Origin of the sequence: Flavobacterium sp. NRK1 (assembly GCF_024054175.1) — a bacterium.
GTDB lineage: Bacteria > Bacteroidota > Bacteroidia > Flavobacteriales > Flavobacteriaceae > Flavobacterium.
Window position 1 is genome coordinate 1,234,528 of the sequence record NZ_JAMXLA010000001.1, and the last position, 57,671, is coordinate 1,292,198.

A 57,671-nucleotide genomic window follows, 5' to 3' on the forward strand; every position below is an offset into this window, starting at 1 on the left:
TGAGCGGCCGTTTTTGTTGTTTTATAAGTAATTATATTCCTGTAATTACAAGTTCCACCCTTCTGTCATACTCTGTTCCCTTACCAAGCGGAACGGTATTACCGTAGCCTTTATGCGTCATACGGTTAGGGCTTATTTTTTTAGATATAAGGTATTTATATACGGCAAAAGCCCTGTTTTTAGAAAGTTCACGCTTGCGGGTATCTTTATCTATGGCTTCCCGCTGAAAACTTGGCGTACAACAAATATGCCCCTGTATTTCAAATTTGATGTTTTTGTACCGCATAAGAAAACGTGCCATTTTATCAAGCTCCTGTTTAGATTTGGTTGTAAGCTTGCTGCTGCCGCGCGCAAACAGTATATTATCAAGATAAATATGGTCGCCTATAATTACATCCTTTTTAAGAACATTATATACTCCCGGTTCCAGTTTAGGCGGCGGAAGCGGCTTAAAGTTTATTGTAACGTCTACACGGCGGTTTTTAGAGCGCGCCTCGCTTACATTGTCAATATCTTCATCAAGTAAAATACGTCCTTTACCCTCTATCGTTACAATAATCTTATTTTTAATACCACGCCCCAAAAGAGTATCCCTAATGGTATTTGCCCTGTTTGTAGAGAGCTTAAAGTTATATTCGTCTTTGCCCCTGTCGTCGCAGTAACCAAAAATCTGAATGCTTTCAATGCGGGTAGTGTCTATAGCCTTAATAAATGCTACCACATTGTTTCCCTGTTTGTCATCAAGATTATACTTGTTTACATCAAAATAAACCGAATAAACAGTTTCTTCCTGAGCAAGTGCAATAGTAGTAATTAAAAGAGTGAGTAGTGTGTAAAGTGATTTTCTCATCTAAGATTTAGTTGGGGCAGTCATCTATTCGTACCAGGTTAAAATCTTCAGGCGGATGGATTACGATAGGGAACTTCTCTACTTTAACAGAGCTGCTGTCCAGACCAAAAGCACGTCCTTCCGAAAGACTTATTTTTTTAAGTATAAAGTAAATATCTAATATAATTCTTTCATACCACGGCAAATCGTTGTCGTAAGAAAGGAATTTTTCTATAATTACAAATTTAAAGTCGCCAATTACATTATTACGATTAAGCGATTCGTAACGGCTTGTAATATCTACCTCGCTGCGTTTCACCATATCGCGCACTACCTGCTTAAACATTAGGTTTACTCTCGGCGCTACACGGAAACCAAGATAAAAGTCTACCCTTATAACGTCATCTTTCATTATTTCGCGTACACGATATTCCATTTTGTAAGGTTCATCCACCACATTTACGTGAACAAACCAGTATATATCGGCACGTTTAGGTCTTTTTTGCAGTATAGAATAAATAATTTTAGATTCTATTTCGTCTCCAAGCTGTGCATTGGTCATATATACTAAATGCGTAGCATATTTAGGAATAGACATGTCGTTACTAAGCTCAGAAAGTACCGTTTTGTAGTTTGCAATTTTAGTAAACTCGGTATATTCACTACGAATTCTTTTTGCTGTAAACCAAACAGCCATGATCATGGCCAGCAGTCCCGCAATACCCAGCGATACATAACCTCCGTGGTGGAACTTGCTTATGTTAGCTATAAGAAAAGAAATTTCTATAGTAAAGTAAATGCATATTACAGCCACTATAAGTATTTTGTTATAGCGCTTCATAACCATATAATATCCCAGCAGAGTAGTTGTCATGAGCATACAAAGCACAATAGCAAGGCCATATGCCGCCTCCATATTACCCGATTCCCTAAAGTGAAGCACAATAAACACACACCCCAGGAATAAAAGCCAGTTAATAGATGGTATATAAAGCTGCCCTCTTAATTCTGTTGGGAATTTTACAGATACTTTTGGCCAGAAGTTAAGCCTCATAGCCTCGGAAATAAGTGTAAACGAACCGCTTATTAAAGCCTGAGAAGCAATTACCGCAGCCGATGTTGCAATAGCAATACCAAACGGCAGAAACCAGTCCGGCATTAGTAAATAAAACGGGTTGCCGGGATTAGTAGGATTACCGCTAAGTGTAGAAAGTGTCTGGCCAGAATGTGATATTAGATAAGCTCCCTGTCCAAAATAGTTAAGTACCAGCATTGTTTTTACAAACGCCCAGCTTACACGGATATTTGCCCTGCCACAGTGCCCCATATCGCTATATAATGCTTCTGCCCCTGTGGTACACAGAAACACGAAACCAAGTACATAAAAACCTTCGTGGTGAATGCTTAACAAATGTATAGCATAGTAAGGATTAAGCGCTTTAAGAACACCTATATTGCCAAAAAGCGGTATAGTGCCCAGCACGCCCAGCATACCAAACCACAAAAGCATCATAGGACCAAAAAATTTACCTATAAACTTACTGCCAAAACGCTGTATAAAGAACAGTATAAACAATATGGTTATAACAATAGGCACAGTATCAAGCTCAGGCTGATAGGTTTTAAGACCTTCTATTGCAGAGGATACCGAAATAGGAGGTGTAATAATACCGTCTGCCAGCAATGCACTACCACCAATAATTGCGGGTACTATGAGCCCTTTTTTCTTAAGCCTTTTTACAAGCGTATAAAGGGAAAAAATACCACCTTCACCTTTGTTATCGGCATTAAGGGTTAAATACACGTATTTAATGGTAGTCTGCAATGTAAGAGTCCAGAAAATACAGGACAAAGCGCCCAGTATTACCTGTTCTTCAATAGGCTGTTCGCCTACAATTGCTTTCATTACGTATAGAGGGGAAGTTCCTATATCTCCGTAAATAATTCCCAAAGTAACCAGCAATCCGCCAAGCGTTACCTTGTTGAGTTGTATGTGATTGGTGCTCACGATAAATTTTAATTAAAGAACAAAGGTACTCCTTTTTGAAAAATCTGCCAGATAAACCCGTAATATTTAACCTTAAAAAAATCTGTTATGCTTTGATGCATAATTATTAAACTTCCGATGCAATGGTTTTATTGTTTCTTGACCATTCACTCCATGATCCTACATAAAGTTTAGGTAAGGGTAGGCCTGCATAATGCATAGCCAGTATGGTATGGCAAGCTGTAACGCCCGATCCGCAATGTACAATTGCCTCTGATGAGGGTGCACTACCCAATGCACTGATGAACTTATCTTTTAAAGTTTCAGGCGATAAAAAAAGCCCGTCTACATCAAGACTGGTTATATAGGGTATATTGATAGCCCCGGGAATATGTCCGGCAATAAGATCTATAGTTTCTGTTTCGCCCTTAAAACGTTTGCTGTCTCTTACATCTATAATTACTTTTCCTGATTGAGAAGCCGCTTCTACATCATCTATTGTCATTGAGGGAAGCAGCCAGTTATTAAATATATAGTAGGGAGATGGAGAAGGTATTTCTGCCAGGTCACTAAGCGGAAAACCTGCTTTAACCGCAGCCTCCAGCCCACCATTTATTACCTGCACTTTATCATGCCCTGCAGCGCGCAGCATCCACCAGAATCGTGCTGCGGCGTTAGCCCCCCTTTTATTGTCGTAAACCACAACATGGCTCTCGGGCTTTATACCCAGCCGGGATAATACTTTACTAAAATGAGCAGTATCCGGTAATGGATGCCTCCCTCCTTTTGCAGCATCAGGAGCAACAGCGGCAAGATCTGTATTTAAATCTACATGTACAGCTCCTTTAAGGTGCTGTGTAGCATAGCTAATGCTATCGCCGGCATCTACAATAACAACTTCAGCTGTTTTAACAAGTGCTGACAAATCCTTCGGATGTAGTATTGGCTGCATCATAGCTAATGATATTAAAAATCCCCATGACGTTATGACACAGGGATTATGATTTATTGAGACAATATCTTGTTGTATTGTGCACTATTTGCAAGCAGCGCTGCAGATTTCTGAATTTCAGGATTGCTTGTTATATAGTATTTATACAATCCCTCTTTATACTGATAACGCTTTATAAGCTCATCCCTCAATAATTCTTTTATTTCCTGCTTATGCACATTAAGTTCGTTTTCTTCGCTTTTTTGTAATGCTGCAAGCAACTGCTGGTACTGCACAGCAATTGCAGCATCCATTTTTTCTTTTTTAGCTACATCCATTACCGCTTTAATCGATTTTTCTGTTTCGGTATCAAACTGAAAATTATCTTTTTTAAGTGATTGTTTCAGCGCCTCAAAGTCGGCATCCGTTATATTAGGGATACCCGTAAGGTTTGGATTTTTATAATAGTAGGTTGTAGCATAATTAAATAATCCGTCATTTTTTACCAAAGCATCAGATATTGGGCTTTGTTTTGATTCTTCAAGCTCTACATCCGGCAAAATGCCACCGCCATCATAAACTGTTCTCCCTTTTTTGGTTTTAAAGGCATTGTAATCTTTTTTATCTATCCTTATGGCTTTGCCTTCTGCATCTTTATGAGCATAATCAAGTGCCTGAATACCACGCCCTGATGGTGTATAATATCTTGAAATAGTCACTTTTACCTGAGTACCGTAGGTTAAATCCAGCGGGCGCTGTACCAGCCCTTTCCCAAAACTTCTGCTGCCTACAATTACCGCGCGGTCCAGATCCTGAAGTGCACCCGCAACAATTTCTGAAGCTGAAGCACTGCTGCCATTAACCAGTATTACAAGCGGAATTTCAAGATCTACGGGAGCTCTCTGAGTCCTGTAAGTATTGTTATAGCTTTCGTTTTTAGATTTTGTAGTAACAATAGTTTCACCCTGTGGTACAAACAAATTACATACCGCTACTGCTTCATTAAGTAATCCGCCCGGATTACCTCTCAGGTCAAGTATAATGTTTTTAGCACCATCTGCTTTAAGCTGCAAAAGCGCCGCTTTGGTTTCGGAAGATGCTTTGCCGTTAAATTGTGACAGCACTATATAACCGGTATCCTTACCAATCATACTATAAAAAGGCACTGCATGAATATCTACCTCATCCAGTACTATTTCTGTAGAATAGGTTTTACCCTGACGAATGTATTTAATAGCCACCCTGGTATTTTTGCTCCCTTTAAGCAATTCGCCGGCATCTTCTTTAAAATCAGAAAGGTTTACATCGCCAATCTGAATAATTTCATCTCCTGCTTTAAGCCCTGCTTTATCTGCAGGATAATCTTTATAAGGCTCTTTAACAATAAGCTTACCCTCTTTACGGGTAATAAGCGCACCTATTCCGGTATATTCTCCTGTATTGTTTATCTTAAACTTAGCCACATCCTGCTCATTAAAATAAACAGTATAAGGATCAAGATCGGCCAGCATATTTTTTATGGCTTTATCCATAAGCTGCCCCGGGTTTACCTCATCTACATAGTTATTGTTTACCGTTTTAAACAATGTGGTAAATATTTCTATCTGCTTGGCAATTTCAAAAAAATCGTTTTTAAAGCTTACCCCCACAAACAAAAATGCAGATGCCACAACCGGCAGTACATATCTTTTCTTAGGCATTTTTAGCATAGTTCTTCCTCTTTAATTTTTTCCTTACAATAAAAAACGCAATCACGAAAATAAGTATAAAAGGCCAAATGTACAGCAAACCAATGAAGAAACTTGATAAGCCTTAAATCAGACTATATTTCAGTACATTATTAAGCCACAATTAGAGTAATAACGTTAACGAGATAAAATAAGTATAGTATTAAAGTTCTTCCAGCGCAGCAAACTTTTCAAAAAGCTGAATTGTTTTTGCGTTTATTTCCTCAAATGAAAGACGATCCTTAGTCTGGTAAAAAAACATAAAAGCATAAGGTTTGTCCAGCTTTTCTATGATAATATGCTTGTGATGACGGTAGGTTTCGCGAAGCAGGCGTTTAAAATAATTACGGTCGTGTGCGCGCTTAAAATGCTTTTTGGAAACCGAAACCCCCATTTTTAGCGGAGTATCTTCAGCTTCGTCTTCATAAAGAGGCACATATACCAAACGCAACGGATATTTTGAAACCGATTTACCTTCCGTAAACATACGGTCTATCGTGTTTCGGCTTTTAAGCTTCTCCTGTTTTGGATATGTAAACGGCCTGTTTTGCATCGCACAAAGGTAGCAGTTACATTTAAATGAAAATTAATAGCTAAAACATTTCTTCCCTATTCGTAGTAAGGTTTTATCTGCTTCTACATAAATTTCCACAATTCTATCTACATTATTCTACAATTTACACACTATAATTAATTTTTAATTTCAGTTATTAAAAATAAGCCAACATTACATAAACAACTGATTTACTATTAATTACATACCATTAATATAAATAAAACCCCTGTTATAAAAGTAACGGCATTGTACTTGCCTTATCTTAATCAGAAACACAGAACATAATCATAATAAATATCCACACACACATGAAAAAGTTATTTTTAAGCGCATTAATGCTAACAGGCGTTATGGCAATGGCACAGGAAAAACCAGCTACAGAAACTACAAAACAACCTGTACAAACAACTCAGGCTGCAACAACCAAAGAGGTAAAACCAGCTACACCTGCATCTCAGGCCGAACCGGCTAAAAAAGCTGAGGCTACTGTAAAAGAAGAAAAAGCAACAGCTAAAAAGGCTGACCCAGCTAAAAAATCTAACTAATTTTTTAGCGCCACTATATATAACGCAGGATTTCTATTTTTACCTGCAAAGAAACCCGTGATTTTGTCATGGGTTTCTTTTGTTTTAAAGGCAAAGTATGAGCTATAAAAACACGAATCCCGACGATTATTGCATAACCGGCGGGATTACAAAATAAAACAAAAACTAACTTAATATATTTATTTCAGCAATTCGTACTGAAAAACAGGGAAGCCTCTTTCTCCTTCTGTACTAACCATAGAAATAAATTTTACTTTATAAATATTGCTTTCTCCGTCTTTAACTACAAAGAAAACATTGTTATATACAGCATGGGTAAATACATCGCGCCAATCTGCACCTATAGCTCTTTGATCTGTGCTGTAGGTATAATTACCCGATGTAACATCTGACAGTGTAAAAGCAGCGTATGCGTTGGCATCGCCTTCTACTTTAAAGGCAGTAACCCCCGCTTTTGAATTTGTAACTACAAAATCGGCATAAAAATAAGCTCCCGCAGATCCTCCTGTACCATCAAAAACTTCATTGGTAAATGTGGTAAAGTTTAGGTCCCATTTATCTTTTTGCGGTTCTACATTTACTGTAACACCCGTAGTAAGGTTAAAAAAAGTATGATTGTAAGCTGCATCTTTAGCTATAGACACTGTTGTAGCCGTAGTAGCATCAATAGCTGCAAACTGAAGCTTATATCCATTACCATCCTGCCATACTTTTACTTTTTTCCATCCCCTTGGCGTACCGGAAACATTTGCCGATCCGGCATCGGGTTTTTGTGTTGGCACACTGTTGCCAAGGTTAACAAGATATACAGATGCAGATGCCTCATTAGACGCTATTTCACCAAAAGCAGTACTGTTAATATCACCTGTAGGATTATCTACATAAGCCATATTTTCGGCATTAAAGGTTCCTATAGCTACAGTAGCATCTGAAACCTGAACCTGAGTAATATCGGTAGTTTCAAGCTTTTTTACAGCCATTCCTAATGCGCCGTTTATTACAACATGAGGGGTTGTGCCGGAATAAAATCCTAAGTCCCATGAATCTCTTGAAATTTCCAAAGCTGTTTCGCCACTCAGGTCTATATATACCTGGTTTCCCTGATTGGCTCCGCCAACATTAAGAGGATTTTCTGTACTGCCAAATACTGTACCTGAAGAAGGTGCAGGAACTACAGGGTCTATTTTGCTATTATCATCACTGCTGCATGCAGCCAGTGTAAGGAATGTAAATGATAGAAGGATTAATTTTTTCATTTATATTAAAAATTAAGATTGTATGTAAGTTTCAAAAAATAAGACCGCCCGTATCCCATAAGCATGTCGGTAGTTCCGGCAGAATGCTGCCCTGCATTAGAAGCAACGCTTGTATTAATATTTACCACATTAAAAATATTTCTCGCGCCAAGCGTAGCATCGAGCCTTTTACTGAAGAAAGATCTTTTGGCAGATGCATCCATAAAACTGAACGATTGTATATCCTGCAATATATATTCGGGATTACTTAAAGAGCCATTTTCTACATATTGCTGTGTTTTGCCATTCAGCTTATAGTACACTGTAAATGAAGTATTCCATTTTGGTATAGAATAAGTAACATTGGTATTTAACTGGTAGTTATATAGAAATTTATCATCTGATTTAATCTGGCCGCTATCCATTTTTCTTGAAATACCTGCAAGGGTAAACCCTACTCTCGCCTGCCAGTTATTATAACCCAGCTGGTGCGTGGTGGAAAAGTTCCACATTTTATAACTATTTATGTTTACGTATTTGTATTGCAATTGCGGATTTACCCCTATTACCGCCATTTCTATTCGGTCCGTAATGTCGGTATAACTCACCGATGCCATATTAGATAACTGCAGCCCTGAATTAAAAAAAGTAAGTTTTTTACCGCTCACTTCAAACGAATTAGCATTTTCCGGAATTAAATTTTTATTGCCCTGAATGTTATGGTTAGCATCTACCATATAGGTATATAATTCATCATACGTTGGGGTACGGTATGACCTGCCATAAGAAGCTCTGGCTTCATACCCATTACTATACAATTGCCTTAATCCTAACGATGCCGCCCATTGGTCTTCAAACCTTGATTGAAATGAATAACGCACCCCCGGACGCACCGAAAATTTATCGGTTACACTTATCTCGGCAGCCGTAAAAGCATCGTAATTTTCAATTCTTTTTTTCAGATCTGTACCTGCCTGATCCGGATCATTGAAATTTCCTGACAGTGAAGAGCTGTAACCATTAGTATTTACAGCTTCATAGCCAACCTGAAGATCTACCTTTTTGTTATTAAAAAAATTACTTAAAGTACCTGTAGAATAAAGTACTTCGGTATCCTGATACGTTTGTTCTTCATTATTGGCTTCGGCACCGGTTTGTATATAATATTTAAAATTTTCAACATCTCTTTTCTGCTTTTGATGCGAAACCGAAACATTGTAATTTAAATACCCTATTTTACCCACTGCATTTAAATGATGATAAAATTTTTGAGTATCGTAACGCCTGTCGACAGCTACCCTGTAGGTTCCAACACCCGAAACAAATTCGTCGGTTACAACCGGATTGTAAAAATCGATATCTTCATTAAAATAATCGAATTTGTAGAAAATACGAAAATTGCCTTTTTGATACCTAACAAGAGCGTTTGTAAAAAACTGCTCTTTAGGCAGCCAGCTATAACCACGATTATGCTGAGGATCTAAAACATCGTAATCGGTATAATCACGGCCCCCCCTGTCATCAATAAAACCTTCAAAATCATTTCTGTTAGCCCCTATAGCCGCATACCAGTTTTGATTAATGGTATGCGCAACCCTTACTGCCTGTATATGGCGGCCTTTATCGCCTAAGGGTTCATACTCATCTCCAATGGTTTCTTCCTGCGCAGTGGCACTTATTTCCCACTTATATTTGCTGTTCTTTTTAGTGATAATGTTTATTATACCGCTTACAGCATTAGCACCGTGCGTTACACCCATGGCACCCTCAATAATTTCTATTTGCTCAACATCGTCAAGGTTTATCTGGGTAACATCTACATTATTGCCTAAACCTGTATCGCTTACTAAAGGAACATTATCAACAAGTACCTTTAAATAGTTGCTGTTTAACCCAAACATAGATACTGTAGAGCGCCCCGAATCATTGTTGGGCTGAATGGTAATGTTTAAGTATTGGTTCAATACATCGGCCAGATTGTTACCCGCCTGTCGTTTTATATCCTCAGCAGATATTACACGTACGTTAAAAACTGATTTTTTTATTGATTGCGGCTCTATCTGCCCTGTAACCACCACTTCTTCCAGCTGAGTAGTTTTAATAGCTCTAACAGAGTCTGTAGCGGTTTCCTGAGCTAATGAAGTGAAACCAATTAAAAATGCTGTGGATAAAAATACCTGTGCTTGCTTATGCATTACTAACTTAAGTTAGATTAATTCTAAATTACGGCAAAGCTAAGTGTCGCACTCTAGATATGCAAATTATTTTTATTAATTCTAAATAAAAGTAGTGAAGTAAGAAAAAATAAGATTTCTAGTAATTATATTTTATTGATTGAACTGGAGAAATTCATTTGATAAATCCAAATGAATATCGCACACAATGGGTTAAAAAACAAAAAAGCCTTCGCAATGCGAAGGCTATATATATTTTATTAACGGGTATTATAAATCAAAACCCATGCTTACATTAAGTTTGGAAGCAATAAGTTTTGTAATCCTGTTTTTAAGTTCAGGTATTCTTATACTCTCAATAACTTCGTTGCTAAAAGCATACATAAGCAGTGCTTTAGCTTCTTTTTGTGGTATTCCGCGGCTTTGCATATAAAACATAGCGCTTTCATCAAGCTGCCCTATAGTACAACCGTGAGAACATTTTACATCGTCGGCAAAAATCTCTAATTGCGGTTTGGCATTTATAGTAGCCTTATCGCTTAATAGTATATTATTATTCTGTTGGAAAGCATCCGTTTTCTGCGCTTCTTTCTCAACATAAATCTTACCGTTAAAAACACCTGTAGCATTGTCATCAAAAATACCTTTATAATTCTGATGGCTTTCACAATTTGCTTCAGCATGGCGTACTAATGTATAGTGATCTACAAGCTGCTTGTCGCCAATAATGGTAATTCCTTTCAGCGTACTCTCTATATGCTCTCCCTGGTGGTAAAAATTAAGGTTGTTACGCGTTATATTACCTCCAAAAGAGAAAGTATGCACAGAGGCGTTACTATTCGCTTTCTGAGCTATATAAGTATTATCTACAAGGTTAGCACTTTGCAGGTCATTCTGAATTTTGTAGTAATCTACAATAGCCCTTTCCTGCACAAATATTTCGGTAACAGCATTAGTAAGCACCGGATTACTGTTAAGGCTCTGATGCCTTTCTATAATCTGTACCTGAGCATTTTCGCCAACAACTATAAGGCTCCTTGGCTGCACCATAAGCGCCGCTTCATTACCTGTAGAAAGGTACATGATCTCAATAGGCTTATCGGCAACTTTGCTTTTAGGAACATTTATAAAGGCCCCTTCACTGGCAAATGCTGTATTTAAAGAGGTAAGACTATCTTCTGTATTCGCTATTTTATTAAAATAGGTGTCTATAACTTCTTTATATTTAGGCTTTGTAAGTGCCGAAGACATTAAGCATACATCAAGCCCTTCATGAGTTGTGGAAGAAAGGAATGAGCTAAAAATACCGTCTATAAAAACAATTTTATAAGTATCTATTTCATGAAGAAAGTACTTTTTCACATCAACATAACTTACCACATTTTCCTCTTTAGGGAAAACACTAAAATCATTTTTAAGAACCGCATTTAGCGATGTATATTTCCAGGCTTCCTCTTTTTTATTGGGGAATCCTTTGGTCTCAAAATTCTTTATAGCCCTGGTACGGATATCATGCAGATCTGAATCTACATCTACACGTTCCTCAAAAGCCATAAAAGAAGATAATAATTTGTCTTTTAAATCCATTTTATAAAGTCAAAAGTCATAAAGTCATAAAGTCAAAAGTCATAAAGGACTTCTTTCCATAAACTTATTTACTAAGATATTTAATAAAACCGCTAAGCAGTCTTGATATTTCGCTAATCTCAAGAAGTAAATCATCAAATGCTTCCTGAGTAATATAATTTAAATCTAATGCCAGATATAATTGAGACCTCATCTCTCCTGCAGAACCTTTTGCAATAAACAAAAAGTGTACAAACTCTTTATCTGTATGTCTTTCAAAACCTTCGGCAATATTAGATGATATTGAAACCGATGATCTTCTAATTTGTCTTGCCAAATCTAAATCTTTTCTAAAAGCATCATTTTCGGTAAGTTGGTATATTTTCTTATTGAGAAGTCGGGATTTTTGCCACGAATTTATTTCTTCAAAAGAATTAAACTTACCCATTTACTTTCGACCTTATGACTTTCGGCTTTAGACTATTTAGTTTTCAGATTTAATCCAGTCGTAACCTTTTTCTTCAAGTTCATAAGCCAGCTCTTTGCCTCCCGATTTTACAATTTTACCATTGTAAAGCACGTGGACAAAATCCGGAACAATATAATCAAGAAGCCTTTGGTAGTGGGTAATTACAATAACTGCATTGTCTTCGCTGCGCAATTTGTTTACACCGTTGGCAACAATTCTAAGCGCATCAATATCAAGGCCTGAATCGGTTTCATCCAGAATAGCCAGTTTCGGCTCAAGCATAGCCATCTGAAATATCTCATTACGTTTTTTCTCACCACCCGAAAAACCTTCGTTTAACGAACGTGATAAAAATTTCCTGTCAATTTCTAAAAGCTCCGATTTTTCACGGATAAGCTTAAGCATTTCATTTGCAGGCATTTCATCCTGTCCTTTAGCTTTACGGCTTTCATTGATAGCCGTTTTCATAAAGTTGGTTACAGATACCCCAGGTATTTCTACAGGATACTGAAATGAAAGGAAAATACCTTTATGTGCTCTTTCTTCAGGTGCCAGTTCACCAATATCTTCTCCTTCAAGGATAATTTCCCCGTCAGTCACTTCATAGTCTTCTTTACCGGCAATAACCGAGGAAAGTGTACTTTTACCAGAACCGTTAGGTCCCATTATAGCGTGTACTTCACCGGCTTTAACCTCAAGGTTTATACCTTTTAGAATGTCTTTATCTTCTACTCTTGCGTGCAGGTTCTTAATTGAAAGCATTGTTGTATTAAAAGTTTCAGGTTTCAGGTTTCAGGTTCTGCTCAAACCCGTCTCCAGCCTTATTTATAAATCTATCGTTTTAATTCCTTATCCTACTGATCCTTCTAAAGAAATCTCAAGCAGTTTTTGCGCTTCAACAGCAAACTCCATCGGCAGCTTGTTAAGCACGTCTTTACTAAAGCCGTTTACAATAAGAGCAATAGCTTTTTCTGTAGGTATGCCCCTCTGGTTGCAGTAAAACACCTGGTCTTCACCAATTTTACTGGTAGTTGCCTCATGTTCTATTTTAGCTGTAGTGTTTTTAGATTCAATGTATGGGAAAGTATGCGCACCGCAATTGTTACCCATAAGCAACGAATCACACTGCGAGAAGTTACGGGCATTATCTGCCCTTGCTCCAATTTGTACAAGGCCACGGTAGCTGTTTTGCGATTTACCTGCCGAAATACCTTTAGAAATAATAGTACTCTTAGTGTTTTTGCCTAAGTGAATCATTTTTGTTCCGGTATCTGCCTGCTGGAAGTTGTTTGTAACGGCAATAGAATAAAATTCTCCTACCGAGTTATCGCCTTTAAGCACACAGCTGGGGTATTTCCATGTAACTGCCGAACCGGTTTCAACCTGGGTCCATGATATTTTAGCGTTCTTTTCGCAAAGGCCGCGTTTGGTTACAAAGTTATATACACCACCTTTACCCTCTTTATTACCAGGAAACCAGTTTTGTACAGTACTGTATTTAATTTCTGCATCATCCAGTGCAATAAGTTCTACTACAGCAGCATGCAACTGATTTTCATCACGTGACGGTGCTGTACATCCTTCAAGATAGCTTACATAACTGCCTTCATCGGCAACTACAAGCGTACGCTCAAATTGTCCTGTTCCTGCCTGATTAATTCTAAAATAGGTAGAAAGCTCCATTGGGCAGCGTACCCCTTTAGGAATATAGCAAAACGACCCGTCAGAAAACACAGCCGAGTTAAGCGCTGCATAAAAGTTGTCTTTTTGCGGCACAACAGTTCCAAGATATTTTTTAACAAGCTCAGGGTGTTCTTTAATAGCCTCAGAAATAGAGCAGAAAATAATTCCTTTTTCAGCAAGGGTTTTCTTAAATGTTGTAGCTACAGAAACAGAGTCCATAACAATATCTACTGCTACGCCTGCCAGTTTCTTTTGCTCATCAAGAGATATACCCAGTTTCTTGAATGTTTCAAGCAATTCAGGATCTACCTCATCAAGGCTTTCATATTTCGCTTTTTTTAGTGGTGCGGAATAGTAGGAGATCGCCTGAAAATCAGGTTTCTCATAATGAACATTTGCCCATTCCGGCTCTTTCATTTCTTCCCATGCACGAAAAGCCTCCAGTCTCCATTCCGTCATCCATTCAGGCTCTTCCTTCTTTTTAGAAAGCGCCCTTACGATGTCTTCGTTAAGCCCGTTGGGAAATGTTTCAGATTCAATGTCAGTATAAAAACCGTACTCGTACTCTTTTGTTTCGAGTTCAATTTTTAATTCCTCTTCAGTATACTTGCTCATTATTCTTTTATTAAAAGATTTAAATTTGAAAGATTTAAAAATTCTCTCCTAAACCCTCAATTTTAAATACTCTATAAATTTTCAATTCTTCAATGCTTAAAGCGAGAAGCTCTCCCCGCATCCGCATGTTCTTTGCGCATTTGGGTTATTGAAAACAAATCCTTTTCCGTTAAGCCCCCCTGAATATTCCAGAATAGTTCCTGCAAGGTAAAGGAAGCTTTTTTTATCTACGGCAATTTTTATATTATTGTCTTCAAATACTTTATCATTTTCGCCCAGGGCTTTGTCAAACTTCAGTTCATATGACAAACCTGAACATCCGCCGCTTTTAACACCTACCCTAACATAGTCGGTAGCTGCATCAAAGCCATCATCTTCCATAAGGGAAATAACCCTTTTTTTTGCTGTTTCAGATACTTTTATCATGATTTATAAACTTATAATTAGTCTAAATTTAGTGCAAAGATACCACATTTTTATATAATGCAATAAGAGGTACAGTTTTTATACAAATACTGTTATAAGCAATACTTATACCAATACTTTACTGCAAAATTGTTAATTTGGCTCCATAAATTTATTATAATGAAATTATATCCTATAGAGAGCGGTAATTTTAAGCTCGATGGCGGTGCCATGTTTGGTGTTGTGCCCAAAACAATATGGAATAAAACCAACCCTGCAGACAACAATAACCTTATAGACCTTGCAGCACGCTGCCTGCTTATTGAAGATGGCAACAGGCTTATACTGATAGATACAGGGATGGGCAATAAGCAAAGTGAAAAATTCTTTGGCTATTACTCTATGTGGGGCGATCATTCTATAGATAAGTCCTTGGAAAAATATGGCTTTAGCCGTGATGAAATTACCGATGTATTTATGACGCACCTGCATTTTGACCATTGCGGCGGGAGCATTCAATGGAATAAAGACCGTACAGGTTATGAACCTGCATTTAAAAATGCGCGTTTCTGGACAAACAAAAATCATTGGGAATGGGCAACTAAACCTAATGCCCGCGAAAAAGCATCTTTTCTTACCGAAAATATAATCCCGATGCAGGAAAGCGGACAGCTTAATTTTATTGAAAGGCCCGATGCAGGTTTTTTAGAACAAAGCGAATTAGGTTTTGGAATATTTTTTGCCGATGGCCATACCGAAAAGCAAATGATACCGCATATAAACTATAATGGAAAAACTATAGTTTTTATGGCCGATCTGCTTCCTACTGTAGGGCATATTCCGCTGCCTTATGTAATGGGATACGATACACGCCCCCTGCTTACTATCGACGAAAAGGAGCGTTTTCTTACTACGGCTGCAAATAAAGGGTATTATTTGTTTTTAGAACATGATGCACATAACCAGATAATAACTGTACAGGAAACGGAAAAAGGAGTCCGGTTAAAAGAATTATTCACCTGCGAAGATATTTTTTAAAAGAACATTCAAAATCTGCTCACAAGGCAGATTTTTTATGCTCTGTAAATATTTCATAACCACCAGTGTTTACAGGTGGTTTTTCGATATAAAGAATAAAAATATCGTTAAAGTGCTATTTTTCTGAAAAAAAATTGAAATTAAGTGTAACAATATTCTTATAGATGAGTCTATTATAACTGGCCTTACTATTTAAATAAAAACAGAGGCTATATTATCGGGAAATGCTTATGGTTTAGCTACGATAATTTATAATAAAATATTAGGAATCTCCGCAGGTATCATTGAAATAGATTGAGTTAGTATACAATCCAAGGCAAGAAACGCTGCGGGTTCCTTTTTTTAATTTGGTATAAAAGGTCTTCTTTTAATCAAATTACAACCCTCATTCTTATTTCAGCTTTTTCAGAATCTTCATTTTTAACATCTTCAGAAATAAAAACTTTACGTAAAAACATTCTAAATTAATGTTTATAGTTAATTTTGTGTAACAAAATGCGTCTACATTAGACCAATTTTTTATAAATAGTAATTTACAGAATATGAAATTCAGATCAATTTACCTGTCGTTAGCGTTGGCATTAGCGCTTGCAAGTTGCGGGTCTTCAAAAATTACGGCAGAGCCAATTGCCATAAAAACAACTATTACGCCTAAAAAGGCGGATCTTACAGATGCACAGGAAAAGCGCTGGAGTGATCTTGACCTTGTAAAAGATACCATTCCCGGAATGAGTGTAGACAGAGCTTATGAACTGCTTAAAGGAAGAAAAAGCAAAAAAGTTATTGTTGGTATAGTAGATTCAGGAGTAGATATCAATCACCCTGAACTTAAACCTGTTGTGTGGACAAATACTAAAGAGGTTGCCGATAATGGTATTGACGACGACAAGAACGGTTATATTGATGACATACACGGATGGAACTTTTTAGGAAATGCTGAACATGAAAACCTTGAATATGTGCGTATTCTTAAAAAAGGCGATGACGGTTCGGACACTTATAAAAGAGCAAGAGCCGAATATGATAAAGAAATGAAAGAGGCTCAGCAGGGTAAAATGCAAATGGATTTTATTACTAAAGCCGACCAAAAAATAAAAGCTGAACTTAAAAAAGACAGCTATACTGCAGATGACCTTAAAAATCTGAAAACTACAGATCAGTTAATAACAATGGTTAAGCCTCAGTTTATCCACCTGTTAGGCACAATGACATCTGAAGAGCTTGCAAAAGAAATTCAAAGCGGTAAAGAACATTATGACAATCAGTTAGAGTATAATCTTAACGAAAAATTTGACGGCCGTAAAATTGTTGGAGATAATCCTGATGATATTACAGATACAAAATATGGAAACAACAATGTAATAGGCCCTGTTGCCGAAGGTGCTAAACACGGTACACACGTTGCAGGTATTATTGCCCAGACAAGAGGTAACGGTGTTGGCGGAGATGGCATTGCAAGCAATAATGTAGAAATTATGGCTGTACGCGCCGTGCCGGATGGTGATGAGTATGATAAAGACGTAGCACTAGGTATTCGTTACGCTGTAGATAATGGTGCTAAAGTAATCAACGGTAGTTTTGGTAAATACTACTCTACGCACAGCCAGTGGGTATATGATGCTATTAAATATGCTGCCGAAAAAGATGTACTTATTGTTTGTGCTGCCGGAAATGAAGGCATGGACCTTAATGCTGATGGCAAAACTGTAGAACGTTATCCTAACGATAGTAAAGTAGGCGGCCCTGAAATTTCAGATAACTTCCTTACTATAGGTGCTATAAGCTACAATTATGGCCCGGAACTTCTTGCTAACTTTTCAAACTACGGTAAAAGCGAAGTAGATATTTTTAGCCCGGGAGTTAGAATTTATGCTACAACACCAAACAATTCATATGAATACCTTCAGGGAACATCAATGGCTTCTCCTAATGCAGCAGGTGTAGCAGCACTTATACGCTCATACTACCCTACTTTAACAGCTTCTCAGGTTAAGCACATTATTATGGATTCTGGTATTCCTGTAGATATTCAGGTTAACCTTGGCGGTGATCCTGATGATCAGAGATCATTCAGTGAATTATCCAGATCAGGAAAAATTGTAAATGCTTATAATGCAATTATTCTTGCTGATAAAATTTCGAGAGAAAAGAAATAAGAAAATATAATTTTTTTAAGAATGGAAGGGCGCAATCCCTTCCATTTTTTTATTTTTAGCCCATGAAAAAATTAGTATTACTGGCATTATTATCGGCTACAGGCCTATATGCGCAAAACAATCCTAACCCCGGTTACTGGCAGCAGCACGTAGATTATAAAATGAACGTGTCTATGGATGTGAAAACTTACCGCTACACCGGTAAGCAGGAACTGGTATATACCAACAATTCTAAAGATACGCTTAACCGTGTTTTTTATCACCTTTACAACAATGCTTTTCAGCCTGGCAGCGATATGGATGCACGACTAAAAGCCATTGCCGATCCTGATAGAAGAATGGTAAAAACCTTTAAAACGGCCGATAAAACTACCTACGAAAGCCGTATCAGTAACCTTAAACCCGATGAGATTGGCTACCTGAAAGTAGAAAACCTAAAACAGGATGGTGCTGCTACACAAAATAAACTTGCAGGAACAATACTGGAGGTTACACTTGCAAAACCGCTTTTACCGGGACAATCTACCACACTTACAATGGATTTTGAAGGACAGGTTCCGGTACAAATTCGCCGTAGCGGAAGAAATAATGCCGAAGGTGTTGCTCTCTCTATGACACAGTGGTACCCAAAAATGGCCGAATATGATTTTGAAGGATGGCATACTAACCCTTATATAGCACGTGAATTTCATGGTGTTTGGGGTAATTTTGATGTAAACATTACTATTGATAAAGATTATACTATAGGTGGTACCGGTTACCTGCAAAATAAAAATGAGATAGGAAAAGGCTACCAGGATGAAGGCGTTGAGGTTAAATATCCACGAAAAACAAAAACACTTACGTGGCATTTTGTAGCGCCAAATGTGCATGATTTTGCCTGGGCTGCCGACAGCAATTTTGCTCACGACAAAATAATGGGTGAAAACAATACCGAACTTCACTTCTTCTATAAAAACACGCCTGAAAACCAGGATGGGTGGAAAAGGCTTCAGCCAAAAACAGCCGAAATTCTTTCATATTATAATAAAATAGTAGGTAAATATCCGTATAAGCAATATTCTGTAATACAAGGTGGAGACGGCGGTATGGAGTATGCTATGTGTACACTTATAACAGGCCATACGTATGAAGGTCTTGTATCTGTAACGGCTCACGAATTTGGGCATTCATGGTTTCAGCATGTTCTTGCATCTAACGAAACTGAGCACGGATGGATGGACGAAGGCTTTACCACTTACATTGAAGACCTGGCAATGCACAACCTTATGCCTGCTAAAGATAAAAATGAGCAGGAAGCAAATCCTTTTGCAGGATCGTATGCCAATTATTTTTACATGGTAAAAACAGGTAAAGAACAGCCTTTAAGCACTCAGGCAGACAGGTTTGACCTTAACATGCTATATAGTATTTCATCGTACAGCAAAGGTTCAATTTTTCTTTCGCAGCTTGGTTACTTAATAGGCGAAGACAAACTTGCTGAAACCATTAAGCGTTATTATGCCGACTATAAATTTACACATCCTACGCCTAACGATATAAAACGCACTGCCGAAAAAGTTACCGGTGCTCAGCTTGGCTGGTATTTAACTGATTGGACAGAAACTACAAACACTATAGATTACAGCCTTAAAGCCGATGAGGATGGGGATGCAACCAAAGTTACCCTTGAACGTATTGGACGTATGCCTATGCCTATAGATATTATTGCAGTTTATGAAGACGGAACACAGGAAACATTTTATGTGCCGCTACGCTCTATGCGTTATATAAAAGATAATCCGTATCCTTCATTAAAACGCACTGTGCTGGCTGATTGGGACTGGGCCTACCCAACGTATAATTTTACAATAAATAAGCCTAAAAAAGCCATTAAAGTACTTATGATAGACCCTTCTGAACTTATGGCAGATGTAAACAGAGATAATAATGTTTATATAGCACAATAGTTTTAATAAACTTGTGTCCTATCCACAATTCATCATAAACAAAAAAGCAGTACCGTTGAAGTACTGCTTTTTTGCTTTTTATATTTTATCTATTGCCTGTGCATTCTTATATGCGGAATATCATCTTCAAGATACTGCTCCCCTTCCTGCACAAAACCGTGGCTTTCATAAAACTTTTTCAGGTATAGCTGTGCTGATATGGTAATACATGAAATATTATAATGTTGATGTATCGCCGCAATGGCGGTAGCCATAAGATCATGGCCCCATTTACGATCGCGGTATTTTTGGCTTACTACTACCCTGCCAATAGACGGATTGTCAAAATAATCTCCTGTATTAAACAGGCGGCAATAGGCAACTAACTCATCGTTAAACATCCCCAACACATGTAAAGCTTTCTCATCTTTGCCATCAATATCCTGATAAACGCAGTTTTGCTCCACTACAAACACCTCGCTCCGCAATTGCATAGCTTTGTATAGTTCCTGCAGAGAAAGTTCGTTAAATCGCTTTATTTTAAATTGTGGCTTCATAAGAACTTTATAGATTTGATTATAGATTCAAGTTCTATTACCAAATCTCTTTTTGGTGAAGACGGACTGTAAATAAAGCCTTCTACTACCATGTAGCAATTATGCCTGTCGTCCCGAATGGCATAGTTAAGGAAAGGTCCATTCATAAAGTCATGCTTCATTTCCCAGTTTCCACGGGTTTCAAAAGCGCGTTTATCTTTAAAGCTGGTCATGAAAAGGTAGGGCGAATAAGCTTCCTCTGTAATCATAAAAGTGTTTTCTTCCTGGCCATGAATGTATTCCTGCCCAATAGAATCACGCATTTTTATAATATTGTTTACAATAGTTTTATCGTGTTCTATAACATCATAAGGAACTTTGTAAAGCAATATGTTAGTGTTTCCGCTTGGAATATCTTTTTTAAGCCATATAAAATTGCTGTTTTGAATAGCGTAATTATAAGTAGACGGAACTTTAATAGAAATATTATACTGCTTTTTTATAAGCGTTTCATCAATTAGTCCAAGCTTAATATTCCTTTGTTGGTTCTCAGCAATTTCTGTTTGTTTTATCGTGCGGATAATTTCATCAGAATGCATATCTATAAGTTCCAGTATATCATCAATAGATTTTCCTGTTATAGTAAATACATTTTGCGGGGCACAATAATTATTTTCTACAAAGTCAAAGTTCTTTCTATCGGCTTTGTCTATAACAATAATATTCCTTCCCTTTTTAAGGGATTCGTCAAACGACTTATCATGCAGCTGATTAAGGGTAAAAATAGGTTCTTCCTGTGTAAGGCCGTCTACAGGTGCCGCAAGCCTTTTTCGCAGGCTGTCTCCTACCTCGCCATTCCAAAGTACATCGCTTATTACAATAGAAATTTCGTTTATATTGCCCTTGGAAGAATACTCATTATTATGTTTCTTCTTATTGCAGGCCACACAGCAAAGAATAAAAACAAATGCTATTGTTTGCTTTAGCCTTTTCATTAAAGTAATGATTTTAAAGAGTTTAATTTACTACAGCAACTTTAAGCTTCATGCCGGGCTGAATATTTTCTCCCTGAAGTTTATTCCAGCTTCTAAGATTTTCAACCGTTACACCAGGATGCTTTCTTGCAATACTAAACAATGAATCGCCTTTTTGTACTATATACATGCGCTCTTCTTCATAGTTTACCTGCTTGCTTCTTTTAGTAGTTTCTTTAACTGCTATAGCTGTTTTAGTCTCTTTAGCACATTCCGTAACATCAATATCATCTGCAGCATCGTTATCAGCTACATCTTCATCATCTGTGGAAGCAACAGCGGTTTTTGCACTTGTATTTACTGTAGTTTTAGTAGTTGCTTTTTCTTTGGTTTGGGTTTCTTTAGCAGCAATAGCTTCCTGTGTAACAGGTGTATTTATAACTGTTGACTGATAAATTTTCAGTTTATGCCCTGCAATGATATTGTTGCCTCTTATTTTGTTCCATTTTCTAAGGTCTGTGATGCTGACGTTATATCTTTCAGCAATTTCACTCAGGTTATCGCCTCTTTTAATAGTATGGAATTTGGTTGTAGTTTTTGTTCTTCCTGAAGAGGATGTTGATGAAGCAACAGCGGTTTCAGAACCGTTATCAAGAAAATATGGCTTTTCTCTTTTGCCCGCCTCATAATCTATATAAGCATAAACCGCTTTTTCATTAGAAGTAAACAAGCCTATTTTTTCTTTAGGAAGTCTTAGGTAATGTGCTTTTTCAGTTGTGTAAGGAATAACATCCAGCTTATAAATAGGGTTAAGCAGCTGTAACTGAGATACAGGAACATCTAATACCTGAGCAATCTGTTTAAAAGACATTTGGCGTTTTACCATTACCGTATCTGTTTCAAAGTACGATATAGGTGCTTTATTGGCTTTTATACCGTGGTCATTAGCATATTCATAAATATACATTGTGGCAAGAAAAGTAGGTACATAAGCCTGGGTTTCTCTTGGAAGATTTCTACGGATATTCCAGTAATTGCTGTAACTTCCTGAACGGCGGATAGCCTTAGTAACATTACCCGGGCCAGCATTGTATGATGCAAGAACAAGATCCCAGTCACCAAACATATTATAAAGGCTGGACAGGTACTGGCATGCAGCTTCTGTTGCTTTAATAGGGTCACTTCTTTCGTCAACATAGCTGTTTACCTCAAGATTATATTGCTTACCTGTAGGATACATAAACTGCCAAAGTCCTGTTGCCCCTACCCTTGATTTAGCTCTTGGATTTAGTGCAGACTCTATTACTGCAAGATATTTAATTTCTAAAGGCACATTGTATTTTGCAAGGTGCTCTTCAAACATTGGGAAATAATATTCTGAGATAGCCATTAAACGCTCATAAGATCTTGGCCTGTTTTTAAGGTACGATTTTATGATATTTTCAAGGCCTTTGCTGTATTCTATATGAAATGGTGATTTAGCATCAAGCTTAGCTAGTCTTTCTTTTAAAAGTTCTGTAGAAAGGCTATAGTCAACATCTTCATCAGGATTGATCTTCATAAGATCCTCCTGCATATCATTAAACAAATCCTCGTTAGTAAGTTCTTTTATCCATAAGCTGTCTATACAGGCCAGATCATTGTGGCGTATAAAAGTAGATTTTATAGAGTCCAAGAACGAAACTTTAGCAATTGGTGCAACCGGGGAAATGTCGGTTAGGGCACTCTCCTGGGCAAATGCTGCCAGAGAGAAAAGTGCGAAAACGAATGACAATGTTTTCTTTTTATTCATTTAATTTACTTTTTTTAATCAGTTAAATTACAATGCTTTACAAAGTAACAAAGTATGATAACTTTAAAATTGAATTTCTATTGCAAATTTTAACACTAGGCCTCAAGTATTGCAGCAATACCCGGTAGTGTTCTGCCTTCCAGCATTTCCAGCATGGCACCGCCACCTGTAGAAACGTAACTCATTTTCGGCTCAAGGCCAAATTGTTTAACGGCAGCTACAGAGTCTCCCCCGCCTACAAGCGAGAAAGCACCATTTTCGGTAGCTTCAGCTATAAAATTACCAAGGGCTATAGTTCCTTTGGCAAAGTTTTCCATTTCAAATACGCCAAGCGGGCCATTCCAAAGAATGGTTTTAGACTCAAGAATAACTTTTTTAAAGTTCTCTAATGATTTTGGCCCTGCGTCAAGCCCCTGCCATCCGTCCGGAATTGCAGTTACATCTACAACCTGTGTTTTAGCATCATTGCTAAAACTGTCGGCAGCAATAACATCTACCGGCAGGTGTACCTGTACATTCTTTTCTTTAGCCTTTGCCAAAATTTCAAGGGCAAGATCCTGCTTATCATCTTCGCAGATAGAGTTTCCTATTTTTCCGCCCTGTGCTTTGATAAAGGTAAATGTCATACCACCACCAATAATCAGGTGGTCAACCTTATCAAGTATATTTTCTATAACTGTAATTTTAGACGAAACTTTAGATCCGCCCAAAACAGCCGTTACAGGTTTTTCGCTGTTTTTTAAGACTTTGTTAAGACTTTCTATTTCTTTAGCAAGAAGTAAGCCAAAGGTTTTATTTTCAGGAAAATAATTTGCTATAATAGTTGTAGAAGCATGTGCACGGTGTGCAGTACCAAAGGCATCGTTTACATAAACATCGCCCAGATTGGCCAGTTTTTTTGCAAACTCAGCATCTCCTGCTTCTTCTTCTTTATGAAAACGAAGATTCTCAAGAAGCAGCACTTCGCCCGGTTTCAGGTTTTTTGCTGCCTGGTCTGCTTCAGCACCAATACAGTCTGAAACAAACTTTACATTAACACCCAGTATTTTAGATGTAGTATCTACAATATGCTTAAGTGAATACTTTTCTTCAGCACCTTTTGGCCTGCCTAAATGCGACATTAAAATAACGCTCCCGCCGTCTTTTAAAATTTTATCGATAGTTGGTTTAGCAGCTTCAATTCGCGTAGTATCGGTAACTTTAAAATTCTCATCAAGAGGTACGTTAAAATCTACACGGATAACAGCTTTTTTATCGGCAAAATTAATATCAGCAAGAGTTTTCATTAATGTGGTTTTAGTTTTTAGAATTCTGTAGAAAGGCAAATATAATCGTTTCTGTTAATAAAAAGCCAAGACATTGTTCAAAAATATTTTTAACATATAATTAACTATTTGTTTGTCAGCATTTTATATTGATGTTAAATTTAAAATTAACACACAAAACGGGAGTTTTATGTAATTAAAAGCATTTGATATATTACCACGAAAACGTAGTAGTATTTTTTATGTAACACGATTTATCTTATAGAAGCAAATTATAATTAAGCAAAGACAGCTATAAATGTACCACATTTTATGAATAGCATTTGCTTAATTTCTTATCCTGAATTTTCTGCTATATTTGTCCTATGCTTTTCTCAGAAATTTTAGGACAGGATCATATTAAAAACCATCTTACCACGAGTGCCTCTTCGTCGCGCATTCCGCATGCACAGCTTTTTATAGGCCCCGAAGGTTCAGGTACTTTGCCAATGGCTATTGCTTATGCGCAATACATTCTTTGCGCTAACACTGATGGAGAAAATGGTAATGGCAACGATGCCTGTAACCTTAAATTCAAAAACCTGTCGCACCCTGATCTGCATTTTGTTTTTCCGGTAGCTTCAAACAGCGAAGTAAAAAGCCACCCTGTAAGCGCCAACTTTTTAAAATCATGGCGCGAGTTTGTTAACCAGACTCCATACGGCAGCCTTTTTGACTGGTATAAAAAAATTGACATTCAGAATAAACAGGGACAGATTGGTGTAGATGAAGCCTACGAAATTGTAAAATCGCTTTCGCTAAAAGCTTATGAAGGCGGATATAAGGTTATGATAATCTGGATGGCTGACCGCATGAATATTGCTACTGCCAACAAACTGCTTAAACTGCTGGAAGAGCCGCCAGAAAAAACGGTTTTTATACTGATTGCCGAAAGCGAAGATGATATTTTACAAACCATACTTTCACGCTGCCAGGTGCTTAACTTTGGCCCTTTAGGTGAAAAAGCTATTGTAGATGCCCTTGTTTCACGTGAAAATCTTGATGAAAAAAGTGCACTGAAATTAGCGCATCAGGCTCAGGGAAATTATAATAAGGCACTGCATTTATTACATAAATCAGATGATGGGTTTCCGTTTGAAGAATGGTTTGTAATGTGGGTTCGTGCTGCTTTCAGGGCTAAAGGCAATGCTTCTGCCATACAGGATCTTATTGCCTGGAGCGAACAAATAGCTTCTATTGGCCGCGAAGCCCAAAAGCAGTTCTTAAATTTTTGTATTGATATGTTCCGTCAGGCCTTATTGCTTAACTACAATGCTAAAGACCTTGTTTTTATGGAACCAACAGTAGATAAGTTTAAACTTGAAAACTTTGCACCTTTTGTAAACGGCAATAATATTAACGACATTTTTAAAGAACTTAGCGATGCGCTTTATCATATTGAGCGTAACGGTAATGCCAAAATTATTTTAACCGATCTGTCTATAAAACTCACACGTTTAATCCATAAAAAATAAAACTATGTACACGCATACCGCAATTATTATCACATTAGCATTTCTTGCTATAACATTTATTCAGTCCGGCTACGATAAAATTGCCGACTGGAAAGGAAATGTAGGATGGTTGAAAGGACATTTTGCTCAAACACCTATTAAAAATATGGTGCCATTTTCGCTTTTTTTAGTGCTTATAATTGAAATTGCTGCCGGAGCATCATCTGTTATTGGTGCCATAGAAATTTTAGTAAATGGCGGTACCGAATTTGCTTTCTGGGCAGCCGTATTATCATGCATAGCATTATTAATGTTACTATTAGGTCAGCGAATGGCAAAAGAGTATGATGGTGCAAGAACAATAGTAATCTATTTTATTCCGACCGTTTTATTGCTTACTTGGCTGTAATATAACTTAGTAGGAAAATATATATCATATAAAAAAAGCGAACCGGAAATTGGTTCGCTTTTTTATGATCAGTCGTTTTGCAGGCTGGCCCTGAAAAGCCTTAGTTCACCCCAGGTAAATTCGTCACCAAGCTTTTCTTTTAATCCGCCCAATGCTTCACCCTCAAAGTCTTTAAAAGCTTCTGTAAGTGCAATTATCCTGTCTTGCGGCAATACATCTTCAACCCTAACCTTTCCGGCCTGTATAAGGCCCGCAAAATGGCTCATTATAGTAGTTTCGGTAAGTTTTCTTGTGCGGGCTATGTCTGCTATAGATAATTTTTTCTGCCACAGTTCATGCGTTTCTTCCAGTGTAGTCTTTTTTGGCTCTGCCGATTTTTTCTTTTTTGGTGCATAACGCTCTATAGTAAAATCATCGTCCTGCTCTTCAAGCAGCGTACTTGGATTTTGTCTTAGCAATGCGCGAAATGCTTCAATTTTTTTAGACTTATACGATTGAATTTCAGGCGAAATCAAATGCTCCCTGCTTATGGGTTTTCCTTCATTAACAATCTCCATAAGCAGTTTAGATTTCATAAGCCTTATAACTGCTGCTGTCTGCATTTCTTCCATTTCAGCAAGTTCTTCATAAAAACTTTTCGCTTTTCTAATGCGTTTTACCTCTTCCATTTTTTCCAGAAGTCCTGAAGCCAGACGATCCATTGCCGGGAAAAAATAATTATAAGCTGCTGTTACTCTTTCTGCTACAAAAACCATATCAATATCAGGCTGCCTAAAAAGCCGGTCAAGTTGTGCAATAAATTTTTTTGAAGCATCCAGCAAGCCATGAATATTATTTTCCTGCCTATTAGCCCATTCCCTGTATTTTGCTTTTAAAGCTTTATCGCCTTCCTGCAAATAGCTCATTTTGTGCCTTTGCCATTCGGTAGCTAAATCTGCCCATTCAAAGCTGTTTTTAAGAAAGTTAGCAATAAATCGTTCTGTTTCCTGCTTTAAAGAATTTTCCAATTCGCCTTCTTCTGCTCTGCCTGACGAGTAACCTATAACATCGGCATCGCTTGAAATACCATTCATACGTATCGGAGATAGCAAAATAAGCCCTTCTAATGAACGCAAACGTGAAAGGGCAACATATGCCTGTCCGGGCATAAAAACCTGCGATACATCAAGCACAGCTTTGTCAAAAGTAAGTCCCTGGCTCTTGTGTACCGTTATAGCCCATGCCAGTTTTAGGGGATAATGCACAAAAGTTCCTAAAACATCTTCTTTTATCTCTTTGGTAACGTCGTCAACATAATAGCGCACATTTTGCCATTCGTACTTGGTTGCCTCTATTGTTTCGTCTTCTTCAGGAAAATATACAAGTATCTCTTCATCTGATAATGATTTAATTACGCCGATTTTTCCATTAAAATATTTCTTCTCGGGCGAAAGGTCGTTTTTAATAAACATTACTTGTGCCCCTACCTTTAATTTAAGTTCCTGTTCAACCGGGTATATCTTATCCGGAAAATCACCTACAATTTCCGGATGGTAGGTAAACTGCTTTTCGTCAAGCTCTTCCAATGAAGTAGCATTCATGGCATCCGCCTTCGCATTATGGGTAGTAAGCGTTATATAGCCGGTATGTTTGGTAGAGTCAAAATCAGGCTGAACAAAAGTGTTTAAAACTTTAAGATCTTTTTCTGTTATTACATTGTTCCTCAAATTGTTAAGTACATCTATAAATACCGAATCCGTTTGCCTGTAAATTTTATCCAGCTCAATATATAATGGCGGGTCCTGGTGTACTACATGAGAATGAAAAAAGAATTTACCCCTGTAATAATTTCGCAATACCTCCCATTCTTCATTTTTTACTACCGGTGGCAGTTGCAGCAAATCGCCAATGTATAGAACCTGCACACCTCCAAACGGAAGATTTTTCTTACGTACACTTCTAAGCATAAAATCCATAGCATCCAGAAGATCAGCTCGAAGCATACTCACTTCATCTATAACCAAAAGTTCAAGATTGTTGATAACCGACTGCTTATCGGCACGCATACGGAAATGGCGGCGAAGTGTATCTTTAGTTTCAAACTTCACAAAATCAGAGAATTGAGGTGGCTGATTATGATCTGGTATAAACCCTGAAAAGGGCAATTGAAACATAGAATGTATAGTAACACCTCCTGCATTTAGCGCAGCTATGCCTGTTGGGGCTACAACCACAACATTTTTATGCGTTGTACGGATTATTTCCCTCAGCAAAGTAGTCTTCCCTGTACCCGCCTTACCGGTAAGGAAAACAGACCTATTTGTCTGGTTTATAAAGCGTAATGCATAAGAAGCTGCTGTAGAGAGATTTTCCATGAGGCGTATAAATTGAAGTGCCGAAAATTACGGATTTTTGAACACAATAATGTGCAAAAAAAATGCTTCCGCAAGGGAAGCATTATATATTTAAAAGTAAAAAAATTATTTCTTTTCTTCTTTTGCAGGCTCTTCATTTACTGTTTCAGTAGTTTTAGCTGAACCTTTATACTTGTCATTCAGTTCTTTAGTTATTTTATCTGTAATATTATATCCTTCTTTAGCATACATAATGCTTACTACATCGCCAGAACCATAAATGTAATCATATCCGTTTTTCTTACCGTAATCAGTAACAAACTTCTTGATCTTACTAATAAGTGTATCCTGTTTTGGACCAAATTCTTCTTCAAGCTGTTTAAGCATAGCTTCTTGAGTCATTTGCAGTTTCTGCCCTCTTTCCTGTAATTCCTGCTGTCTTAATTGCGCCCACTGCATACCCTTTGCTTTAGCTTCTTCAGGAAAACTCGCTCTGTCAAGATCAAACTGATGTGCTTTTGCCTGTAATTCCTGTGCCATCACTTCTCTTTTAGTTTTGTTTTGCGATTCAAGTTCTTTATACTCGTCAAGATCCTGAACAATTTTATTTGTATCTACATAAGCTGTCTTGAGGCCTGCTGCATTAGAGCCAGCTTCTTTATTGCATGAAATTACCGCAAGGGCAAAACCGATTATCAAAAGTGATTTTTTCATTTCCTGATTTTAGAATTATTTTTTAAAAATTTTCGTAAAAGTAATAATTAGTTGTTAAGTACCAAAAAAAGTGATTTTTTGAAAAAAAATTAATGTATAAATAAGATTTATTAAGGACAATATAACGTATAGAATTTTTCAATTAAAGTCGGCTTAAAATAAAGCCTCCTGCTGAGTTTTTAGAAATCTTTGGTATAAATCCTTATTTAAGCTTAAAAAAATTTAATTTGAAGCTTTTATTTAATTTTTGGCATGTTTTAATATATAAATATGTGAAGAATACTCTGAATTCCGTGCTGCTTTTAAATTTGAACGTAATCCGGTTAAAAAACCTTTTACAAAACTCATTTTGCCAGTTTTATATTTTTCAGATAACAGGCTAACATAAAAACTGTCAAATTTCATAGGCATAATTTTTATAAGCTCCATCTGCTTTTTTTCAAAAAGCATTTTTATAGCTGTTTTAGAAAAATGCCACAAATGTCTTGGCACATCATATGCTGCCCAATGCTTTCCATAATATTGCGCATCGTAAGATTTAAAGTTAGGCACAGCAATAATTATTACACCATCGGGTTTAACAATTCTTTTAAGCTCGGTAATTTGGGCTTCTACATCCGGCACATGTTCCAGTACATGCCACATGGTTATAACATCAACAGACTGATCCTGCATTTCAGAAAGTGCTTGTACAAAATCAACACCTTTAGATTGCGCTATAGCTTTTGCTTTAGCACTTGGCTCTAATCCAACTGTTTTCCAGTCATTTTTTGCTGCAATAACCAAAAAATCACCCGTTCCGGCTCCAATATCAAGAATTTTACCTTTCTTCGGCTGAAATTGTTGTATTAAATTGATTTTATCTCTTAGTGCCTTTTGCTTTACCGTATGATAGAGCTTTTCAAATATGGAGCGTTTACCATCGGTATGCGAAATATAATCATCACTTTCATAATAGCTGCCCAGTTTTTCGGGAGCTGGCTGAGGATGTGTTTTAAGCAATTGTAGCTGCTCATCAAGCAAAAGCTGAAATTCTTCACCCGATACAGAATAATCTTTAACCGTAAGGTAAACATTGTTTTTAGAAAAGTCCATTAATAATTATTGTATTCGAATTTTAAATCTTTAAGATATTTGATTACCAGGTTTTGATAAAGTGACTCAGCAGATAAACAATCATTGTTATATTCATCAATAACAGAAATGCCAAGAAAATTCCCCGACGACCCTATTCTGTTAACTTCAGTTTCAACATTGCTTACCATGTATTGTGAAAGGTCGAAATATTTTACTAATTCATCATAACTATAAAAAAACACTGTAAATTGATGTCCTTCTAATGAAATATTATAAGTTACTTCTTCCGAGTTACCCAATTTATATTTATTCATTAAAAATTGCTGAAAAGGCTCTTTTCTCTGATTATTTTCAAAAAAGAAGCAAATAAGGCCTTCATCATGGCCTAAAATCTCTTTTCCATTTTCTAACAACAAATAATCGTCAATTTCAACAGTATGCCTTGGTGTTATACAGCTTGTAAACAAAATGGCTATAAAAAACACAAAAAACCCTTTTATAAAAAGGGTTTTAAAAAATCGTTCCACGTGAAACATTGCCATTATCGCCCCATATGTATTAATAGCACAGAAACATCACTCGGAGATACTCCACTTATACGCGAAGCCTGAGAAATTGTTACCGGCCTGATTTTTTTCATTTTTTCGCGCGCTTCATACGAAAGCGACTTTATTTTATCATAATCAAAGTTAGCAGGAATTTTTACATCTTCTAACCTGTTAAGTTTATCAGCGTTATTCTTTTCCTTTTCTATATATCCGGAATATTTTACCTGAATTTCTGCCTGCTCTACTACTTCTCTATCAAGATCATGTTCGTTAATATAATCTTTCACTTTTTCAAACCTTACAATATCTTCAAGGTCTATTTGAGGCCTTGAAAATATTTTAAACATTTTATCCGGCTGAGAAATTGGCGCTGATCCTTTTTCTTCAAGAATTGGATTAGCTTCAGCAACTGTCACGCTTGTCTCTTTAAAGAAATTTACAAAAGCTTCACTTTTGTCTCTTTTCTGTTCCATCCTTCTCAAACGGTCTTCTTTTGCTAAACCTATTTCATAAGATAACGGTGTAAGCCTGAAATCAGCATTATCCTGACGAAGCAACGTTCTGTATTCAGCTCTTGAGGTAAACATTCTATAAGGTTCTTCTGTACCTTTAGTAATTAGATCATCAATAAGCACTCCTATATACGCTTCATTACGTTTTAAAATAAACGGATCTTTATCATGCACTTTAAGGTGCGCATTAATGCCAGCCATTAACCCTTGCGAAGCAGCTTCTTCATAACCTGTAGTTCCGTTTATTTGTCCTGCAAAATATAATCCTTCTACCAACTTAGTTTCAAGCGTATGCTTTAACTGTGTTGGCGGGAAATAATCATATTCTATAGCATAACCCGGACGGAAGAATTTCACGTTTTCAAAACCTGCTACACTACGCAATGCTTTAAACTGAACATCCTCCGGAAGGGAGGTTGAAAATCCATTTACATATACTTCTACAGTATCCCACCCCTCAGGCTCAACAAAAAGCTGATGGCGGTCTTTATCTGCAAAACGGTTAATCTTATCTTCAATAGATGGACAGTAACGTGGCCCAAGGCTTTTAATGCGTCCGTTAAACATTGGCGAACGATCAAAACCTTCACGAAGCAGATCATGAACCAACTCTGAAGTGTAAGTCATATAACAAGAACGCTGATGTTTCAGCGACTGGGTAACATCCATATATGAAAACTTATCAGGGTTAACATCACCGGGCTGTTCCAACATTTTTGAATAGTCTAAAGACCGTCCGTCAACACGTGGCGGTGTTCCCGTTTTCATTCTTCCCGAAGAAAAACCAGCACGAACTAAATCTTCCGTTATACCATATGCAGCACCTTCTCCTGCCCTTCCTCCACCAAATTGTTTTTCGCCAATATGAATTAATCCATTCAAAAATGTACCATTGGTAAGTACAACAGACTTCGCTTTAATTTCTAAACCAAGAGACGTTCTTATCCCTTTTATTTTACCATCTTCAATAATAACACCCGACACCATTTCCTGATAAAAATCCAGATTAGGTGTACGCTCAAGCATCAATCTCCATTCTTCAGCAAAACGCATACGGTCACTCTGTACACGTGGACTCCACATTGCAGGCCCTTTTGACTTATTAAGCATCTTGAACTGTATAGCTGTCTTGTCAGACACTATTCCTGAATACCCTCCAAGCGCATCAATTTCACGCACAATCTGTCCTTTTGCGATACCTCCCATTGCAGGATTACATGACATTTGCGCAATGTTTTGCAAGCTCATTGTAACGAGCAGTGTTTTCGAACCCATATTAGCGGCAGCCGCCGCAGCTTCAGAACCTGCATGCCCGGCACCCACTACAATCACATCATATACCTCGTTAAACATTTTATTATCTCCTTTGTTCCACGTGGAACTTTAAAAATTTGCTTTATAAAATTTTTTTGCCAAGCATTACGTTCCACGTGGAACCCAATTAATTTGACAATTTTCCTTAAACGTTCCACGTGGAACGTTTTAAAATATATAGATGTTTAGCTCTATTGTTCCACGTGGAACAGGGCTGTTTTTTCATCCTCTTTATATCTCATAATAGCTGAGTCTGCTTCAGTTTTATCTTTATAACCACAGTAGTGTAAAATACCGTGTGCCATAACCCTTTTAAGTTCATCTTCAAAAGGCACGTTAAAATCTACAGCATTATCTTTAACTCTTTCTATAGAAATAAAGATATCACCACTTAAAAGATTACCCATTGTATAATCAAAACTGATAATGTCAGTAAGCGTATCATGATCTAGAAATTCTTCATTCATTTTTAAAAGATACTCATCATCACAAAAAATGTAATTGATCTCACCTTCTGTTTTATCTTCAGATTCTATAACGCGGCTAATCCACTCTTCATGTTTAGCTTCATCCTGAAGTACAAATTGGGTTTCGTAATTAAAACTAATCATCTTTTCTAAAATAGGTTTGCACCTTTTGATTAAAATATGGGCGCAAAGGTAAGCTTTGTCTGTTTAATATTTCTACGCTATTTAAATAATCTTTCAATGCCTCAGGAATACGGTTAGCGTTGTTGTTGTATTCTTTAGTATTGGTTTGAGATTGCCTTTTATTCTCTTCACCCTGCTGGCGTATGGCTTTATCAAGTTTTAATAATTCATGTTTTAAATTCTGCATTTTTTGCATTGCATCCCCCTTAAAACCTTTATTAAGCAATTGCTTTTCTATCTCCTTCATCTGGCGCATTGCATTCTGGCCATTACCGCCCATACCCTGCTTTTCCAACTCTTTTTGTAAAGCTTCACGTAGTTGCTGCTGTTCCTTATAAATTTCAAATAGCTCACCCGCATCACCTTCTTTATCTCCGTCGTCACCTTCTCCTTCTCCTTTATTCAGCCCCTTTTGATTACCTCCGGGTTGTGGTTCGCCTTCTTTTCCTTCACCTTTTTTACCACTTTTTCCTTCTTTTCCTTCTTTCATTTTCTGGGCAAGCTGCTCCTGCTTTTGTATAATATCAGGCAATTGCATTTCACCTTTGCCGGTCCTGCCCGGTTTAGGGCTTCCTGTACCTGAACCCATCATTTCCATCTGCATATTGTTTAATGCATCACTTAAAAAATCTGCCAGTTTATTGGCCGATGTTATAGCATATTGCTGGTTGGACACACCACGGGGAACAATATTGTCTGCAAGATCTGTAATGGCTTTATCAATATAATAATGCACATTACCAACCTCTGCAGTTATCTCTTCAGTTATTTTAGGATTACGCAAAGACATAGCAAAAATACTATCATCAACATGCCTGAACTGTTGTTTAAGATCCTGCTGTTTTTTAAGGTTTTTACTAAATAAAGAAGAATGAGATGTACTTCCTTTAAACTTACCCATTACATCTTCCTGAGAAAATGAATATGCTAAAAGATTATCCAGAATCTGGCGCAGCATTTTAACATCTTCTTCCATTTGCTCCATATCGCCGCTCATCATCATTTCCATCATCTTACCTCCCATTTCTTTCATCTTTTTACCGGCAGATTTTTGTCTTGGCTTAGCGTTTTGTTTACTGTCTTTATTTTGTTTTTTTAATTCATCAGATGCTTTCTGCATATCATCTTCAACACTCTTTTCCTCATTCTTATCCGCAGGAATATCCATTGGTTTTTTAAGTTCTTCATTTTCCTTTTCCAGTTCGCGAAGCTCTTCCTGTATCTTATCAAATTCCTTTTGTATCTCATCCTGCTTTTCAGCAGAATTCTTTTCGCTTTCAGAAAGCTTCTCTTGTTTATCACCAAGGTCATTTAATTTATCCGCAATTTGCTCAGCCTTCTTTTCTACATAAAAACGCTTAGTAAGCTCAACAAGCTGTTCTAAATTCTTAGCCTGATTTTTACTGTTTTTCTTTAGCTGATCTACTTTATCAAACAGTTCTTCTTTCTCTAATTTATCGGCAAGTTTTCTGAGTTCTTCAAGAAGCTTCTGATTTTTTTCAGCTTCTTTTTCATTCTTTTCTAAACGTTTTTTAAGTTCTTCTTTAAACTCATCTTTCTTTTCCGGATTAAATTTATCAAGATTCTCCTCTAATTTTTTAGAGAATTCTTTCATCATTTCGTCCTGTTGCTTTTGACGATTAATGAAATCCTGAATCTTTTTCTGGTCTTTAAAATCAAGGTTGTCTTTCTCCTTACCCATCTTTTGCAGCTTATCAAGTTCACTTAATTGCTTATCCTGATTCTTAATTGATTTTTCAAGACTATTAATATTGCTGTTTTGTTCCTGCAATGCTTCCTGACGTTTTTCATCATCCGTTAGTTCTCTATGAGAAAATACAGACGATTTTGAACTCTTATAATTATGTACAGCATCATTATCAAAAACTTCAAAATAATACTCGTAATTAATACCTTCTTTTACGGACAGCCCATCAGGGAAAGTATAATAGAATCTATCATAAACTTCTCTCTTCACAGGTAATGTTCCACGTTTGGCAACTTCAGGATTATCCTGTGGATAGTAAACAATCTGAAGTTTAGTTAAACCATAATCGTCTGACAGCTGACCCAAAACAATATCCCTCTCAAGCTTTAAACTGTCCGGAGCTGCTGCAACATTGATGGTAGGATACTGATCTTTTACAGTTGTAAGCTGATATTGCAGTTTTTCGTGATGTTTTACCTTATTATTTGAAGTAAATATCTGATATTCTGTATTATGTAATATATTTTTAGATAATGAAAAGGAATCTTCATCATTTGTAAACGTATAGGTCTGTCCTTCACCAACCCACTCAATAGCAGTAGTTGCAAGAGCATCAACTTTCCAGGTCACTTTTGTTCCTTCAGGTACTACAGCATTACCAGTACCACTAATAGTCTCCGGCTTTTTACCAAGATATGTTGGAAAATTTAATACCATTTCAAAATTGGCAATAGCAGGTACGGCTACAACATTTAGTTCATAAGGCTGCGAGATTACGTTATTTGCAGAAAGGTTAAATTCAATATTTTTTGCGGGCTTTTCAAACCGGTATTGAAAAACTCCCGGCTTAACATTTTCAAGATAATAGTTTTCACTGCCAATTGTTATCATGGCATTTTCAGGAACTACAGAACCTGCCGTTTTAACTTCCAGAATAAAATCAGTATCCTGCTGCGCAGTTAAAGAATTGTTGATTATTACAAATTCAAAAGGTGCAGGTGGTGCATAATGCTTGCTGTAATGCACTACCCTATCTAAACTTTGTGTAAATACAGAAGTATTACCGCTCATCATAAAAAATAAAATCAGCAGGACCGGTATAGCTGCATACGGAATGTATTTAATATTCTTTTTAAAATTAACAGCATTTGTAAATGGTATAGGCTGAAGGTTGTTTGCCTTCTGCTCTATAGATGCAACTAATAATTCTGACCGATCGTCTTGTGATGATAACTGAAGAAAATTTGTAAGCTTGTCATTTATCTCAGCGAAATGCGTTCCGATTATATCAGAAGCCTGGCGATAATCTATACCCTTTTGCAGTTTGAACAATTTAAATACCGGAAACAGAATAAACCTGAACAACAGGAAAATCTCTACCGCAATAAAAAGCCAGAACAAAGTAATTCTTCCTGCTGATGGCAGCCAAAGAAAATACTCTACCAACAGCGTGAATATAAAATACAGCAGTCCCAGCCCAATAAAAAATAATGTTCCACGTAAAAGTTCGTTGGTATAATACTTTTTTATAAAGGCTTCCAGCTTGGAATAAATAACATTTTTTGCTTCCAAAATATATAGAATTGTTAATAACCGATAAAAATACAAATTCCCGCGAACTAATAAACGTTAAAAATCCATTTATATAGTGGGTTATCAGTATATATAGCATCTTGTTGTTAATAACTTAGCGTCAGGTTAAAATTCAACACTCAATTTATCTGTCAAGGAAATTACATAATTGTATCTTTGCAGCTTAAAATTTAAGTAACAATGTCTAAGCAAGTTCGCGTGCGTTTTGCACCAAGCCCTACAGGACCTTTACACATAGGTGGTGTAAGGACAGCCCTATTTAATTATTTATTTGCCAAAAAACATGGAGGTGTTTTCTATTTACGTATAGAAGATACTGACCAAAACCGCTACGTAGAAGGTGCAGAAGAATATATTATTGAAGCGCTTAACTGGTGTGGGATTCCCTTTGACGAAGGCGTAGGCAAAGAAGGTAAATTTGGACCTTACCGCCAGAGTGAAAGAAAAAACATGTACAAACAATATGCACTTAACCTAATTGAAAACGGTTGGGCATATTATGCATTTGATACTACTGAAACTCTTGATGATTTAAGAGCTGCTGCCGAAGCTGAAGGAAAAACTTTTATATATAACCATACCAACCGTGAAACATTAGAAACCTCTTTAAGGCTTTCTGAAGAAGAAGTGCAAAAGAGAATTGAAAACGGAGAGGATTATGTTATCCGATTCAAAACTCCGGTAGATGAAACACTGCATTTAAAAGATATTATTCGTGGTGATATAAAATTTGAAACTAATCTGCTTGATGATAAAGTTTTATTTAAAAGCGATGGTATGCCTACTTATCACTTGGCCAACATAGTTGATGACCATTTAATGGAAACCAGCCATGTTATACGTGGTGAAGAATGGCTGCCTTCCCTACCCCTACACGAACTTTTATACAGAGCTTTTGGTTGGGAAGCACCCCTCTTTGCACATTTACCACTAATACTTAAACCTGTTGGTAACGGTAAGCTTTCTAAAAGAGATGGCGACAAACTTGGTTTCCCTGTTTTCCCTCTTGAATGGAAAAATCCTGATGGAACTATATCTTCCGGATATAGGGAAAAAGGCTTTTTACCTGAGGCCGTTGTTAATTTCCTTGCTCTTTTAGGATGGAACCCGGGTACAGATCAGGAACTATTTACACTTGATGAGCTTGTACAATTATTTGATCTTGAAAGGGTACATAAAGCAGGTGCTAAATTTGACCCGGAGAAAAACAAATGGTTCAATCACCAATATTTTGGAAGACAGGATAATGAAACTTTAGCTAAAGATTTCTCTCATGTACTGCTTGAAAAAGGCATAAACAGGCCTATTGAAGTTGTTACGGAGGTTGTAGGCCTGGTTAAAGAGCGTGCTAACTTTGCTAATGAACTTTGGGATTTAAGTGATTTCTTCTTTACAGCGCCAACAGCTTATGATGAAAAAGCTTCTAAAAACTGGAAGCCTGAAACAGCAGAGTTAATGACCAAACTAACAGAAGTACTGGAAAATATATTAGATTTTACTTCTGCCAATATAGAAAGCGTTGTAAAAGCCTGGATGGAAGAAAACGGTATTGGTATGGGTAAAGTTATGCAGCCATTGCGTTTAAGCCTTGTAGGCTCACTAAAAGGCCCTCATTTGTTTGATATTATTGCCATAATAGGCAAAGAAGAAACAAAAAACAGAATACAAAAAGCTATTGAGACTTTACAACTAAACCTTCCTGCTTAGGAAGGTTTTTTTATTATACTAAAAATCGTACCTTACCACAAATCAATCTAAAACCTTAACTATGGAAAATGTTTTTTTATATGTAATCCTCTTTTTCGGGTTACTTATCTTTCTTTCTTCGTTCTTTACTGTTAAACAGCAAACAGCTGTAATTGTAGAACGTTTTGGTAAATACCTAAGCATACGCCATGCAGGGCTTCAGCTTAAAATCCCTATTATTGACAAAATTGCCGGAAGAATAAATCTTAAAATACAGCAGCTTGATGTAATTATTGAAACAAAAACCAAGGAGAATGTTTTTGTAAAAATGAAGGTTTCTGTACAGTTTGTTGTAATACAGGAAAAAGTATATGAAGCTTTTTATAAACTACAATTTCCCCATGACCAGATAACATCGTATGTTTTTGACGTTGTGCGTGCAGAAGTTCCTAAACTTAAGCTTGATGATGTTTTTGAACGTAAAGATGATATTGCAATTGCTGTTAAAAGAGAACTTAATGAAGCAATGACTACCTATGGTTATGATATTATAAATACACTTATAACTGATATTGACCCGGATATTCAGGTAAAAAATGCCATGAACCGTATTAATGCTGCCGACAGGGAAAAATCGGCTGCCGAATATGAAGCAGAAGCACAAAGAATAAGAATTGTAGCCAAAGCAAAAGCAGAAGCAGAAAGCAAAAGGTTACAGGGACAGGGTATTGCTGACCAGCGTCGTGAAATTGCAAGAGGACTTGTAGAAAGTGTAAATGTCCTTAATGAAGTAGGCATTAATTCACAAGAAGCATCTGCCCTAATTGTTGTTACCCAGCATTATGATACACTTCAATCTATAGGATCTGATACTAATTCCAACCTTATACTGTTGCCAAATTCTCCACAGGCAGGCAGCGATATGCTAAATAACATGGTAGCATCATTTGCGGCATCTAACCAGGTTGGCGAGTCAATCAAAAAAGGAAACCTAAAAAGGGAAATTGAGAAAAGGAAAACAAAAAAAGATGATTACCGCTCGCAGGAAGAGTATGATCCTGAAAATGATAATAACGATACAAAATCAGAATAAAAACAAGAAATCCCGCCTTATGAGCGGGATTTTCTTTTTTAAGGACGTCCTCTTGGTATGCCCACCTGCCAATTAACAGGTTCATTTTTAAACATATAAATAGATTTATCTTTGGATATCAAATTAAAACGCCTTTCATAATATGCATTTTTCCCACCACCAATAATTTTGTTATATAGCTTTATTTTATAATTACCTTCTAAATTTGCATCTTCCGAATCTGAATAAAGACTATCTTTTATAAGGCTTTTATCTTTCTTACAACAAATAATTATGCTGTCATTGTTAATAATCCTAAATGAATAATTACTGCTATTAATGAAATTATATTCATTAACAGCAATAGAGTTGTCATAAAAATGGACAGAACCTCTAAAAAGCTTTTCATTTTCATTAATAATCATTCTGTTAACCGACCAATGTCCTTTAAAGTCAGAACTATAATTTCTAGGATAAAATATAATAAAAAGCGCCAATGCAATTAAAAACAATACTATAATTTTACCTGAAAACTTCATAACATTTATTAAGTACCGCAATATACTAAAGAAAGCATTCTCTACTAAAGTTCAGTACGTAGATTAAAAAAAGCTTTCTATCTATCAGTTATTTTATTTAAATAAGATCATCGAATATCTACCTTTGTAAAAATTCTAAATTGTAATGAAGAAATTGCTGTACCCTGCTTTAATAGTTGTAATGATTGCCGTACCCTATTTTTACATTAATTCTAAATATGGAATTGATGAAGACTTCTTTAAAGAAATGTTGGAAGAACGCATACAAGAAAACTATAATGGAATTGTTATAAAAAAATTCATTGATAAATCCGGAAAATATCCTTCATCAAAAATTATCCTAAAGAGTAATACTGTTGCCGAACCCGGAAAAGAATTTTGGAAAACTATATCAGTTGGAGATTCAGTTGTAAAAGCTAAAGGAAAAGACTTTGCAACCCTTTATAAAAAAGATACAATACTAAGATATAGCTATGCAGATCATATAAATAAAATGATGAAAGAAGAACTTGCGAATTAAAAAGAAAAAGCTACCAAATTGGTAGCTTTTTCTTTTAAAATATCTTTTTAAAAATCCAGGTTAGCGCAGCGCTCTTTATCGGCCCGGAGAGTGATCCTAAAACGTGTAATACTTTTTTAGGAGTATCTCCTATCATATTCATAGGCTGCAGGCTATCCTTGGTTTCGTCTAAACTCCTTTTAAATTTAGCATAGGCAAGGTCTTTTTCTACCTTAAGTATTTCAAGGTCACGGTTTATCTCGTCGTAAGAATTATACACTTTCAGTTTCATTGCAATTTAGTATTTCTTTAAAAAAATCCTTGAAAATCTTGAAAGCATAGGGCCTTCAACCAGCTTATCCTGAACATAGAATACTACAATAGCAAGGATAAGATAAATAAAACCTACAATAAGAAAACCATAAGCCATATTATCAAGCCAATAGCCTATACCTATTGCAAGGGCAATTGAAAAAAATACCGTAACAATCATCAGCATGACAGCCAGAAGAAATAACTTCAGCATCATGGTGGTAGATTTCATTAATATCTTAAATCCCCAGAGCTTATAGTACTTTACATTAGCATCTATAAGTTTTCTGGCTTCTTCTTTAAGATCTTCAGCGTTCTCTTTTATTTCTTCAAATGCCATAGCAGGAATATATTATTTTGCAGATGCTGTTTTAGACTTTGAATCGTTTTTCAGCTCTTCCAGTTTTTTTTCAAGCATAGAGATTACATCTTCTGTTTTATGCTCTACATTGCTAACAAGATTATCTAAAGAACTTTCAAGATCTTTTTTAGCTACACCAAATTTTCCTTTAACCGTTTCGGTAAGTTCATGAAGTTTATCTGCAAGTTCATCTTTTTTGGCGCCAACACCTTCTTTAATTTTTTTTCTGGTTTTTGCGCCTTCATCCGGTGCAAATAAAATTCCTATTGCCGCTCCAATTGCTGCACCCGCAAGTACCGCTACTACTGTTCCTGATTTACCAGCCATAATATAATTTTTTTTTGATTAATAGCATAAAGATACCCACTTTAACATTTGTAGGATGTTAATATGCCGTTAATTGAAAGCCAAACTATGTAAAAATTAAAATAAGCTGATTTCACGCAGTTTTACTGAGTAAATGTAAGAACACCTTTGCTATAAAAAATAATAGCTTACAATCATTTTTAAGAGGTTACTTTTAATAAAAAAACCTTATTCTATTATTTTAATTGATAAGATATATAAATAATAAAAAAGCTCCTGATAAATCAGGAGCTTCTATAAATAAAACTGATATAATTATTCTTTGCTCTCAAGTTTAGCCCAGGTATCTCTAAGACCAACAGTTTTGTTAAAAACTATTTTTTCGGCATTGGTATCCGGGTCAACACAAAAATAGCCTAACCTCTGAAATTGGTAACGCTCTCCGGCTTCTGCACTTTTAAGGCTTGGCTCCAGATAGCCTTTTATAATTTCAAGCGATTTTGGATTTATATACTCTTTAAAATCAATATCTTTATCTGCATCAGGAGCTTCGTGAGTAAATAAACGGTCGTATATTCTCACTTCGGCTTCAATTGCATGTGGTATAGAAACCCAGTGAATTGTACCTTTTATTTTTCGCAAACTTGCTTCTGTACCACTACCACTCTTACTATCAGTATCATACGTGCAGTGAATTTCGGTAATATTGCCGTCAGCATCTTTTACAACGCTCTCCCCTTTTATAATATATGCATTTTTAAGCCTTACTTCTTTACCAAGAGTTAAACGGAAATATTTACTGTTGGCACTTTCCATAAAGTCTTCTCTTTCAATATAAAGTTCTCTTGAAAAAGGTATTTCTCTAAATCCTGCAGTTTCATCTTCAGGATTATTTTCCGCTTCAAGCCATTCTTCTTTTCCTTCCGGATAATTAGTAATAACAAGCTTAACAGGATCTAAAACAGCCATAACGCGGGGAGCAGTCTTATTAAGATCTTCTCTTACGCAAAACTCTAATAATGAAACATCTATTAAGTTTGTGCGCTTAGCAATACCAATAGTGTCTGCAAAATTGCGTATGGAAGCCGGTGTATAACCCCTTCTTCTCATACCGGATATTGTAGACATCCTTGGGTCATCCCAACCTTTAACATGCCCTTCCTGCACCAATTGTAAAAGTTTTCTTTTACTAACAACAGTATGGCTTAGGTTACGGCGGGCAAACTCGCGTTGCTTAGGCCTTACATTTCCTTCCGTGTAGATCTGGTCCAGGAACCAGTCATATAGTTCCCTGTGCATAAGGAACTCAAGTGTACAAAGTGAATGAGAAATCTCTTCTACATAATCACTTTCTCCATGTGCCCAGTCATACATTGGATATATTTTCCATGCTTCCCCTGTACGGTGATGATGCTTGTGTAATATACGATACATAAGCGGATCGCGCATTAGCATATTGCTCGATGCCATATCTATTTTAGCCCTTAAAACGTGAGTTCCCTCAGGAAATTCGCCGTTTTTCATCCTTTCAAAAAGGTCAAGGTTTTCTTCTACAGACCTGTTTCTGTATGGACTATCAGTACCCGGTTGAGATGGCGTACCTTTTTGTTTAGCCATGTCTTCACTACTTTGGCTGTCTACATAGGCTTTACCATTTTTAATAAACTGAACAGCCCAGTCATAAAGCTCCTGAAAATAGTCTGAAGCGTAACGCTCTTCTGCCCATTGGTATCCTAACCACTCCACGTCTTTTTTAATTGCATCTACATATTCCTGCTCTTCTTTAGCAGGGTTAGTATCATCAAAACGTAAGTTTACAGGCGCATTATATCTAAGTCCTAATCCAAAATTAAGGCATATAGAACTCGCATGGCCTATGTGCAGGTAACCATTAGGTTCCGGAGGAAAACGAAAACGTAGTTTGTCTTTTGCAAAACCTTTTCCTAAATCCTCTTCAATAATCTGCTCAATAAAATTAAGTGATCTTTCTTCAGTCGACATAGCTTTAAATAAATAAGATTGCAAAGGTAGTTAATTACAAGCAAAGTTACAGAGTATCAAAGTACCAAAGTTGTAGCATTAAAAGCCCAATTACTTTGTAACTTTGCCGCTCTTTAAACTTTGTAACTTACTATGAATAGTATTAAACTTAAAAATATACGTACTTTTTCTTATCACGGCTGCCTTGTAGAAGAAAGCAAAATAGGATCTGATTACTCTGTAGACCTTGAAATAAAGGCTGATTTAAAACGGTCTATGGAGACCGATGAGCTTGAAGATACAGTAGATTATGTACATTTAAATAAAATAGTGACTGAAGAAATGGCTATACGGTCTAAATTACTTGAACATGTTGCAAAACGTATTATGAACAGGGTTTTTAAAGAGATACCTATGGTAACTTTTGTTATGGTGGCAGTATCTAAAATTAACCCTCCTATTGGCGGCGATGTACAGGCTGTAACCATACAGCTTGAAGAAAAAAGACAATAAAAAAACCGGATTAATTTCCGGTTTTTTTATGCTTCATTTTATATTTTCTGTTCTTATAAAGATCAGATGCTGCGGTTACATGTGCCAGTGCATCTTTTGCCATTTCTTTATCAAGAGGTACCGGTTCCAACACAGTATCGTTTTTAATTTTAAACTGTAATGCTTCCTTATTAGGCTGCATAATAACAACCTGATCATCTATCCTGAAAGCATTTATATCATGAAACTGCATGATAGACCTGCCTTTAACATCCTGTTTTAATTGTTTTAAATTACGCCCAGGCATTGGTGTTTCAACCTTCATTCCTGCCATATCAAGCAATGTAGGAGCAAGATCTATCTGGCTGCATAATTTTTCATATTTAGTTCCTTTTGTAACACCGGGACCTATAATAAGTGCCGGTATATGAAACTTATGAATTGGTACTAAATGCTTACCATATGTTCTGGTATTATGGTCGGCAACTACAATGAATATGGTATTTTTAAAATACTCTTCTTTTTTAGCCAGTTCAAAAAACTTCCCAATAGCAAAATCAGCATATTTCATAGCATTGTTTACAGTATTTTTTTCTTTGTCAAACAGTTCAATTCTTCCGTCAGGAAATTCAAAAGGTTCATGGTTAGATGTTGAGAACATTAACGAGAAGAAAGGCTTACCCTTTTGACTTTTAAAATATTCATTTGCTTTAACAACCAGGTCTTCATCACTATAACCCCAGGTACCTTTAAAAGCATATTTATTTCCGTCTTTATCAAAATCTTCTTCATCAATAATATTATCAAAGCCATTACCATTAAAAAAAGACGCCATATTATCAAAATTCGCCATCCCTCCATATATAAAACTAGTATCGTAACCTTTATCTTTCATAAGATCGGCAAGCGTAAAAAATTCTGATTGCGAATTACTTAGTTTAACAACACTTTCTGAAGGTGATGGAAGAAACCCTGTAACCACAGCTTCTATACCTCTTACGCTTCGGGTACCCGTGCAGTATAAGTTTGTAAACAATAATCCATCATTAGTAAGAGCATCAAAATTTGGTGTTAAAGGCTTACCACCCAAACAGCCAATATATTCTGCACCAAGACTCTCCTGAAGAAAAATAACAACATTCATAGGCTGGTTGTTACTACTGTCAGGTGTTTGCGTATGTAATAATGGCAATTCAGCATCTGTAAAATCTTCAGGCTGGGCCGTCATATATTTTTTAACCCTTGTATAAGCTTCAGCACTATCCATTTTACCATACATTTTACCTGAATTGTTTTCATTTTTTAATGAGTAAGCAGCAAAAGCAACAGTGTAAAATGAATTAAGCCCCATGCAGTTTGTAAGCTGATCAAACGAAAAAACAGCATTACTTGCGTTTATAGGCCTTTTAGAAGTTAAACTACCCCTAGCGCCAAAAAAAAGTAAAAAAGCTACAGGAACGAATAAAAACAGCTTAAATCGGTATTCTGTAAACGGAGTAGCAAATAATGATCTTCTTTTTTTAAATAATAGATAAATAAAAGCTCCCATTATAACAAAGGTCAGTATAATAGAACTTAAATAACTTTTAAACAACGTACCCATTACCTCTTTCGGATAAATAAGATAATCAAGGAAAAGCCTGTTAGGCCTGGTATCATATTGCTTTATAAAATCTGAACTGGTAAGCTCCATAAGTAATATCAATACCAAAAAAAGGATATAGTAAATATTTAGAAATCTATTGAAATAATGAAGATACTTACCCGGCACGAAACTTATAATAAGAAATGGCAGGAACGATAAATAGCATAAAAGTATCAGGTCAAACCTTAAACCTATTGGGAAAATATACCAGTAATCAGGGGTATCATCTATTCTATCCTTAAAGATGAAAAAAAGTATTATCCTGCTTAAAGTGGTAATTGCTAAACCAATAAGTATAAAATTGGCAATTGACTTAAGGTATGAAAGTTTCTTCATAAAATATTGTTAAAAAATATTTACGAAATTATTAACTTATTCTTTATCAAAGCAGAATAATTAAAAAATTAAGCAATTAATAAGTAAAATAAAAAATGGTTTAATTTTTCTTGCGTTAGAGTAAAATATATGTAAATTTGCCAACCATATATGTAATGGCATCTTGGCCGAGCGGCTAGGCTCAGGTCTGCAAAACCTGCTACAGCGGTTCGAATCCGCTAGATGCCTCAGCAAAAAAGCTTTCACAAATTGTGAAAGCTTTTTTATTTGATTGCTTATTAGTTATTTAGAATTCTCTTCAAACTTTTCAATCATCTTATTCCCTTCTCCCGGAAACCATCCCTGAAATAATAAGGCTATACCGAAAACAACAAGAATAATGCTTATTGCTTTTTTAATTTTCATAATATTATTCATTGTAAGTTTACTTCTTAACTGTTTTGCAAGCAGTATTTTACAAAGATCTAAAGTAAAATATGAAAGTATAACCGATACAAAGAATATGAAAATTCTAGATGGCTGCATATCAAGTTTTGGCCCCCAGGTAATAATAATGGCAAGCCAGAAACCTAATACTCCAATGTTTATAAAATTAAGTACAAAGCCTTTTACAAAAAGGCTTATATAATTCTTTTTAAGAATGTCTTTAGAGGCATCATCAATAATATCATTCTTTGCTGTTTTGTTTATTTTCAGAAAAGAAATAATACCATAAGTAACCATAATTAACCCTCCGAAAATAAATAAAGAAGGATCGTCTTTTATATTTTCAAGAAGCTGATAACTACTAAAATAAGCAATAAGTATAAAGATTATATCTGATGTAATAGCACCTGCATCAAAAGCTACGGCAGCTCTGAATCCTTTAATAACACTGGTTTCTAATAATACAAAAAAAACAGCTCCGGGCATTATGCTCAAAAAAAAACCTAGTGGAATGGCGCTTAAAATATCTTGTAACATCAAATTAAATTAAGTCATGCAAGTTACTATTTTAAATTTTTATATAAACATAACATTAAAACAGATATGTAAAAATCCCCGAAATAACCATTTTTTTCAGATGCTTTCGGGGATCATTGGAGTACTTTTAATAATAACTATTTTACTATAATAATTTTTGCATTACTATCCTTTATCTGGCTCACTTTTTTTGGTTTGCCATATACTTTTAAATATCCATCTGAACCTACTGCAGTTGTTAACATACCTGTTGCTGTTATTGTTCCCTTTCCATCAGAACCAATGTTTATAGTTACATCTTCAACATTAAGTTTTTCAGAATTATAATCAGCGTCGGAGCCTATTGTAGCACTCATTCTTATTGCCTTCCCATTTATTACTACCTTAGCATCTGAACCGGCGGTTACCTGTAATTCCTGTAAATTAACACTAAGCGTTGCTTTACTGTCTGCACCGGCAGTTAACTGTAAATTCTTTCCGTTAATTTCATCCTTACATGTTAGTATTGCATCTGAACCCAATGTAATGCTTTCAATATCATTTTTATAGTATAAAGTTGCATTTCCTTCACCATTTAATACCAGGTTATCGTCGTTATTATACTCTATTTCAAAAGTTTCCTCACTATTAAATACAAGTTTATCATCATTGCTCTTTACCAAATCCAGTTTGATATCACTCCCAATGGTTATTCTTTTAAAAGGTTCTAGTTCAATAGTTTTTTGAGCATCAGCAAATTGAAAAATTACAAGGGCTGCAATAACTAAGAATGATTTCATAACATATATGTTTTAAAATTGATTGATTTGAATACTTTACTAAAGACCTATATTTTAAATTATTGTTACACTTTATTTAAAAAAAATCCCGGAAAATAGTATTGCTACTACTTTCTGGGATTTATATAATTTTTAATCTTAAATAAATTAACTTCTAACTTCTATTCTACCTCCTGCAAATGTTTTTTTATTTACCTGCGGTGGGTTTCCGTAAATATTTATATCACCCCCTGCCCTTGTTTTTGCTTCAACAAATTCAGTTGCATTTACATCGGCTTCTCCACCGGCATTTATACTTACTTCAGTTTGTGAGGTAATAAGATCCCTACCTTTAAATATACCTCCTGATGTTATTACAATATCATGATTATCAGCTTTTCCTGTAATATTTAATATACCCCCGGAACTAGCTTTTGAATTCAGTTTTTTAACATCAATATTCAGTTTAATTTCAGCTCCCTCTTTCGCATTAAGTACAAAAGCGGTAGCTTTAAAAGTATCCTGAGATGCTATTCTGGCACCTTCGTTTGCCTCTATTTGATCAATATTATTTTTATAATATAAAGTAACGCTAATATCTTCTCCTGCAAGAAGTTTAGTGAGCTTCATTCTTATTTTAAGCTCATTATTTTTAGTAACTACTTCTACATCTTCTTTTCTGGATCCTTTAATTACTATCCTGTTTTCATTGCTTTTAACCATAAGTACATCTATCTGGTCAAAAGCTTTTACTGTGGTAAATTCCCCTAAAGCCTTATCTATATCCTGAGCAGATACCAGTTGAAATAACATAACAGCTGCAAATACAATTGCTTTTTTCATGATCTTTCTTTTTAAAATTTATGTCTTTAGTAAAAAGACATATAAAAAATTAAAGTGTTACAGTTTTACTCGTTTTTTCTTAAATACTGAAAATCAAGCTGCTTTTTAACAAGATCTGCATTTTTTACTTTTACATAAACCTCGTCACCCAGCTGAAGAAGATTATGAGTAACCTCTCCTACCAGTGCATATTGCTTTTCATCAAATGTGTAATAATCGTCTTTAATTTCACGGATACGACACATCCCTTCACATTTGTTAGATACTATTTCTACATAAATTCCCCATTCGGTAACGCCAGAAATAACACCTAAGAATTCTTCATCCTTATGGTCAAGCATATACTTAACCTGCATGTATTTTATACTGTCACGCTCTGCATTTGCAGCAAGGTTTTCCATATTGGATGAGTGCATACATTTTTCTTCATATACTTCTTCATCAACTGATTTTCCTCCGTCAAGATAGTACTGAAGCAATCTATGTGCCATAACATCAGGATACCTTCTTATGGGCGATGTAAAATGCGAATAATAATCAAAAGCAAGGCCGTAATGCCCAATGTTATGGGTAGAATATTTAGCCTTACTCATACTTCTTATTGCCAGTGTATCAACAAGGTTTTGCTCTTTTTTACCCTGTACTTCAGACAATAGATTATTAAGTGATTTAGATACAGTAGCTTTACTTTTAAAATTAATGCTGTATCCAAATTTAGATATTATGGTTTGCAGGTTGATAAGTTTATCTTCATCCGGTTCATCGTGAATCCTGTACACAAATGTTTTTTCCTGTTTACCTATAAATTCAGCTACTTTTCTGTTGGCAAGCAGCATAAATTCTTCAATAAGATGATTAGCATCTTTAGCTACTTTAAAATAAACACCCGTAGGTTCTGCATTTTCATCAAGGTGGAATTTTACTTCTACCTTATCAAAAGAAATTGCACCGTTAGCCAGCCTTTTACGTCGTAATATTTTAGCCAGCTCATCCATTTTAAGCGTAGCTTCCCTAATATCTTCGCTTACAGTGTATTCTTCTCCTGTTAAAGAAATTTCTGCCGGAATTGTACTTCCTTTAGTTTCTATAATATGCTGTGCTTCTTCATAAGCAAACCGCTGATCGGAATAAATAACTGTACGTCCAAACCATTGGTTTACAACTTCTCCTTTGTTATTTAGCTGAAATACAGCCGAAAAAGTATATTTTTCTTCATGTGGTCTAAGCGAACATGCAAAGTTAGATAATACTTCAGGCAGCATAGGTACTACCCTGTCTACCAGGTAAACAGATGTTGCACGGTTGTATGCTTCTTCATCCAGAATAGTTCCTTCCTTCAGGTAATAAGAAACATCAGCAATATGAATACCAATTTCATAATTACCATTATCAAGTTTTTCAAATGATAATGCATCATCAAAATCTTTAGCATCACGAGGGTCAATAGTAAAGGTTAATACATCACGCATATCCCTCCTATTTGCTATTTCCTCAGGCTGAATACTTGTATCCAGTTTTTGTGCAAACACTTCTACATCAACAGGAAAATCATAAGGCAGTCCGTATTCTGCAAGTATTGCGTGTATCTCTGTATTGTGTTCTCCCGGCTTACCTAAAACCTTTATTACCTCCCCGAAAGGACTATCGGCTTTAGCAGGCCAGTCGTCTAATTTTACTAAAACAACATCACCGTTTTCTGCATTGCCTTCTTTACCTTTTGGTATAAAAATATCGGTATACATTTTAGGATTAGCTGTAGATACAAAAGAGAAATTCTTTTGAATATCTATAACACCAACAAATTCTGTTTTTGCCCTTTCTAAAATTTCAACAACCTCTCCTTCCGGCTTCCTGCCTCTTCTTCTGTTGTATATATATACTTTAACCTTATCTTTATCAAGTGCTTTGTTAAGATTATTGGTAGGTATAAATATATCATCTTCTAGTTCAGGAGAAACAAAATAAGCTGTTTTCCTGCTTGTCATATCAATTATTCCCTCTACATAGTCAGCTTTGGCCAATACTCTGTATTTCCCTCTTTCAGTTTCTTCAATTTTTTCCTGAGATGCCAAAATCTTGAGTTCTTTAATGATCTCATTTCTGCTTTTAGTATCATTCAGTTCAAGTACAGCAGCTATCTGCTTGTAATTAAAAGATTTATTAGGGTCTTTTGCGAGTATCTTATAAATTCTTCTGGAAAAATCCTTTTCCTTTTTTTCTGACGGTCTTCCGTTCCTTTTACTCATATAATTCTTTAAATAATGCTGAAAATTACAAATAACTACGACATATTATAGGTTTTTTAATGAAATAATAACTTATAAGTTTCTAAATTTATAGTCAGATAATACTGAAACTTATTTATATGGAACACTTTATAACCGCTGCAGTATTTAATTATCCGCACGAAATAACCATTTTAAAGCATCTTTTGCAGGACGAAGGTATTCAGTACTATTTTGAGAACGAAACCATGGCAGACTTGCTCCCTATGTATTCTTACGCACTGGGAGGCATCAAACTTAAAGTACATCCTCACGATCTGGAAATCGTAAAAGAAATTCTGAGTAAACTTGACACCGATAATCATTTAAAAATAGTTTAACCAAAAAAGGTTTTCAACACTTATTAAAAACAACAAAAAAGAAGATTTTTAAAATTTAAATTTTTGATGATTATTATTGCTTGTTAATAATGCCAATAACTTTTTTTAAAGGCGACTACTTTTAGAGTTATACAATTTTATACACTGCTATAAACAATGTTAAGGAATTGTAAAATTTTATAAATCAGATACTTTACAAATTTTTGGTATTAGTTATTAACAATGGTTAATTCAATATTTTTAAGGTGTTTTATTAATAAGTTTCATTGTTAATTGTTGTTAATAACTCTTCTTAATGTTTTCATAACATTTGGTAAAAAAGTAAAAAATAAATTTGGATTTTTAAGTTACGATTTTGATTAATAAAAATTTCCTTTACTTCTCAAAAATCTTCTCTTTTTTCATTTATAGTTATTAACAAATACTGTTAATTTTCAACTCCCTTTAAACACAGTACTTTACAAATATTATTAACATTGTTGTTTTTTAACAATTTTAGTTCTATATTATTTGTGCCAAAAAAGCCTAATCAACTGGTTTTTAAGTACTCAAATAATTTATACTTTTAAGCATTACCAAATGGTTAATTGTACCTTTATTACCATATACAAAAGTAAAGCAGCAGATTTATAAAATAATAATTTTAAACAATTGTGTTTGTTTTTAACTGGGTACATGGCATTTATTTATAATTTTACAGTCTTAAATTTTTATACATGAAAATATCTATCGGAAACGACCATGCAGGGCCGGACTATAAAAAAGCTATTGTAAAATATCTTGAAGATAAAGGCATAGAAGTGATAAACCACGGAACAGAGACTTTTGACAGTGTTGATTATCCTGATTTTGTTCATCCGGTGGCTAACGATGTAGAAAATGGTATTGCAGATTTTGGCATTATTATCTGCGGAAGCGGAAATGGTGTAGCAATGTCAGTTAACAAACACCAGAAAATAAGGGCTGCACTATGCTGGATAAAAGAAATCGCGGCGCTGGCGCGCCAACACAATGATGCTAACATAATAAGTATTCCGGCGCGATACACTTCTATACAACAGGCTATAGAAATGGTTGATACATTTTTAAATACACCATTTGAAGGTGGAAGGCACCAAAACAGGGTAAACAAGATTCCGTGTTAAACCGCGAAAAAATATACAGAAAGCTGCAACTACATTTGCAGCTTTTTTATGACCAAATTTGATAATTATTAACAATAAAGTAATATATACCTCATTGTTTTTACAATAACTTTGAGCACTTATAACTGGTTAATACTGTGTCAAATCCGCGAATACATAAACATACTGTAGAAGGTAAAAACCTTTTATTTTCTATACTGCTAAATATAGTTATAACTACATCGCAGGTTGTGGGTGGTTTGCTTTCGGGCAGCCTTTCGCTATTGTCAGACGCATTGCACAACTTTAGCGATGTACTGTCGCTGGTTATAAGCTACGTTGCCCATAAACTTTCGCAGCGCCAGGCAACACTCAAACAAACTTTCGGGCTGAAAAGGGCAGAGCTTATTGCCGCTTTTGTAAACGCGCTTACCTTAATAGTAGTAGCCCTTATACTTATTTATGAAGCTATACTGCGCTTTTTTAATCCGGTTACTATTGCGCCGGCATTGGTAATATGGTTATCAGCATTAGGCATTGTAGCAAACGGACTATCGGTTTTACTGCTCAAAAAAGACGCCGATCATAACCTGAATATGAAATCGGCTTACCTGCATCTGCTTACCGATATGATGGCATCTGTAGCGGTATTGGTTGGTGGTTTGCTAATGAAGTATTTTCAGGTGTACTGGGTAGATAATATACTTACACTGGGTATAGCAGTGTATCTTATAGTAGTAGCTTTTGATCTGCTAAAACAATCCACCCATATGCTGATGCTTTTTACCCCTAATGAAGTTAATATTGAGGAAATTATTGAAGAAGTCCACAAAATTTCGGGCTGCGCCCGCTTACATCATATTCACGTGTGGCATTTAAATGAAGAAGAGCTCCACCTGGAAGCCCATCTTGATTGTTCTCACGATATGACGCTGTCACAATTTAATATTCTCCTGCACAAAATAGAGGAGGTGCTGTATGAAAAATTCAGTATTAACCACGTTAACATTCAGCCGGAATTTAAAAAAGAAGACCCGAAAGATTTTATAGTGCAGGATTGATTTTTAATTATCTATTGACTGAATTTACATTAATTGTGTCATTTAATTGACTGAATTTACATTAATTACGTCATTTAAATGACTGAATTTATATTTTTTATTATTTTTGTATAATAAAACATATACAACCTTCATGTCTAATTATTATAAAAGAGCTATAACACAAGAATTTACTAATAAATTAGTACCAAATAAAGTACTTGTATTATTAGGAGCGCGACGTGTAGGAAAAACTCAGCTTATAAAAAAATATATTGAAACAGTTAAACAGGATAGTTATTTACAATTAAACGGAGAAGATATTAATGATATAAATTTACTTCAGGAGCGATCAGTAAATAATTATAAAAGACTACTAGTCAATATAAATTTATTGGTAATAGATGAAGCTCAAAATATACCGGATATTGGAGCTATTTTAAAATTAATTGTTGATACTATAGAGGGAATAACAGTTATTGCTACCGGGTCTTCTATGTTTGACCTTTCAAATAATCTTGGGGAACCATTGGTAGGAAGAAAAAACACACTGTATCTTTTTCCGCTTTCACAAATGGAGTTTTCAGAATTTGAAAATTATAAGCAGACAACCGAACTTTTAGAACAACGCTTAATTTTTGGAGGATATCCTGAATTAGAGCAATATGAGAGCTGGGAGGAAAAGAAAGATTATCTTTATGAGATTATCAACGCCTATCTATTAAAAGATATATTGGTTTTTGAGGGAATAAAAAATTCAGACAAAATCTATGATTTACTTAGGCTTATTGCGTTTCAAACCGGAAAAGAAGTTTCACTACAGGAATTAGGCAATCAGTTACAGCTTTCTAAAAATACAGTAGAAAAATACCTGGATTTACTGAGTAAAGTATTTATATTATTTAAATTAGAAGGTTTTAGCAGAAATCTTAGAAAAGAAATTACTAAAACAAGCCGTTGGTATTTTTATGATAATGGTATCAGAAATGCAATAATTAATAATTTTAATAGATTGGATTTACGTACTGATATAGGAGATTTATGGGAAAACTATCTGGCATCTGAAAGAATAAAAAAACAACATTATCAAAAATTAAGGACTAATAATTATTTCTGGAGAACCTATGATCAACAGGAATTAGACTGGTTAGAAGAAAAAGCAGAACAGCTTGCTGCTTTTGAATTTAAATGGAATGAAAAAAAGAAAACCAAGATACCTGCTGCGTTTTCAAAAGCATATCCGGAAGCTTCTTTTGAGATTATAAATAAAGCTAATTACCTTGACTTTATTACATAGGTAAATTTTAGAATTCCTAACACTCACAACCCTTTGACACAAATGCCGTAAAAATGCCGTAGTAAAACCGCTATCAAAAACTTATCTTCACGGCTAATTTTGTCCCATAACTTTAAAATAAAAATTATGGAAACCATTGGTAAAAAAATAGCTGAGATAAGAAAACAAAAAGGACTCACTCAGGAAGAAGTTGCAGAGCTTGCAAAAATAAATTTAAGGACTTTACAGCGTATTGAAAAAGCAGAAACCGAACCACGTGGCAATAGCCTTAAAGGTATTTGCGAAGCACTTAATATAAATATTGAAGATATTGTTGATTATGGCAAAATAGAGGACAGAAACTATCTTATGTTTCTTCATTTGTCGGTTATGTCTATGGCACTTATCCCGTTTGGTAATATTATCATGCCGCTTATTTTGTGGCTCAATAAAAGAGACAAAGTACAATCTGCCCATAAACAGGGTATAAATATCCTCAATTACCAAATACTTTGGACTATAGTAAGTAATGCTGTGCTTATTGCAGGAGCTTACTTAAAAATAAATCATTTTGACGGCGCCAGATTTATATACACGTTTTTTATTTTATGTATTATCAATTTTATATATCCAATCTATCCTGCTATTATGATCAATAAGGGCAGGGTTAAAAACTACTATCCGTCAATCATTAGGATTATAAGGTAGAGATACGTAATGAAACAACTTTTTATACAACCATTACTGTTAAAAAATAACCGTTGTATCAAAAATTATTTCTCCATATTTGTAATCCTATTTTTATTACAATGACAAACCTAGAATACATTGCCGGACAGGTAACTGCCCCAAAAAAGAGTATTGAAGCCACGCTTAAATTGCTATCAGAAGATTGTACCATTCCGTTTATTGCGCGCTACCGTAAAGATGCCACCGGTAATCTTGATGAGGTGGTTATAGAACAAATTGCCCGGCTTAACCAGTCATTTGATGCTATTGTAAAACGCAAAGACGCAATTATAAAAAGCATTACCGAACAAAACGCCCTTACGGGCGAATTATCGGCTAAAATAAACGGCAGTTTTGATTTAACCGAACTGGAAGATTTATACCTGCCCTACAAAAAGAAAAAGAAAACCAGAGCCGACACCGCCCGTGAAAACGGACTGGAGCCACTGGCTAAAATTATAATGGCGCAAAACGCTGATGATATTGACTTTATAGCTTCAAAATACCTTAACGATAAGGTGGCTAACGAAGATGATGCCCTGCAGGGTGCCCGTGATATTATTGCCGAATGGATCAATGAGAATGTATATATCCGTAAATCGCTCCGCCGGATTTTTGGACGCAAAGCGTCAATTACCACAAAAATCACCAAGGCGGGCAAAGAAGACGAAAAGGCTAAAAAATTTGAACAGTATTTTGACTGGTCTGAAAATTTAACAAAAGCACCATCGCACAGGTTGCTGGCAATGCTTCGTGCCGAAAACGAAGGCTTTATAAAGTTTAAAGTAGAAATAGAAAACGACGAAGCACTCGACTTAATGGAGCAGTCGGTCATAAAAAATAACCGCGAAACCGCGGGACAGCTAAAGCTGGCAATAGAAGACAGTTACAAGCGGTTGCTGGCTCCGGCAATAAGCAATGAGGTATTGCAGGAGGCCAAAGCCAAAGCTGATGCTGTAGCGATACAGGTTTTCGCTGGAAATCTGGGTCAGTTGTTATTGGCACCGCCACTAGGGGAAAAACGCATACTGGCCATAGATCCGGGTTTTAGAACCGGATGCAAAGTAGTATGTCTCGACGAGAAAGGCGATTTGTTATATAACGAAACTATATTTCCGCATGCCCCGCAAAACGAAACGGCTATTGCCATGAAAAAAATACGTTCTATGGTAAATGCCTACAAAGTAGATGCAATATCTATTGGCAATGGAACGGCATCGCGTGAAACAGAACATTTTATTAAAAAAATTGCGTTCGATAAACCGCTTCAGGTGTTTGTGGTAAGCGAAGCCGGAGCATCGGTATATTCGGCATCAAAAATTGCCAGGGAAGAGTTTGGCAGTTATGATGTTACTGTTAGGGGAGCGGTATCTATAGGGCGCAGGCTTAGTGATCCGTTAGCCGAACTTGTAAAAATAGATCCTAAAGCCATTGGTGTAGGGCAGTACCAGCACGATGTAGATCAGGGTGCGCTTAAAGACGAACTGGACACTGTAGTTATGCGTTGCGTAAACTCGGTAGGGGTAAACCTTAATACGGCCAGTAAATCGCTTCTGGGCTATGTATCGGGTATAGGTGAGAAGCTGGCAGAGAACATTGTGGCGTATAGAAGCGAAAACGGTCCGTTTGAAGACCGTAAGCAGCTTAAAAAAGTACCAAGGCTGGGAGAGAAGGCGTATCAGCAGGCGGCGGCATTCGTAAGGATTCCAAATGCAAAAAATCCGCTTGATAATTCTGCAGTGCACCCGGAAGCCTATACTATTGTAGAAAAAATGGCGAAGGATATGAAACTTAAAACGGCTGACCTTATTTCTAATAAAGAGGCCATTGCAAAAGTTCCTGCCGATAAGTATGTTACAGAAACAGTAGGACTACTGGGCCTTAAAGATATATTGAAAGAGCTTGAAAAACCGGGACTGGATCCGCGTAAATCGGCTAAAGTATTTGAGTTTGATCCAAATATAAGAACAATTGCCGATCTGCGAACCGGAATGATATTACCGGGTATAGTGAACAACATTACCAACTTTGGCTGCTTTGTAGATATAGGTATTAAAGAAAGCGGCCTGGTGCATATCTCTCAGCTTAAAGAAGGCTTTGTGAGCGATGTAAATGAGGTGGTGAAACTGCATCAGCACGTGCAGGTAAAAGTTACCGAGGTAGATGAATCCAGAAAAAGGATTCAGTTGAGTATGATTTTATAATTAGGTAACCAATTAAACAAATATAAAAATGGGAAGAGTAGGATTAGTAGAAATTTTTTTAATGATGCTTTTATTTATATTGCCGTTTATCATACTTATCGTAGCAAGTATGTGGACGCTTTTTAAAAAAGCAAACAAA

General features: G+C 35.9%; 50 protein-coding genes and 1 tRNA gene (1 of these 51 running past the window's edge). 18 read left to right on the forward strand and 33 right to left on the reverse strand.

Annotated elements, in window-relative coordinates:
• Positions 1–31 precede the first annotated feature (31 nt).
• The 5 genes from NHE85_RS05830 to rnpA form a co-directional block, all read right to left on the reverse strand.
• Positions 32–850 (reverse strand): OmpA family protein, encoded by an 819-nt coding sequence (locus NHE85_RS05830; protein ID WP_252810586.1) that lies wholly within the window; start codon positions 848–850, stop codon positions 32–34.
• 7 nt (positions 851–857) lie between these two features.
• The gene (locus tag NHE85_RS05835) at positions 858–2,837 is read right to left on the reverse strand and encodes a KUP/HAK/KT family potassium transporter (protein WP_252810588.1); all 1,980 of its coding nucleotides are present in this window, start codon (positions 2,835–2,837) and stop codon (positions 858–860) included.
• Between the two features lie 106 nt (positions 2,838–2,943).
• On the reverse strand, positions 2,944–3,771 hold the full coding sequence (locus tag NHE85_RS05840; protein WP_308219346.1) for a sulfurtransferase: 828 nt from the start codon (positions 3,769–3,771) through the stop codon (positions 2,944–2,946).
• Between the two features lie 50 nt (positions 3,772–3,821).
• Positions 3,822–5,456, reverse strand: a complete 1,635-nt coding sequence (locus NHE85_RS05845) for a S41 family peptidase (RefSeq protein WP_252810590.1) — start codon at positions 5,454–5,456, stop codon at positions 3,822–3,824.
• 181 nt (positions 5,457–5,637) lie between these two features.
• Positions 5,638–6,027 carry a ribonuclease P protein component gene (gene rnpA / locus NHE85_RS05850; protein WP_252810592.1) on the reverse strand — a complete coding sequence of 130 codons (390 nt, stop codon included), beginning with the start codon at positions 6,025–6,027 and terminating at the stop codon, positions 5,638–5,640.
• A gap of 311 nt (positions 6,028–6,338) precedes the next feature.
• On the opposite strand from rnpA, the gene NHE85_RS05855 reads away from it, so the two are divergent.
• Positions 6,339–6,575: a hypothetical protein gene (locus NHE85_RS05855; RefSeq protein WP_252810594.1), complete on the forward strand. Its 237-nt coding sequence runs from the start codon at positions 6,339–6,341 to the stop codon at positions 6,573–6,575.
• 179 nt (positions 6,576–6,754) lie between these two features.
• Here NHE85_RS05855 and NHE85_RS05860 read toward each other — a convergent pair whose 3' ends face one another.
• The 7 genes from NHE85_RS05860 to NHE85_RS05890 form a co-directional block, all read right to left on the reverse strand.
• Positions 6,755–7,831 carry an HmuY family protein gene (locus tag NHE85_RS05860; protein WP_252810596.1) on the reverse strand — a complete coding sequence of 359 codons (1,077 nt, stop codon included), beginning with the start codon at positions 7,829–7,831 and terminating at the stop codon, positions 6,755–6,757.
• Between the two features lie 5 nt (positions 7,832–7,836).
• Complete coding sequence (locus tag NHE85_RS05865; protein ID WP_252810598.1) at positions 7,837–10,005, reverse strand: TonB-dependent siderophore receptor; 2,169 nt, start codon at positions 10,003–10,005, stop codon at positions 7,837–7,839.
• Positions 10,006–10,254: 249 nt separating this feature from the next.
• Positions 10,255–11,571 carry a Fe-S cluster assembly protein SufD gene (gene sufD, locus NHE85_RS05870; RefSeq protein ID WP_252810600.1) on the reverse strand — a complete coding sequence of 439 codons (1,317 nt, stop codon included), beginning with the start codon at positions 11,569–11,571 and terminating at the stop codon, positions 10,255–10,257.
• A gap of 64 nt (positions 11,572–11,635) precedes the next feature.
• The gene (locus NHE85_RS05875; protein WP_252810604.1) at positions 11,636–11,998 is read right to left on the reverse strand and encodes a four helix bundle protein; all 363 of its coding nucleotides are present in this window, start codon (positions 11,996–11,998) and stop codon (positions 11,636–11,638) included.
• A gap of 36 nt (positions 11,999–12,034) precedes the next feature.
• Positions 12,035–12,781: a Fe-S cluster assembly ATPase SufC gene (gene sufC / locus NHE85_RS05880; protein WP_252810606.1), complete on the reverse strand. Its 747-nt coding sequence runs from the start codon at positions 12,779–12,781 to the stop codon at positions 12,035–12,037.
• Positions 12,782–12,868: 87 nt separating this feature from the next.
• Positions 12,869–14,317 carry a Fe-S cluster assembly protein SufB gene (gene sufB, locus NHE85_RS05885; RefSeq protein WP_252810607.1) on the reverse strand — a complete coding sequence of 483 codons (1,449 nt, stop codon included), beginning with the start codon at positions 14,315–14,317 and terminating at the stop codon, positions 12,869–12,871.
• Positions 14,318–14,413: 96 nt separating this feature from the next.
• A complete protein-coding gene (locus NHE85_RS05890) occupies positions 14,414–14,743 on the reverse strand; it encodes an iron-sulfur cluster assembly accessory protein (RefSeq protein WP_252810610.1) in 330 nt (109 codons plus the stop codon).
• Positions 14,744–14,902: 159 nt separating this feature from the next.
• On the opposite strand from NHE85_RS05890, the gene NHE85_RS05895 reads away from it, so the two are divergent.
• From NHE85_RS05895 to NHE85_RS05905, 3 genes are all read left to right on the forward strand, one after another.
• The gene (locus NHE85_RS05895; protein ID WP_252810612.1) at positions 14,903–15,760 is read left to right on the forward strand and encodes an MBL fold metallo-hydrolase; all 858 of its coding nucleotides are present in this window, start codon (positions 14,903–14,905) and stop codon (positions 15,758–15,760) included.
• A gap of 542 nt (positions 15,761–16,302) precedes the next feature.
• Positions 16,303–17,916, forward strand: a complete 1,614-nt coding sequence (locus NHE85_RS05900) for a S8 family peptidase (protein WP_252810613.1) — start codon at positions 16,303–16,305, stop codon at positions 17,914–17,916.
• Between the two features lie 62 nt (positions 17,917–17,978).
• Complete coding sequence (locus NHE85_RS05905; protein ID WP_252810615.1) at positions 17,979–19,865, forward strand: M1 family metallopeptidase; 1,887 nt, start codon at positions 17,979–17,981, stop codon at positions 19,863–19,865.
• Between the two features lie 89 nt (positions 19,866–19,954).
• Here NHE85_RS05905 and NHE85_RS05910 read toward each other — a convergent pair whose 3' ends face one another.
• From NHE85_RS05910 to pgk, 4 genes are all read right to left on the reverse strand, one after another.
• Positions 19,955–20,401 (reverse strand): GNAT family N-acetyltransferase, encoded by a 447-nt coding sequence (locus NHE85_RS05910; protein WP_252810617.1) that lies wholly within the window; start codon positions 20,399–20,401, stop codon positions 19,955–19,957.
• Positions 20,398–21,375 carry a DUF4837 family protein gene (locus NHE85_RS05915; RefSeq protein ID WP_252810618.1) on the reverse strand — a complete coding sequence of 326 codons (978 nt, stop codon included), beginning with the start codon at positions 21,373–21,375 and terminating at the stop codon, positions 20,398–20,400. Before NHE85_RS05915 ends, NHE85_RS05910 begins: the two co-directional genes overlap by 4 nt.
• 22 nt (positions 21,376–21,397) lie before the next feature.
• Positions 21,398–23,146 (reverse strand): lytic transglycosylase domain-containing protein, encoded by a 1,749-nt coding sequence (locus tag NHE85_RS05920; protein WP_252810620.1) that lies wholly within the window; start codon positions 23,144–23,146, stop codon positions 21,398–21,400.
• A gap of 95 nt (positions 23,147–23,241) precedes the next feature.
• Positions 23,242–24,432 carry a phosphoglycerate kinase gene (pgk, locus tag NHE85_RS05925; protein WP_252810622.1) on the reverse strand — a complete coding sequence of 397 codons (1,191 nt, stop codon included), beginning with the start codon at positions 24,430–24,432 and terminating at the stop codon, positions 23,242–23,244.
• A 344-nt stretch (positions 24,433–24,776) separates the two neighbouring features.
• On the opposite strand from pgk, the gene NHE85_RS05930 reads away from it, so the two are divergent.
• Together NHE85_RS05930 and NHE85_RS05935 are read left to right on the forward strand one after the other, a co-directional pair.
• Complete coding sequence (locus NHE85_RS05930; protein WP_252810624.1) at positions 24,777–25,925, forward strand: ATP-binding protein; 1,149 nt, start codon at positions 24,777–24,779, stop codon at positions 25,923–25,925.
• 4 nt (positions 25,926–25,929) lie between these two features.
• Positions 25,930–26,313, forward strand: coding sequence for a DoxX family protein (locus NHE85_RS05935; RefSeq protein ID WP_252810626.1), 384 nt, complete (start codon positions 25,930–25,932; stop codon positions 26,311–26,313).
• A 68-nt stretch (positions 26,314–26,381) separates the two neighbouring features.
• On the opposite strand, the gene NHE85_RS05940 is transcribed toward NHE85_RS05935, so the two are convergent.
• The 7 genes from NHE85_RS05940 to NHE85_RS05970 form a co-directional block, all read right to left on the reverse strand.
• Positions 26,382–28,667, reverse strand: coding sequence for a helix-turn-helix domain-containing protein (locus NHE85_RS05940; protein WP_252810628.1), 2,286 nt, complete (start codon positions 28,665–28,667; stop codon positions 26,382–26,384).
• A 105-nt stretch (positions 28,668–28,772) separates the two neighbouring features.
• On the reverse strand, positions 28,773–29,360 hold the full coding sequence (locus tag NHE85_RS05945; RefSeq protein ID WP_252810630.1) for an OmpH family outer membrane protein: 588 nt from the start codon (positions 29,358–29,360) through the stop codon (positions 28,773–28,775).
• Positions 29,361–29,600: 240 nt separating this feature from the next.
• Positions 29,601–30,455, reverse strand: a complete 855-nt coding sequence (locus tag NHE85_RS05950) for a bifunctional 2-polyprenyl-6-hydroxyphenol methylase/3-demethylubiquinol 3-O-methyltransferase UbiG (protein WP_252810633.1) — start codon at positions 30,453–30,455, stop codon at positions 29,601–29,603.
• Positions 30,455–30,979: a hypothetical protein gene (locus tag NHE85_RS05955; RefSeq protein ID WP_252810635.1), complete on the reverse strand. Its 525-nt coding sequence runs from the start codon at positions 30,977–30,979 to the stop codon at positions 30,455–30,457. Before NHE85_RS05955 ends, NHE85_RS05950 begins: the two co-directional genes overlap by 1 nt.
• Positions 30,979–32,850: a tRNA uridine-5-carboxymethylaminomethyl(34) synthesis enzyme MnmG gene (gene mnmG / locus NHE85_RS05960; RefSeq protein ID WP_252810637.1), complete on the reverse strand. Its 1,872-nt coding sequence runs from the start codon at positions 32,848–32,850 to the stop codon at positions 30,979–30,981. Before mnmG ends, NHE85_RS05955 begins: the two co-directional genes overlap by 1 nt.
• Before the next feature lie 152 nt (positions 32,851–33,002).
• On the reverse strand, positions 33,003–33,422 hold the full coding sequence (gene ybeY / locus NHE85_RS05965) for an rRNA maturation RNase YbeY (RefSeq protein WP_252810647.1): 420 nt from the start codon (positions 33,420–33,422) through the stop codon (positions 33,003–33,005).
• Entirely contained in the window at positions 33,415–36,741 is a 3,327-nt protein-coding gene (locus tag NHE85_RS05970) for a DUF4175 family protein (protein WP_252810649.1), read from the reverse strand. Before NHE85_RS05970 ends, ybeY begins: the two co-directional genes overlap by 8 nt.
• A 201-nt stretch (positions 36,742–36,942) precedes the next feature.
• Here NHE85_RS05970 and gltX point away from each other — a divergent pair, with 201 nt between their 5' ends.
• Positions 36,943–38,469: a glutamate--tRNA ligase gene (gltX, locus tag NHE85_RS05975; protein WP_252810651.1), complete on the forward strand. Its 1,527-nt coding sequence runs from the start codon at positions 36,943–36,945 to the stop codon at positions 38,467–38,469.
• A gap of 61 nt (positions 38,470–38,530) precedes the next feature.
• Positions 38,531–39,541, forward strand: coding sequence for an SPFH domain-containing protein (locus NHE85_RS05980; RefSeq protein ID WP_252810653.1), 1,011 nt, complete (start codon positions 38,531–38,533; stop codon positions 39,539–39,541).
• Positions 39,542–39,579: 38 nt separating this feature from the next.
• On the opposite strand, the gene NHE85_RS05985 is transcribed toward NHE85_RS05980, so the two are convergent.
• Entirely contained in the window at positions 39,580–40,059 is a 480-nt protein-coding gene (locus NHE85_RS05985) for a hypothetical protein (RefSeq protein WP_252810655.1), read from the reverse strand.
• A gap of 145 nt (positions 40,060–40,204) precedes the next feature.
• Here NHE85_RS05985 and NHE85_RS05990 point away from each other — a divergent pair, with 145 nt between their 5' ends.
• Entirely contained in the window at positions 40,205–40,579 is a 375-nt protein-coding gene (locus NHE85_RS05990; protein ID WP_252810657.1) for a hypothetical protein, read from the forward strand.
• A 34-nt stretch (positions 40,580–40,613) separates the two neighbouring features.
• Here NHE85_RS05990 and NHE85_RS05995 read toward each other — a convergent pair whose 3' ends face one another.
• From NHE85_RS05995 to NHE85_RS06010, 4 genes are all read right to left on the reverse strand, one after another.
• The gene (locus NHE85_RS05995) at positions 40,614–40,850 is read right to left on the reverse strand and encodes a DUF6327 family protein (protein WP_252810659.1); all 237 of its coding nucleotides are present in this window, start codon (positions 40,848–40,850) and stop codon (positions 40,614–40,616) included.
• Positions 40,851–40,856: 6 nt separating this feature from the next.
• Complete coding sequence (locus NHE85_RS06000) at positions 40,857–41,210, reverse strand: competence protein (protein ID WP_252810661.1); 354 nt, start codon at positions 41,208–41,210, stop codon at positions 40,857–40,859.
• A 12-nt stretch (positions 41,211–41,222) separates the two neighbouring features.
• Positions 41,223–41,558, reverse strand: a complete 336-nt coding sequence (locus NHE85_RS06005) for a YtxH domain-containing protein (protein WP_252810663.1) — start codon at positions 41,556–41,558, stop codon at positions 41,223–41,225.
• 294 nt (positions 41,559–41,852) lie between these two features.
• Positions 41,853–43,538, reverse strand: coding sequence for a glutamine--tRNA ligase/YqeY domain fusion protein (locus tag NHE85_RS06010; protein WP_252810664.1), 1,686 nt, complete (start codon positions 43,536–43,538; stop codon positions 41,853–41,855).
• A gap of 132 nt (positions 43,539–43,670) precedes the next feature.
• On the opposite strand from NHE85_RS06010, the gene folB reads away from it, so the two are divergent.
• A complete protein-coding gene (gene folB / locus NHE85_RS06015) occupies positions 43,671–44,030 on the forward strand; it encodes a dihydroneopterin aldolase (protein WP_252810665.1) in 360 nt (119 codons plus the stop codon).
• Between the two features lie 10 nt (positions 44,031–44,040).
• Here folB and NHE85_RS06020 read toward each other — a convergent pair whose 3' ends face one another.
• Positions 44,041–45,990, reverse strand: coding sequence for an LTA synthase family protein (locus NHE85_RS06020; RefSeq protein ID WP_252810666.1), 1,950 nt, complete (start codon positions 45,988–45,990; stop codon positions 44,041–44,043).
• 157 nt (positions 45,991–46,147) lie between these two features.
• Here NHE85_RS06020 and NHE85_RS06025 point away from each other — a divergent pair.
• Positions 46,148–46,218 (forward strand) — tRNA-Cys (locus NHE85_RS06025).
• Between the two features lie 54 nt (positions 46,219–46,272).
• On the opposite strand, the gene NHE85_RS06030 is transcribed toward NHE85_RS06025, so the two are convergent.
• From NHE85_RS06030 to rnr, 4 genes are all read right to left on the reverse strand, one after another.
• Positions 46,273–46,953, reverse strand: a complete 681-nt coding sequence (locus tag NHE85_RS06030; protein WP_252810667.1) for a LysE family translocator — start codon at positions 46,951–46,953, stop codon at positions 46,273–46,275.
• Between the two features lie 137 nt (positions 46,954–47,090).
• Positions 47,091–47,732 carry a GIN domain-containing protein gene (locus NHE85_RS06035; protein WP_252810668.1) on the reverse strand — a complete coding sequence of 214 codons (642 nt, stop codon included), beginning with the start codon at positions 47,730–47,732 and terminating at the stop codon, positions 47,091–47,093.
• 147 nt (positions 47,733–47,879) lie between these two features.
• Positions 47,880–48,554, reverse strand: coding sequence for a head GIN domain-containing protein (locus NHE85_RS06040; protein ID WP_252810669.1), 675 nt, complete (start codon positions 48,552–48,554; stop codon positions 47,880–47,882).
• 65 nt (positions 48,555–48,619) lie between these two features.
• A complete protein-coding gene (gene rnr, locus NHE85_RS06045; RefSeq protein WP_252810670.1) occupies positions 48,620–50,800 on the reverse strand; it encodes a ribonuclease R in 2,181 nt (726 codons plus the stop codon).
• 119 nt (positions 50,801–50,919) lie between these two features.
• Here rnr and NHE85_RS06050 point away from each other — a divergent pair, with 119 nt between their 5' ends.
• From NHE85_RS06050 to NHE85_RS06080, 7 genes are all read left to right on the forward strand, one after another.
• Positions 50,920–51,159, forward strand: coding sequence for a DUF2007 domain-containing protein (locus tag NHE85_RS06050; protein ID WP_252810672.1), 240 nt, complete (start codon positions 50,920–50,922; stop codon positions 51,157–51,159).
• A 716-nt stretch (positions 51,160–51,875) separates the two neighbouring features.
• A complete protein-coding gene (gene rpiB / locus NHE85_RS06055) occupies positions 51,876–52,304 on the forward strand; it encodes a ribose 5-phosphate isomerase B (RefSeq protein WP_252810673.1) in 429 nt (142 codons plus the stop codon).
• Between the two features lie 137 nt (positions 52,305–52,441).
• Positions 52,442–53,344 carry a cation diffusion facilitator family transporter gene (locus NHE85_RS06060; protein WP_252810675.1) on the forward strand — a complete coding sequence of 301 codons (903 nt, stop codon included), beginning with the start codon at positions 52,442–52,444 and terminating at the stop codon, positions 53,342–53,344.
• A 133-nt stretch (positions 53,345–53,477) separates the two neighbouring features.
• Entirely contained in the window at positions 53,478–54,620 is a 1,143-nt protein-coding gene (locus tag NHE85_RS06065; RefSeq protein ID WP_252810678.1) for an ATP-binding protein, read from the forward strand.
• A 126-nt stretch (positions 54,621–54,746) separates the two neighbouring features.
• Positions 54,747–55,307 (forward strand): helix-turn-helix domain-containing protein, encoded by a 561-nt coding sequence (locus NHE85_RS06070; RefSeq protein WP_252810680.1) that lies wholly within the window; start codon positions 54,747–54,749, stop codon positions 55,305–55,307.
• Positions 55,308–55,408: 101 nt separating this feature from the next.
• Positions 55,409–57,532 (forward strand): Tex family protein, encoded by a 2,124-nt coding sequence (locus NHE85_RS06075; RefSeq protein ID WP_252810682.1) that lies wholly within the window; start codon positions 55,409–55,411, stop codon positions 57,530–57,532.
• A gap of 28 nt (positions 57,533–57,560) precedes the next feature.
• A protein-coding gene (locus NHE85_RS06080) for a DUF5684 domain-containing protein (RefSeq protein ID WP_252810684.1) crosses the window boundary here: on the forward strand, positions 57,561–57,671 show its 5' end (the start). The gene runs 288 nt beyond the window's last position; 111 of the gene's 399 nt are visible here — the first part of the coding sequence; it begins with the start codon at positions 57,561–57,563; the stop codon falls past the right edge of the window.

Excerpts from the sequence above, each read along its gene's own strand:
- NHE85_RS05830 (WP_252810586.1), bottom strand. The coding sequence starts at position 850 with ATGAGAAAATCACTTTACACACTACTCACTCTTTTAATTACTACTATT.
- NHE85_RS05840 (WP_308219346.1), bottom strand. The coding sequence starts at position 3,771 with ATGATGCAGCCAATACTACATCCGAAGGATTTGTCAGCACTTGTTAAA.
- NHE85_RS05845 (WP_252810590.1), bottom strand. The coding sequence starts at position 5,456 with ATGCTAAAAATGCCTAAGAAAAGATATGTACTGCCGGTTGTGGCATCT.
- rnpA (WP_252810592.1), bottom strand. The coding sequence starts at position 6,027 with ATGCAAAACAGGCCGTTTACATATCCAAAACAGGAGAAGCTTAAAAGC.
- NHE85_RS05855 (WP_252810594.1), top strand. The coding sequence starts at position 6,339 with ATGAAAAAGTTATTTTTAAGCGCATTAATGCTAACAGGCGTTATGGCA.
- NHE85_RS05860 (WP_252810596.1), bottom strand. The coding sequence starts at position 7,831 with ATGAAAAAATTAATCCTTCTATCATTTACATTCCTTACACTGGCTGCA.
- NHE85_RS05865 (WP_252810598.1), bottom strand. The coding sequence starts at position 10,005 with ATGCATAAGCAAGCACAGGTATTTTTATCCACAGCATTTTTAATTGGT.
- sufD (WP_252810600.1), bottom strand. The coding sequence starts at position 11,571 with ATGGATTTAAAAGACAAATTATTATCTTCTTTTATGGCTTTTGAGGAA.
- NHE85_RS05875 (WP_252810604.1), bottom strand. The coding sequence starts at position 11,998 with ATGGGTAAGTTTAATTCTTTTGAAGAAATAAATTCGTGGCAAAAATCC.
- sufC (WP_252810606.1), bottom strand. The coding sequence starts at position 12,781 with ATGCTTTCAATTAAGAACCTGCACGCAAGAGTAGAAGATAAAGACATT.
- sufB (WP_252810607.1), bottom strand. The coding sequence starts at position 14,317 with ATGAGCAAGTATACTGAAGAGGAATTAAAAATTGAACTCGAAACAAAA.
- NHE85_RS05890 (WP_252810610.1), bottom strand. The coding sequence starts at position 14,743 with ATGATAAAAGTATCTGAAACAGCAAAAAAAAGGGTTATTTCCCTTATG.
- NHE85_RS05895 (WP_252810612.1), top strand. The coding sequence starts at position 14,903 with ATGAAATTATATCCTATAGAGAGCGGTAATTTTAAGCTCGATGGCGGT.
- NHE85_RS05900 (WP_252810613.1), top strand. The coding sequence starts at position 16,303 with ATGAAATTCAGATCAATTTACCTGTCGTTAGCGTTGGCATTAGCGCTT.
- NHE85_RS05905 (WP_252810615.1), top strand. The coding sequence starts at position 17,979 with ATGAAAAAATTAGTATTACTGGCATTATTATCGGCTACAGGCCTATAT.
- NHE85_RS05910 (WP_252810617.1), bottom strand. The coding sequence starts at position 20,401 with ATGAAGCCACAATTTAAAATAAAGCGATTTAACGAACTTTCTCTGCAG.
- NHE85_RS05915 (WP_252810618.1), bottom strand. The coding sequence starts at position 21,375 with ATGAAAAGGCTAAAGCAAACAATAGCATTTGTTTTTATTCTTTGCTGT.
- NHE85_RS05920 (WP_252810620.1), bottom strand. The coding sequence starts at position 23,146 with ATGAATAAAAAGAAAACATTGTCATTCGTTTTCGCACTTTTCTCTCTG.
- pgk (WP_252810622.1), bottom strand. The coding sequence starts at position 24,432 with ATGAAAACTCTTGCTGATATTAATTTTGCCGATAAAAAAGCTGTTATC.
- NHE85_RS05930 (WP_252810624.1), top strand. The coding sequence starts at position 24,777 with ATGCTTTTCTCAGAAATTTTAGGACAGGATCATATTAAAAACCATCTT.
- NHE85_RS05935 (WP_252810626.1), top strand. The coding sequence starts at position 25,930 with ATGTACACGCATACCGCAATTATTATCACATTAGCATTTCTTGCTATA.
- NHE85_RS05940 (WP_252810628.1), bottom strand. The coding sequence starts at position 28,667 with ATGGAAAATCTCTCTACAGCAGCTTCTTATGCATTACGCTTTATAAAC.
- NHE85_RS05945 (WP_252810630.1), bottom strand. The coding sequence starts at position 29,360 with ATGAAAAAATCACTTTTGATAATCGGTTTTGCCCTTGCGGTAATTTCA.
- NHE85_RS05950 (WP_252810633.1), bottom strand. The coding sequence starts at position 30,455 with ATGGACTTTTCTAAAAACAATGTTTACCTTACGGTTAAAGATTATTCT.
- NHE85_RS05955 (WP_252810635.1), bottom strand. The coding sequence starts at position 30,979 with ATGGCAATGTTTCACGTGGAACGATTTTTTAAAACCCTTTTTATAAAA.
- mnmG (WP_252810637.1), bottom strand. The coding sequence starts at position 32,850 with ATGTTTAACGAGGTATATGATGTGATTGTAGTGGGTGCCGGGCATGCA.
- ybeY (WP_252810647.1), bottom strand. The coding sequence starts at position 33,422 with ATGATTAGTTTTAATTACGAAACCCAATTTGTACTTCAGGATGAAGCT.
- gltX (WP_252810651.1), top strand. The coding sequence starts at position 36,943 with ATGTCTAAGCAAGTTCGCGTGCGTTTTGCACCAAGCCCTACAGGACCT.
- NHE85_RS05980 (WP_252810653.1), top strand. The coding sequence starts at position 38,531 with ATGGAAAATGTTTTTTTATATGTAATCCTCTTTTTCGGGTTACTTATC.
- NHE85_RS05985 (WP_252810655.1), bottom strand. The coding sequence starts at position 40,059 with ATGAAGTTTTCAGGTAAAATTATAGTATTGTTTTTAATTGCATTGGCG.
- NHE85_RS05990 (WP_252810657.1), top strand. The coding sequence starts at position 40,205 with ATGAAGAAATTGCTGTACCCTGCTTTAATAGTTGTAATGATTGCCGTA.
- NHE85_RS05995 (WP_252810659.1), bottom strand. The coding sequence starts at position 40,850 with ATGAAACTGAAAGTGTATAATTCTTACGACGAGATAAACCGTGACCTT.
- NHE85_RS06000 (WP_252810661.1), bottom strand. The coding sequence starts at position 41,210 with ATGGCATTTGAAGAAATAAAAGAGAACGCTGAAGATCTTAAAGAAGAA.
- NHE85_RS06005 (WP_252810663.1), bottom strand. The coding sequence starts at position 41,558 with ATGGCTGGTAAATCAGGAACAGTAGTAGCGGTACTTGCGGGTGCAGCA.
- NHE85_RS06010 (WP_252810664.1), bottom strand. The coding sequence starts at position 43,538 with ATGTCGACTGAAGAAAGATCACTTAATTTTATTGAGCAGATTATTGAA.
- folB (WP_252810665.1), top strand. The coding sequence starts at position 43,671 with ATGAATAGTATTAAACTTAAAAATATACGTACTTTTTCTTATCACGGC.
- NHE85_RS06020 (WP_252810666.1), bottom strand. The coding sequence starts at position 45,990 with ATGAAGAAACTTTCATACCTTAAGTCAATTGCCAATTTTATACTTATT.
- NHE85_RS06030 (WP_252810667.1), bottom strand. The coding sequence starts at position 46,953 with ATGTTACAAGATATTTTAAGCGCCATTCCACTAGGTTTTTTTTTGAGC.
- NHE85_RS06035 (WP_252810668.1), bottom strand. The coding sequence starts at position 47,732 with ATGAAATCATTCTTAGTTATTGCAGCCCTTGTAATTTTTCAATTTGCT.
- NHE85_RS06040 (WP_252810669.1), bottom strand. The coding sequence starts at position 48,554 with ATGAAAAAAGCAATTGTATTTGCAGCTGTTATGTTATTTCAACTGGTA.
- rnr (WP_252810670.1), bottom strand. The coding sequence starts at position 50,800 with ATGAGTAAAAGGAACGGAAGACCGTCAGAAAAAAAGGAAAAGGATTTT.
- NHE85_RS06050 (WP_252810672.1), top strand. The coding sequence starts at position 50,920 with ATGGAACACTTTATAACCGCTGCAGTATTTAATTATCCGCACGAAATA.
- rpiB (WP_252810673.1), top strand. The coding sequence starts at position 51,876 with ATGAAAATATCTATCGGAAACGACCATGCAGGGCCGGACTATAAAAAA.
- NHE85_RS06065 (WP_252810678.1), top strand. The coding sequence starts at position 53,478 with ATGTCTAATTATTATAAAAGAGCTATAACACAAGAATTTACTAATAAA.
- NHE85_RS06070 (WP_252810680.1), top strand. The coding sequence starts at position 54,747 with ATGGAAACCATTGGTAAAAAAATAGCTGAGATAAGAAAACAAAAAGGA.
- NHE85_RS06075 (WP_252810682.1), top strand. The coding sequence starts at position 55,409 with ATGACAAACCTAGAATACATTGCCGGACAGGTAACTGCCCCAAAAAAG.